The following is a 55,731-nucleotide window of genomic DNA, read 5'->3' on the forward strand; positions in this document are numbered from 1 at the left end:
TTGGCCCCCGGGGGGGGGCCCCCCCCCCCCCCCGGGCCGGGGGGGCCCCCCCCCGCCCCCCGGGGTTCCCCCGGCGTGCCCGGAAACTCCGAACGACTCCATCCCCCACTCCCAGGAAGGCATCCGCCATGACCGCTCAGCACCCCGTGAAGACCCTGCGGCTCGGACTCTTCGAGAACGCCCAGGCGAACGACTCCGGCACCGCGACCTGGCGCCACCCCGACAATCGGCGCTACCTCTTCGACAAGCTCGACTACTGGCGCGACACCGCGCGCCTGGTCGAGAACGCGGGCTTCGACTTCCTCTTCCTCGCCGACGCGTGGGGCTGGGCCGACGTCGCCGGTGAGCGGCCGGAGATCTGCTCCGTCGAGGGCCTGGATCTGCCGCGGCTCGACCCGGCGATCATCCTCGCCGCCCTCATCCCGGAGACCACCCGCCTGGGCCTGGTCGCCACCGGATCGACCCTGCTCGAGCCGCCGTACTCCTTCGCCCGACGCCTGGCCACTCTCGACATCCTGTCCGGGGGCCGGATCGGCTGGAACGTCGTCACCACCGGCACGGCCGACACCGCGGTGCAGGGCTTCGGCGTGCCGATGGTGGGACACGACGAGCGCTATCTGATGGCGGACGACTTCATGCAGGTCGTCTACAAGCTGTGGGAGGGGGCCTGGGAGGAAGGGGCGCTGGAGCGCGACAAGTCCGGTCGCTTCGCCGACCCGGCCAAGGTCCACCGCATCGCGCACGACGGGCCCTACTTCCGCTCGCACGGCTACGGCAACACGCAGCGCTCGCCGCAGGGCACGCCGGTGCTGTTCCAGGCCGGGGCGTCGCCCGCCGGTCGCGAGTTCGGCGGCAAGCACGGCGAGGCGATCTTCGTCGGGAGCGGCTCGGTCGAGCAGCTCCGCACGCATTCCTCGGCGATCCGCGAGGAGGCGGTGAAGAACGGCCGTGCGGCGCACGAGGTGAAGATTATGTCGGCGTTCGCCGCGGTCGTCGGCAGCACCGAGGAGGAGGCCCGCCGCACCTACGCGGAGGTCGCCGATGCGCAGAATCCCGAGGTCACCGTCGCCTCCTACGCCTGGTTCACCGGTCTCGACCTGTCGTCGTACGACCCGAGCACGCCGATGTCCGAGCTCCGCACCGAACTCTCGCAGACGCAGGTCGCGCGCTTCGCCGACAAGACGGTGGGCGATGTCCTGGCCGACTGGCACGCGCACGGCGTGGGCGCCCGCCCGATCGTGGGCACGCCGGAGCAGGTGGCGGACCGGATGATGGAGCTCGCCGACGGCGCCGACCTCGACGGCTTCCTCTTCGCTCCGGTGATCCCGCCGGCCTCGACCGCCGACTTCATCGAGCACGTCTTGCCGATCCTCAAGGAGCGCGGGGCGATCGCCGACCCCGCAGCCGAGCCGGAGTCGCTGCGGGAACGGCTGATGGGCACCCCGACGCCCGCGCTCGCCGACTCCCACATCGGGTCGTCGTTCCGGCGGACGATGGCCCGTGTCTGACAGCCTCGCCGGCGTCGCCGTCGTGGGGAGCGCGAACCTCGACCTCGTGGTCGAGGTGTCGCGTCCTCCCCGCGTCGGTGAGACGCTGCTCGGCCGGGCCGGAGGCCGCTTCCCCGGTGGCAAGGGTCTGAACCAGGCTGTCGCCGCGGCCCGCGCGGGAGCCGTGACCACGTTCTGCGGCGTCGTCGGAGCGGACGAGGCCGGCGCCGTTCTGGAGGCGGCGCTGACGGAGGCGGGAGTGGACGCCGCGCTCCGCCGCTCCGCGTCCGCGCCGACCGGGGTCGCGCACGTGCTGGCCTTCGACGAAGGCGACAACAGCATCCTCGTGGCGGCGGGGGCGAACGGCGAGCTCACTCCGGAAGACGCCGTGGCCGGGACCGTCGGGGCGGCCGTGATGCTCACTCAGCTCGAGGTGCCCTTCGCCGCGGTCGCCGCCGCCCTGGCCGCCGCACATGCCTCCGGGACCCTCACGATCCTCAACGCCGCCCCCGCGCACCCCGCCGCCGTCGACCTGCTGCCGGAGGTGGACGTGCTGGTCGTGAACGAGACGGAGTGCGCGGAACTCGGCGGCGTCGAGCGGCTCCTCGGCGCCGGCGCCGGGGCGGTCGTGCTCACGGAGGGGGCCGCCGGTGTGACGCTGCATCGGCCAGGGCGCCCCGGCGTGCACGTGCCGGCCTTCCGCATCGACGCCGTCGACACGACGGGAGCCGGGGATGCCTTCTGCGGCGCCCTCGCTGCGGGGCTCGCCCAGGGTCACGACATCGAGCACGCTCTCGTCCGTGCCTGTGCCGCGGGGGCGATCGTCGCCCGTCACCGTGGGGCGACCACTCCGGCGCTGTCCGTCACCGCTCTGGAGGCTCTGGTAGCGCGGCGCTGAGTCCGCGCTGGGCGCGGCGGTATCAGCGCGTAGGGGTGGTCTCCGCCGTCTCGCCGGCGAATGTGTACGCTCCGGCACGCAGCCGCTCCAGCAGCGTCAGGAGCCACTCCTTCTCGGCGGTGAGTCGGGCGGTGGAGAGGTCGAAGATCTCGCGCACGTACTCCGGGGTCGTCTCCGAGCGCAGGGTGTCCTGCACGTCGAAGCCGTTCTGCGTGATGATCGCGTCGCTCTTGATGAGCCGGTGCTCGAGGCCGGCGATGACCTCCTGCCGGCTGAGGACGAACATGAACGAGGCCACGGTCATGATCGCCTGGGTGTCGAAGGCCGCGACGTTCCAGAGGTTCTCGCGCAGCATGCGCTGCAGCTCCACCTCGCCGGCCGGGGTGATGCGGTAGGTGGTGCGCGCGGGGCGCTTGCCCTCCGTCTCGGTGCCGCTCTCCGCCACGTAGCCGTCGACTTCGAGCGCGCGGAGGGCGTTGTAGATCGAACCGGGCTGGATGTGCGCCCACTCGTCGACGTGCCAGGTCATGAGCTCGCGGCGCAGGAAGTAGCCGTGCACCGGTTGGAACTGCTTGACGGCACCGAGGACGACGAGGCGGGTGGTCGACATGCGCTTCATGCTAACGGTTCAGTGCGGTGGAACCTGTTGTTTGTATGGTCAAAAATGCATATAATCCAAACTAGTCAAAGTTGACTACCGAAAGGACTTCGTGATGACCACTGCCGTGACCGACGCCCTGCCGCGGGACCGCGCTCTCCGTCGCGCCTTCTCCGTCTACCCGACCGGTGTGGTCGCGCTGGCCGCGCACGTCGAGGACCGCGCCGTCGGTATGGCGGTCAACTCCTTCACCTCGATCTCGTTGGAGCCCGCCCTCGTCGCCGTCAGCGCCGCGCGCACCTCGAAGACGTGGCCCGTGCTGCGCGCCGTCCCCGAACTGGGGATGAGTGTCCTCGCGGCGCACCATGAGCCGCTCAGCCGCTCCCTGTCCGCGCGCGAAGGCGACCGGTTCGGCGGCCACGCGTGGCATCGCTCGGAGGGTGGGGCCGTGCTGATCGACGACGCCGCGCTCTGGCTCACGTGCCGGCTGCACAGCACGTTCGACGGTGGCGACCACGAGATCGCGCTCTACGAGATCCAGGATGTGACGCTCTTCGACGGCGTCGAGCCGCTCGTGTTCCACCAGAGCCGTTACCGCGCCATCTCGCCCGCCGGAGACGTGTGAGCGGACCGGCGCCCCGGGTGCTCTCCGGCCTGGTCGTCCCCGGCGACGGTCGCGGTCGGCTGCTCGGCTTCCCGACCGCGAATCTCGCCCTGTCCGAGCGGCTGCTGCCCGACGATGGGATCTATGCGGCGTGGGCGCTGTTGCCCGGCGACGACCGGCGGTGGGAGGCGACGGCGAGCATCGGCGTCAATCCGACGTTCTGTGGCGACCGGGCGCGGCGTCTCGAGGTGCACCTCCACGACATCGACCGCGACCTCTACGGGCAGCTGCTGTCGGTCGAACTCGTCGCGCTGCTCCGGCCGACGCTCCGTTTCGATGGAGTCGAGGAGCTCGTCGCCCGGACCGCCGCGGATGTCGCGGCCTCGCGGCGGCTTCTCGCCGCGGAGCGGCGCACGTTCGCGAGGCGCTGACTACGCCGCGTTCCAGCGGAGTCGCGGCAGCGTGGGGAACTCGGTGAGGATCGCCGCCGCGTCGGTCACGGGGAAGAGCGTGACCGGGAGCGGGGGGAGCCCCGGCGATGGTGCGACCGCGTAGGCCAGGGCCGCCGGCCCCTCCGACGCGCTCAGAAAGACCCGACTCTCGCGGCCGGCGACGGCGACCGTGGATCCGTGCAGGCCTGCGGACAGGGCGGCGGCCGCGGCGGTCGCTCGGGCCAGGAGTGTCGGACCGGGGAGCCAGGGGAGGAAGGCGTCCTCGGGGAGTCCGCAGGCGACAGCCAGCGCCGGGGTCAGCCAGCGGTCGCTCTTGAGGCCGTAGGGGGTGGGCTCCCGCGAGAGCAGGTAGCCGTAGCAGTGCAGGAGCCCGGCGTTACCGACCGGCCAGGTCGCCGGCAGGCCCGCGCGCCGGTGGAGCTCGTCGAACAGGGCGGGCGCGATGACGCCCGTGCCGGTGTTCTCGTCGACGGCGGTCGACCGGCCCCACGCGGCGAAGCGCCTCGCATCGCGATCAGCCCGGAGTGAGGCATCGAGCCGGGGCAACGCGTCGATCGCGCTCTGCGCGGCGACCGGGGTGCTGGTCGCGGCGCGGTCGGCGGCGTGCATGAGGGCAGCGAGTTCGGACACGGCGTTCACCATACGGGAACGACGTGGACGGAGTGTTCACGCGGCGTTCATGCGCTGTGGGCGTTCCGTCCATGTCGTTTGCCCATGCTGGACGGAGCGTCCGCACGGAAGGAACCCCGTGACCACCATCCTCCTCTTCGACTTCGACGGCACGATCGCGCTCGGCGACGGCCCTGTCCTCGCCTACGCCCGACATGTGGCCACCGCGCTGGGCGCGTCGGAGCGGTTCGTCGACGACGTCCGCATCGCGCTCGCCGCCGCGGGCCCCGACGCCGTCGACGGGTACGACGTCGTCCGCCGCGCGGCGGACAGCTTCGGCGCCGACGGTGCCGTGCTCAGCGCGGCCTACCTGGCGAGCCGCGCCCAGCTCGCCACGGCTGCGGCTCCGGTCACGGTCCCGAGCGGCCTGGTCGAGTTCCTTCGGACCGCCGGCCCCGTAGCGGAGCGCGTGCTGGTGACCAACGCCCCCGCCGTGCGTCTTCCGGAGGCTCTGGAGCACCTCGGGCTCGCGGGACTGTTCGACCGCATCGTGACCGATGCCCGCAAGCCCGCCGGGATGGAGGAGGTCCTCGATGCGCTGCCGCCCGATGCCCGCATCCTGAGCATCGGCGACATGTGGCGAAACGATCTCGCTCCCGCACACGCCCGCGGCCACGCCACCGCGCTGATCGGGGGCTTCGCCGACCCGGCAGCGACCCCGACCTTCCGCGCGGCCGACTTCGCCACTCTCGCACCGCAGCTCGAGGCTTGGCTGCGGGCCACCGACTCCTCCGTTCCGTCCACTTCACACACCCTCACCACCGAAGGATGATCATGCGTACCTCCCCCTTCCGCCGCCCGGTTCTCGGTCTCGCCGCCGCCGGTGCCCTGCTGACCGTCGCGCTCGCCGGGTGCTCCGGCACCGCTGCCGGGTCCGACCCGTCCGCCGCCCCCGCCGAGGATCCGGACTCCCTCGTCCTCGCCCTCGTCCCGTCGCAGGACCAGGACGGCCTCGTGGAGACAGCCGCCCCGCTGACCGACTACCTCACGGAAGAGGTCGGGATCGAGGTGACCGGTGTCGTCTCGAAGGACTACCAGGCCGCGGTCGAGGCGATGGGCGCGGGGCAGGCGCAGATCGGCTTCCTGCCGTCGCTGCAGCTCTGGCAGGCGAACGACATGTACGACGCGTCCGTCGTGTTGCAGACCGAGCGCAACGGCAACATCACCTACCCGGCGCAGTTCATGACGAACAACCCCGACAAGTACTGCGAGGACGAGCCGGTCCCGCGTGACGGGATGCTCTTCTGCAACGGCGCCGACGCCATGACCGGACCCGCCGGTCTCGACAGCATCGACAAGGTGGAGGGCGCGAAGGTCGCCGTCCTCGGCCCGGGGTCCCCCGCCGGTTACATCTACCCGATCCTCGCGCTCCAGGAGGCGGGCCTGGACACGGACGCGGACATCGAGCAGATCCCGGTGACTGCGAACGACGCGTCCGTGCTGGCCGTCTACAACGGCGACGCGGAGGTGGGCTTCAGCTTCTGGGACGCCCGCACGATCGTGCAGAAGGACACCCCGGACGTGGGGGAGAAGGTCGTCGTCTTCGCCATGACCGAGGAGATCCCGAACGACGGCGTCGCTCTGTCTGCCGACCTGTCCCCGGAGCTGCAGGAGCGCATCACGACCGCGCTCGAGGAGTTCTCGAACACGGAGGAGGGCTCGACGATCCTGGAGAGCATCTACTCGATCACCAAGCTCGCACCGGCCGATCCCGCGTCGCTCGACGTCGTCGCCCGGGCCGCCGAGGCCCTGGGGCTCCAGTAAGTTGTCCGCTCCGCATCAGCCGGTGGACGCCGTGGCTCCGGCCGCGGCGTCCACGCCGTGGAACATCCGTCTCGACGATGTGACGGTGCGCTATCCGAACGGCACGATCGGGTTGAACCGCGTCTCACTGGACATCGCCGCGGGCGAGATGGTCGCCGTCGTCGGGCTCTCCGGCTCGGGGAAGTCGACTCTCATCCGCACGATCAACGGCCTGGTACCGGTCACCTCCGGCACCCTCGACGTCGGCGGGCATCGCGTCAGCGGCGCCTCCCCGCGCACGCTGCGCCGGCTCCGGGGGGACATCGGCATGGTCTTCCAGGGCTTCAACCTCGCCGGTCGCGCCAGCGTGCTGCACAACGTGCTCGTCGGGCGTCTCGCCCACACGCCGCTGTGGCGCACACTCCTCGGTGCCTATCCTGAGGTTGACCGGCAGCGCGCGTACCACGCCCTCGACCGGGTCGGGATCCTGCCCAAGCTGCACGCGCGGGCCTCCGATCTCTCCGGCGGCCAGCAGCAGCGCGTCGCGATCGCCCGCGCTCTGGCGCAGGAGCCTCGCGTCGTCCTGGCGGACGAGCCGGTGGCGAGCCTCGACCCGCCCACGGCGCACGGCGTGATGAACGACCTGCGGCGCATCAACCGCGATCTCGGCATCACGGTGCTCGTCAACCTCCACCTGCTCGACCTCGCCCGTGAATACGGCGCCCGGATGATCGGCATGCGCGCGGGCGAGATCGTCTACGACGGCCCCGCCGCCGGTGCCTCGGACGCGGACTTCGAGGGCATCTACGGCCGGTCGCTCACCTCGGACGATCGGCTGGACGCGTGACCCCCGTCATCGACCAGGACACCGCGGTGGCACCGCTCGACGTGCCCGGGCGCCCACCCGGTGCCTGGAAGGGAGCCGCTGTCCTGGCGGGTGTGGTCGCCGTGACGGTCGTGATGTGTCTGCCCGGTGTCGGCATCGGAGTCGACCTCGACGCGATCGCGCGCAACTGGCAGAACGGCGCCGACAAGGTGCTGAAGCTGCTGGTGCCCGACTGGTCGTTCTTCCCGCGCACGGTCCCGCCGCTGATCGAGACCTTGCAGATGGCGGTCATCGCCACCGCCCTGGGCGCCGCCGTGTCCTTGCCCCTGAGCTTCTGGGCGGCGCGGGCGACGAACCCGAACACGGGCGCGAGACTGGTCGTGCGCGGGGTCCTCAACATCGTGCGCAGTGTTCCCGACCTGCTGTACGCCGCCATCCTCGTGGCGATGGTGGGCGTCGGCGCCCTTCCCGGGATCCTGGCGCTGGTCCTGTTCAACATCGGCATCATCGTCAAGCTCGTCTCCGAGGCCATCGACACGAACGACCGCGGGCCCCTCGAGGCCGGCCGGGCCGTGGGCGCGACGCAGATGCAGATCAACCGGACGCTCGCCCTTCCGGACGCCTGGCCCGCCTTCGCGAACCAGACCCTCTACGTCTTCGAGCTCAACGTGCGCGCATCGACCGTGCTCGGACTCGTCGGCGCGGGCGGGATGGGGCTGCTCATCGACGCCGTCCGCACGTTCTACCGCTACGACCAGCTCTCGCTCATCATCCTCGAGATCCTCATCGTGGTGATCGTGATCGACGTGGTCTCCGACGCCGTCCGGCGGAGGCTCGTATGACCGCGCCCCTCACCGCCGTCCCCGCCCGGCCTCGGCGCCCCTGGCTCCTCGTCGGATGGGGCCTCGTGACCGCCGTGATCGTGCTGGCCTTCTGGTCGATCGACATCTCCTGGGCGCGCCTCGCCGATCTCCCGGCGGAGATCGTCCGCTACACCGTGCTCATGTTCGGCGACCCGAACTGGGAGAAGCTCCCCGAGGCCCTGGGGCAGACCTGGCGAAGCATCGAGATGGCCTGGGTCGGCACGGTCCTCGGCATCCTCCTCGCGACCCCCCTGAGCCTGCTGGCCGCTCGCGGCTTCGGACCGGTCTGGCTGCGCAATCTGCTTCGCGGGCTGTTCTCGCTCATCCGCGCGGTCCCGGAGATCATCATCGCGATCGTGATCCTCTCGGTGACAGGGCTCACACCCTTCACGGGAGCCTTGGCGCTCGCACTCAACGGCATCGGCACCCTCGGCAAATGGGGCTATGAGGCCGTCGAAGCCGTGCCCCGTGGCCCCATCGAGGCGGCACACGCGGCCGGCGGCAGCACTCTCCAGGTGCTGCGATGGGGAGTGTGGCCACAGGCGGAACCGGCGTTCTGGTCGTTCTGGCTCTACCGCTTCGAGATCAACGTGCGCTCGTCGGCCGTCCTCGGCCTCATCGGCGTCGGCGGCATCGGTGACATGCTCACCTCCTACACCCAGTACCGTGAGTGGTCGACGGTGGGTGTCCTGCTCATCGTGGTTGTCACGGTGACGATGCTGATCGACGCGGTATCCGGCGCGATCCGCCGCCGGATCATGGAGGGAGCCCGAGCCCGTGTTCGCCCCTAGCTCTCCGCCGAGCGTGCGCATCGCCGCGGTCCGCAACACCTTGCAGCCCGCGGAGCGGCGGGTGGCCGAGCTCATCCTGGACTCCGCCGACGCCGTCGTGGAGTGGACAGCGCAGGAGCTCGCCGACCGGGCGGGTGTCGGCCGCGCCACCGTCGTCCGTGCGTGCCAGGGCTTCGGCTACCGCGGCTACCCGCAGCTCCGGGTCGCGCTGGCCGCCGAGCTCGGCGGGGGGAGCGGTGACGCTGCGGTCGATCACGGGCCGGGTGTGCTGGGGCGGATGCGCGGTGAGATCGACCGTGTCGCGGCGTCCCTCCCCATGCTGGCGAGTCTCCTGGACCCGGCGACCGTCGACGCGGCAGTCGCCGCGACCGCTTCCGCGCGACGTGTGCTGGTCCTGGCGAACGGTCTCTCGTCGCCGATCGCGAGCGATCTGGCGATGCGGCTCACGGCGGCAGGGCGACCGGCGGAGTTCATCGCCGACGCCATCGCCCAGCAGATCGCGGCCCGGCATCTCACGGAGCAGGACGTGTGCGTCATCGTCAGTGGTTCCGGAGCCAATGAGGCGAGCCTGCGTGTCGCGACCGCCGCCGCCCGCGGCGGTGCGACGGTGATCGCACTCACCTCGTTCGCGTCCTCCGCGCTGACCGACGCGGCCTCCCTGTCGCTCGTCATCACCCCGGCCGGGGTGAGCTTCCGCGAAGAGCTGCAGCACGCCTCCCGCGTCGCCTTCCTCGTGTTCGCCGAGGTTTTCGCGGCCGCGGTCACCTCCGCCCGCGGCGACGCCGCCGTCCAGGCTCGGGCACACGCCCTCGAAGTGGTCTCCGACAACCTCGACGGCTGAGGGACCGCGGTTCCGGCTGCACGACCTCGGTCCGCGGGCATGACCTGGCGGGCCGATCCGTCGTGCAGGTGTCGCGCAGTCGTGCAGGCGTCGCGGGGGGAAAGGGGGGAGGCGGGGACGGAAGGGGCCGGGTCAGTCGCGGGCGGTCTGCAGGAGGGCCCACACCTCGGCCCGGGCGGGGAAGGTCGTGAGGTCGGCCCCGAGGAGGGCGCCGGCATGGGAGACCCGGGAGCGGAGGGTGTGCCGGTGGATACCGAGGGCGGCCGCGGCCTGCTCGGCCCGCGTGTCGTGGTCGAGCCAGGTCCGCAGCGCGTGTTCGAGCGCGGTGCCGTGGGCGGCGTCGTGTTCCCGGAGCGGAGCGAGCCGCGACTCCGCGACGAGCCGGGCCTCATCCGTCGCCAGCGCCGTGAGCAGGCTGGATCCGACCGTGTCGGCGTACCGGACGGCGCCGCTCGTGCCCGGCTGTCGGAGAGCGATGAGCGCCTGGGCGTGCGCGCGGGAGAAGGCGTCGTACCCCTCCGGGGCCGAGACGCCGACGCGGGCGCTGAAGCGCGAGGCCGCGTCGTCGAGAAGAGCCTCGTCGGCCGCGGACACGCAGATGACCACGCCGTCCTCGGAGTCCGCGAGGAAGGCGGGCGTCCCGTGCTCGACCCGTCGGCGCTCCCACCAGTCGAGGAGAGGCTCGGCCGGGGCATCCCCGGTCACCGCCACCACCACGGGGGCGGGCGGAAGGCTGCCGAGGACACGGCGCGCGAGGCCGGGGTCGTCGCTCAGGAGCGAGCGCAGCAGCTGCGTGTGCAGCCGGCGTCGGCCGCGGGCGAGCTGCTCGCTCTGCTCCCGCGCCAGTCCCGCCATCGCGATGACCGAGGTGACGACGGCCCTGGCCTCCTGGTCGAGGGCGTCGGCCGCCACGGCGAGGACGCCGCGCAGGTGCCCGCCCCGCCCCACCGTGAAGAGCATGAAGGTGTGCGCATCGAGGGTGAGGGACTGCCCCGCCTCGAGTCCGCGGTCGAGGATCTCCTGGACCCGGGTCCCGAGCCCTTCCCGGACAGTCGCCGAGAGGGCGTCGCGGGGGTGGGCGACGATCAGGTCGCCCGCCGCGTCGAACATGCCCGCCCAGGCGCCGAGTCGACGGCCGAGTTCGGTGATGATCGCCTCGAGCCCGCGCGGCCGGAGGGCGGCGAGGGCGAGGGCGCGCTGGGTGTCCAGCGCCCAGGTGCGCCGGGCGTAGGCCTGCGCCGCGATCGCCTCGGAGTGCGCGCGGGCCACGGCGATGAACGGCGTGCGGTACGGCACCTCGAACAGGGGGATGCCCTGGTCGGCGCACGCCGCGATCAACTCTTCCGGTGTTCCCGAGCGATGCACGTCGGTCCCGAATCCGAGCCCCAGCACGCCGCGCTCGGCGAGGCGGACGACGTAGGGGGCGATGGCCTCCGCGTCGTCGAACTGCGTGCCGGTGGTGAGGAGGACGAGGTCTTCCGCGAGGAAGGGCGTCGGGTCCGCGAGGTCGGAACTGTGCACCCAGCGCAGTGGCCGGTCGAGCGCGCCGTCCGGCAGATCCGCTGCGGTGGAGACGAGGCGCAGGTCGAGATCCCGGCGGCGCAGCAGGGCGGACAGCGTGGAGGGATCGGCGGGGGCCATACGATCTCCGGTTGTACGAGACGGCGAAATCAATTCTCTGATTGTACGACCCGGCGAATGCGGGCGTCTCCGCTGCCGCCGTACGCTCGCGACATGGCTCTCCTCGACACCGCAGCACCCGCAGTCCCCCTCGGCGGCCCCGACCTCCCGCAGGAGCGTCGCCTCGTCACGGAACTCCCCGGCCCGCGGTCGGCCGAGGTCCTCGCCCGCAAGGCGGACGCGGTCGCCGCCGGTGTCGGTCACACGGTGCCGGTCGCCGCCGTCGCGGCCGGGGGAGGAGTGGTCGTCGACGCCGACGGCAACTCGCTCATCGACCTCGGCTCCGGCATCGCCGTGACCACGGTCGGCAATTCGCACCCGAAGGTGGCCGCCGCCGTGGCCGCGCAGGCGGCGCAGTTCACGCACACCTGCTTCATGATCTCGCCGTACGAGTCGTACGTCGGCGTCGCCGAGGCGCTCAACCGCGTCACCCCCGGCGACTTCGCCAAGAAGAGCGCCCTGTTCAACTCCGGCGCCGAGGCTGTCGAGAACGCGATCAAGATCGCCCGCAAGCACACCGGTCGTCAGGCCGTCGTCGCGTTCGACCACGGCTACCACGGCCGCACGAACCTCACCATGGCGCTGACCGCGAAGTCGATGCCGTACAAGAGCGGCTTCGGACCGTTCGCCCCCGAGGTGTACCGCGCGCCGATGTCGTACCCGTTCCGCGACGGGCTCGAGGGCGGCGAGGCCGCGGCCCGCGTGATCCTCCAGCTCGAGAAGCAGATCGGCGCCGACAACCTCGCCGCCGTCATCATCGAGCCGATCCAGGGTGAGGGGGGCTTCATCGTCCCCGCCGACGGCTTCCTCCCCGCGATCGTCGACTGGTGCCGCGCGAACGGCGTCGTCTTCATCGCCGACGAGGTGCAGACCGGGTTCGCCCGCACCGGACACATGTTCGCCAGCGAGATCTTCGGCATCGAGCCCGACCTCATCACCACCGCCAAGGGCATCGCGGGCGGGCTGCCGCTCGCCGCCGTGACCGGCCGCGCCGAGATCATGGATGCGTCGCACTCCGGTGGCCTCGGCGGCACCTACGGCGGCAACCCCATCGCGTGCGCCGCGGCGCTCGCGGCCATCGACGTGTTCGAGAACGACGGCGTCATCGAGCGTGCCCGCGAGATCGGCGAGATCCTCCTCGGCCGCCTCACAGCCCTCCAGGCCGAGGACGCCCGCATCGGCGACGTCCGCGGTCACGGTGCGATGGTCGCCGCCGAGTTCGTCGACCCGGAGACCAACGCTCCGGACGCCGCGCTCACGGCTGCTGTGGCCAAGGCGTGCATCGCCCAGGGCGTCATCGTCCTCACCTGCGGCACGTACGGCAACGTCATCCGCTTCCTCCCGCCGCTGTCCATCGGCGACGAGCTGCTGAACGAGGGCCTCGACGTCGTGGCCGAGGCGCTGGCCGGCGCCTGACACCCTGTCCGGTCGCGTCCCCGGATCGGGGGATTTCGGGACGCGACCGGTACTTCATCCCCCGCATCCCCCGACGACGAAGGAGTTGCAGATGGCTGAGATCACCCGCGACGTGCTGATCGTGGGCGCCGGAGCCGCAGGGCTCACGGCGGCCAACGACCTGCGGAAGGCCGGGCTGTCGGTCGCCGTGCTGGAGGCCCGCGACCGCGTGGGTGGCCGCCTGTGGACCGACGTGATCGACGGCGCCATGCTGGAGATCGGCGGCCAGTGGGTCTCGCCCGACCAGGACGCGCTCAAGGACACGATCGAGGAGCTGGGGCTCGAGACCTACAGCCGGTACCGCGAGGGCGACAGCGTCTACGTCGGCCCGGACGGACAGGCCCACCGCTTCACGGGCGAGATGTTCCCGGTGTCGGCGGAGACCGAGGCCGTGATCGCGCGCATCACCGGCATCCTCGACGCCCTCGTCGCCGAGATCGACCCGGACAAGCCGTGGGAGCACCCGAACGCGGCCGAGTGGGACTCGATCTCCTGGGACGCCTGGCTGCGCTCGCAGACCGACGACGACGAAGCCGTGCGTAACCTCGCCTTCGCCACCGGCTCGGCGATGCTGACCAAGCCGACCCACGCCTTCTCGCTGCTGCAGTCGCTGCTCATGGCGGCCTCGGCCGGCTCGTACTCGAACCTCGTCGACGCCGACTTCATCCTCGACAAGCGCGTCGTGGGAGGGCTCCAGCAGGTGCCGCTGCGCCTCGCCGAGCGCCTGGGCGAGGACGTGCTGCTGAACCAGCCCGTCCGCAGCCTGGAGTGGTCGGATGACGGGGTCGTGGCGACCACCGACGACCTCACGGTGCGGGCGCGGTACGCGATCCTCGCGCACGCCCCCATCCTCTACAACCGCATCTCCTTCGTCCCGCCGCTGCCGCGTCGCCAGCACCAGCTGCACCAGCACCTCTCGATGGGCTTCGTCATCAAGGTGCACGCCGTCTACGACCGCCCGTTCTGGCGCGAGCAGGGCCTGAGCGGCACGGCGTTCAGCCCGTACGAGCTCTCGCACGAGGCCTACGACAACAGCAACCACGGCGACGAGCGCGGCACTCTGGTCGGCTTCGTGTCCGATGCGAACGCCGACGGCGTGTTCGAGCTGTCCGCCGAGGAGCGCAAGGAGCGCATCCTCGAGTCGCTGTCGCACTACTACGGTCCCGAGGCGAAGAACCCGGTCGTGTACTACGAGAGCGACTGGGGCAGCGAGGAGTGGACGCGTGGCGCCTACGCCGCGAGCTTCGACCTGGGCGGCCTGCACCGCTACGGCGCCGACCTGCGCACGCCCGTCGGACCGATCCACTTCGCCTGCAGCGACATGGCAGGAGCGGGTTACCAGCACGTCGACGGGGCGATCCGCATGGGCCACTTCGTCGCGGCGAACATCGTCGACGCCCGCCGCGAGGCCGGCGCTCCCGAGAGCATCGGCTGATGACCGGCTCGGTCGTCGTCGGCTACACGGCGACGGATGCGGGGGCGGACGCGGCGGCGCTGGGCGCACGTCTGGCGCGCAGCATCGGTGCGACCCTCCACCTCGTGATCGTGCTGCCGACCGAGGGCACCCGGAGCGCCGCCGTGCCACCGGAGCGCGCCTACGAGGACGTCATCCGGAAGCAGGCGCGGAGCTGGCTGCAGGACGCGGTCGTGCGTCTCCCGCAGGAGCTGGTGCGCAGCGGCCATGTGCGCTTCTCCGAGTCGTTCGCCGAGGGGCTCATCGCCGCCGGTGAGGAGTTCGCCGCCAGCGTCATCGTGATCGGCACGGCCGGCGGCGGCCTCTTCGGCCGGCATCGCCTGGGCAGCGTCGCATCGGAGCTGCTGCACTCCTCGCCGATCCCGGTGGCCCTCGCACCCTCCGGGCTCGCGCAGCAGGACGACCACGTGCTTCCGCGCGTCACGGTCGCCGTCGGCACGCGTCCCGGCGCGGAGGGCGTGCTCGACCAGGCCGTCGCCCTCGCCGGCGCGGCCGAGGTGAGCCTCCGGCTGGTGTCGCTCGTGCCGTTCGACGTGCCGCCGGGACTCGACACCGGCGCGATCCGCCTCGCCGGCAGCGAGCACGCGCACCAGGTGCTGGCCGTGGCGGCCGAGCGCCTGCCGGACGGCCTCGGCGCCGTCGTCGAGGAGGCGCCGGGCGAGACGGTGGAGGACGCCGTGGCCGGGCTCTCCTGGCTCCCCGGCGAGGTCGTCCTCGTCGGCTCCAGCCGGCTGGCGCAGCCACGCCGTCTCTTCCTGGGCTCCACGGCGGCGAAGATGCTGCACGAGCTGCCCGTCCCCATGATCGTCGTCCCGCGCACCCGCATCGAAGCAGGAGACCGCTGATGAGCAGCACCAACCGGGCGACGGAGCCCGCATCCGGCGTCACGACCGGAATCTCGACGAAGGGCCTGAGCGCCGGCACCGTCGGCCTGATCGGCGCCGTCGTGATCGGCATCTCGTGCATCGCCCCCGCCTACACGTTCACGGCCGCCGTCGGCCCCACCGCGTCCGAGGTGGGCGCGCAGATCCCGGCGATCATCCTCGTCGGCTTCATCCCGATGCTCCTCGTGGCCTTCGGCTATCGCGAGCTCAACAACCGCATGCCCGACTCCGGCACTTCCTTCACCTGGGCCGCCAGGGCGTTCGGGCCGTGGGTGGGCTGGATGGCCGGATGGGGCCTCGTGGTCGCCACGATCCTCGTGCTGTCCAACCTCGCCGGGGTCGCGGTCGACTTCCTGTTCCTGCTGCTGTCGCAGATCACGGGCGACGCCGAGATCGCCGATCTCGCCGGCGTCACCTGGATCAACATCGGCGTGTGCCTGCTGTTCATGCTCGGCGCGACGTGGGTGTCGTACCGCGACATGCAGACCACGCAGAAGCTGCAGTACTGGCTGGTCGGATTCCAGATCCTCGTGCTCGTGTTCTTCGCGGTCGCCGCGATCGTGCAGGCCGTGGGCGGCAACGGCTTCGACTACCAGCCGTTCGACCTCAACTGGTTCAACCCGTTCGCGATCTCGTCGTTCAGCGCGGTCGCCGCCGGTCTGTCGCTGTCGATCTTCATCTTCTGGGGCTGGGACGTCACCCTCACCATGAACGAGGAGACGAAGGACCCGGAGAAGACCCCGGGCAGCGCGGCCACCGTCACGGTGCTCACGATCGTCTCGCTCTACCTGCTCCTCGCCGTCGCGATGATCATGTTCGCGGGCGTCGGTACGGGGGAGCTCGGCCTCGGCAACGGCGACATCCAGGAGAACGTGTTCTTCCACCTCTCCGGGCCGATCCTCGGGCCGCTCGCGTTCCTCGTGTCGCTCGCGGTGCTCACGAGCTCGGCGTCGTCGCTGCAGTCGACGTTCGTCGGCCCGGCACGCACCCTGCTCGCGATGGGTCACTACGGCGCGCTGCCGAAGTCGTTCGCGAAGGTGAGCCCCCGGTTCTTCACCCCGGGCTACGCCACCATCGTGTCGGCCATCGTGGCCTCCGCGTTCTACGCCGTGATGCGCGTGGTCAGCGAGGACACCCTGTGGGACACGATCCTCACGCTCGGCATGATGATCTGCTTCTACTACGGGATCACGGCGTTCGCCTGCGTCTGGTATTTCCGCAAGCAGTGGTTCGACTCGGCGCGGAACGTCTTCTTCACCTTCCTGTTCCCGCTGGTGGGCGGCATCATCCTGGCGATCCTGTTCTTCACGACGCTGATCGACTCCATGGACCCGGCCTACGGCTCCGGGTCGGAGATCGGCGGCATCGGGATCGTCTTCATCCTCGGCATCCTCATCATCGTCGTCGGGATCGCCGTGATGATCTGGAACGCCATCCGCCGCCCCGCCTTCTTCCGCGGTGAGACGCTGGGTATGGACGCTCCGCCCAGCCGCCGTCGTCGTCCCACGTCCGTCTGAAAGAGAGAGAATCCATGAGCACTCAGAACGAGCAGGCGCTGCTCGACAGCATCCCCACCGGCCTCTTCATCGGCGGGGAGTGGATCGAGGGGGAGACCGGCGCGACCTTCGACGTCAAGGACCCCTCGACCAACCAGGTGATCCGCACGATCGCTGACGCCACCCCCGCGGACGGCATCCGGGCGCTCGACGCCGCCGTCGCCGCACAGGACGAGTGGGCCGCGACCGCGCCGCGCGTGCGCGGGGAGATCCTCCGCCGGGCGTTCGACCTCGTGCAGGAGCGCAAGGAGGACCTCGCGCTGCTGATGACGCTCGAGATGGGCAAACCCCTGGCCGAGGCCCGCGGCGAGGTCGCCTACGGCGGCGAGTTCCTCCGCTGGTTCAGCGAGGAGGCCGTGCGCATCAGCGGCCGCTACGGCCTGAACCCCGAGGGCACCGGTCACATGATCGTGTCGCAGCGCCCCGTCGGTCCGTCGTTCTTCGTCACGCCGTGGAACTTCCCGTTCGCGATGGCCACGCGCAAGATCGCCCCGGCCCTCGCCGCCGGCTGCACCGTGGTGATCAAGCCCCCGGCACTCACGCCGCTCACGACCATCTTCTTCACGACGCTGCTCGAAGAGGCCGGTCTGCCCAAGGGTGTCGTCAACGTCGTGCAGACCTCGAAGTCGAGCGCCCTGTCGGCGCCGATCATCGCCGACCCGCGTCTGCGCAAGCTCTCCTTCACCGGATCGACCGAGGTCGGCCGCAAGCTCATCGCGCAGGCCGCCGAGGGCGTGCTCCGGGTGTCGATGGAGCTCGGCGGCAACGCCCCGTTCGTCGTGTTCGACGACGCGGACCTGGACAAGGCCGTGGAGGGCGCGCTGGCCGCGAAGTTCCGCAACATCGGTCAGGCCTGCACGGCGGCGAACCGCTTCATCGTGCACAAGGACGTCGCGGGCGAGTTCGCCAAGCGCGTCACCGAGCGCGTCAACGGCATGAAGATCGGTCGCGGCACGGAGGACGGCGTGGCGATCGGCCCGCTCATCGACGAGGACGCCGTGGCCAAGGCCGGCGAGCTCGTCGACGACGCCGTCGAGCGCGGCGCGACCCTGCTCGCGGGCGGCAAGGCGCTCGAGGGCACCGGCACGTTCTACGAGCCCACGGTCCTCACCGACGTCGTCCCCGGTTCCGCGATCCTCCGCGAGGAGATCTTCGGCCCGGTGCTCGCGATCGCGACCTTCGAGACGGAGGACGAGGCCGTGCGTCTCGCCAACGACACCGAGTACGGCCTGGTCTCCTACGTGTTCACCGAGAACCTGCAGCGCGGTCAGCGGATGATCGACGCGCTGGAGACGGGCATGATGGGTCTCAACGTGGGTGTCGTCTCGAATGCGGCGGCTCCCTTCGGCGGCGTCAAGCAGTCCGGCGTCGGCCGCGAGGGCGGCTTCGAGGGCATCCACGAATACCTGTCCACCAAGTACACGCTGATCCCGGTCTCCTGACCGGCACGGCAAGAGGAGGAGAGACATGACCGACTACGCCGTCGTCAACCCCGCCACCGGCGAGACCCTGGCGTCGTACGACACGTTCACCGACGCGCAGATCGAGGAGGCCGTCGCCGCCGCGGACGAGGCCCACCGCGAGTGGTCGCGCTCCACCACGGTCGCCGACCGTGCCGCGCTGCTGCGCCGTGCGGCCGAGCTGCACCGCGAACGCCGCGAGGAGCTGGCCGACATCTTCGTGCGCGAGATGGGCAAGCCCCGGGATGCCGCACTCGGCGAGGTCGACTTCGCCGCCGACATCGCCGAGTACTACGCGGACCAGGCCGAGGACATCATGGCCGACCAGCCCATCAAGATCCTCGGGGAGGGGTCGGCGATCATCCGCCGCTCCTCGCTGGGACCGCTCGTGGGCATCATGCCGTGGAACTTCCCGGCCTACCAGATCGTGCGCTTCGCGGCGCCGAACCTGATCGTCGGCAACACGATCCTGCTGAAGCCCGCGCCGCAGTGCCCGGAGTCGTCGAGCGCGATCGAGGCGATCTACCACGACGCCGGCTTCCCGAAGGGCGCGTACCAGAACGTGCTCGCGACGAACGACCAGATCGCGGCCATGATCGCGGACCGGCGGGTGCAGGGGGTGTCGCTGACCGGCTCCGAGCGCGCCGGCGCCGCGGTCGCCGAGGTGGCGGGGCGCAACCTCAAGAAGGTCGCGCTGGAGCTGGGCGGGTCCGACCCGTTCATCGTGCTCTCCACCGACGACCTCGACGCCACCGTGCAGGCGGGTGTCGACGCGCGGCTCGACAACAACGGTCAGGCCTGCAACGGCGCCAAGCGCTTCATCATCGTCGACGACCTCTACGACGCGTTCGTGGAGAAGTTCACGGCGGCGATGGCGGCCGTCGAGGCGACCGACCCCACGCTCGACGACACGGTCCTCGGCCCGGTCTCGTCGGAGGCGGCGGCGGAGAACCTGCAGAAGCAGATCGACACGGCCGTGGCCCAGGGCGCGACGCTGCTCACGGGCGGTACGCGCGACGGGGCGTTCTTCGCGCCGACCGTGCTCGCCGACGTGACCCCGGAGATGGACGTCTACCGCGAGGAGCTGTTCGGTCCCGCGGCGGTCGTGTACCGCGTCGCGGACGAGGACGCGGCGGTCGCGCTGGCCAACGACACCACGTTCGGCCTCGGCTCCTACGTCTTCACGACGGACGAGGCGCAGGCGGAGCGGGTGGCCGACAGGATCGAGGCGGGCATGGTCTACGTGAACCTCGTGCTCGCCGACAGCCCGGAGCTCCCGTTCGGCGGCATCAAGCGCAGCGGCACGGCACGCGAGCTGGGCCACCTCGCCGCCGACGAGTTCGTCAACAAGAAGCTGATCCGCATCGGCTGATCGTCGACCCACCCCCTTGCGGCCGAGCGGCCCCCTTGCGTGCGTACGCAAGGGGGCCGCTCGCACGAGAGGGGCCGGGTCGACGGGGGTGCGCGTCGAGGACGGACGAGGCACAATGGCGGCATGAGCGCGCACACGGATCCGGTCCAGACCCTCACCGCGGAGCAGAGCTGGGAGCACCTGCGCAGCCAGGAGCTCGGGCGGCTCGTGACCCGGGTCGGCGACACCATCGACATCTTCCCCGTGAACTATGCCGTGGACGGCGAAGGCCTGCTGTTCCGCACCGCCCCCGGGAGTAAGCTGTTCGAGCTGACGGTCACCGCCGACGTGCTCTTCGAGGTCGACGACCACACGGACACCGCGGCCTGGAGCGTCATCGTGCGCGGACGTGCGGAGGCTCTGGAGACCGACGCCGACATCGAGCGGGCGGAGGCGGCTGGCCTGCGCCCGTGGATCCCGACCGACAAACGCGTGTACGTGCGCATCGCCCCGGCATCGGTGTCCGGCCGTGCGTTCCGGCGCGATCCGGAGCCCGACCGGGACGGGCCGCAGGAGTACTGAGCCCGGCCCGGGGAGGCGTCGGCGGGCGTAGGGTCGGGGTATGGCCAACGTCGCTGAGAACATCGTCAAGACTCTGAACGCCAACGGAGTCGACCGGGTCTACGGCATCCCGGGCGACTCCCTGAACGGACTCACGGACGCCCTCCGCAAGGACGGCCGGATCCGCTGGGTGCACGTGCGCCACGAGGAGTCCGCCGCCTTCGCCGCCGCGGCCGATGCCGGCACCACCGGGGACCTCGCCGTCGTGGCGGGCTCATGCGGCCCCGGCAACCTGCACCTCATCAACGGCCTGTACGACGCGCAGCGCTCCCGGGTGCCGGTGCTGGCCATCGCCGCCCACATCCCCACCGTCGAGATCGGCACCGGATACTTCCAGGAGACGCATCCGCAGGAGTTGTTCCGCGAGTGCAGCGTGTACGTCGAATACGTCGCGGACCCGTCGCAGATGCCGCGGCTGATGGAGATCGCCATGCGCGCGGCCATCGAGCAGCGCGGCGTCGCGGTCCTCGTGATCCCCGGTGATGTGGCGCTGTCCGAGATCGCGGACGACCGTGCCGTGGTGATCGAGCGCACCCGCCCGCTGATCCAGCCCAGCGGTCCGGAGCTGGAGAAGGCCGCGACCATGCTGAACGCGGCCAAGAAGGTCACCATCCTCGCCGGGGCCGGCGTGGAGGGCGCGCACGACGAGGTGATCGCGCTCGCCGACGCACTCGGTGCCCCCATCGTCCACGCGCTGCGCGGCAAGGAGTTCATCGAGTACGACAACCCGTTCGACGTCGGCATGACGGGGCTGCTCGGATTCGCGTCGGGTTATCGGGCGATGGAGGCGGCGGATACGCTCCTCGTCCTCGGCAGCGACTTCCCGTACGAGCAGTTCTACCCGGAGCACGCGACCACCATCCAGGTCGACATCCGCGGCTCGCAGCTCGGCAAGCGGCACCCGCTCGACCTCGGGCTCGTCGGCGACGTGAAGGCGACCGCCGAGGCCCTGCTGCCCCGACTCGCCCGGAAGGACGACCGCGGCCACCTCGACGACGCCGTGGCCCACTACCGGAAGACGCGGAAGAAGCTCGACGAGCTCGCGGTGCCGGCGAAGGGCGCACGCCCCATCCACCCGCAGTACCTGGCACGCCTGCTGGACGAGTACGCCGCCGACGACGCGATCTTCACCGCCGACGTGGGCTCGCCGACCGTCTGGGCCGCGCGCTACCTGTCCATGACCGAGGGACGCCGGCTGATCGGGTCGTTCACGCACGGCTCGATGGCGAACGCCCTGATGCACGGCATCGGCGCGCAGGTCGCACATCCGGATCGTCAGGTCGTGGCGCTCGCCGGCGACGGCGGCCTCGCGATGATGCTCGGCGAGCTGCTCACGCTCACCCAGAACGGTCTCCCGGTCAAGACGATCGTGGTGAACAATTCATCGCTGAACTTCGTGGAGCTGGAGATGAAGGCCGCCGGCTTCGTCACCTACGGCACGGGGCTCGACAACCCGAGCTTCGCGGCGATCGCCGAGGCCATGGGCATCTTCGCCCGTCGGGTGGAGCGCAGCGAGGATCTGCCGGAGGCGGTCCGTGAGGTCCTCGCGCACGACGGTCCCGCGCTGCTCGACGTCGTGACCGAGCGCCAGGAGCTGTCCATGCCGCCGGCGATCGAGGCCGCGCAGGTCAAGGGCTTCGCGCTCTACGCGATCCGCACGGTCATGTCGGGCCGCGGGGACGAGCTGCTCGACCTCGCACGGGCGAACTGGCGTCAGCTGTTCTGACGCGCTCACCACCGCGACGACGCCGGCTCGGGACCCCTGTGGATCCCGAGCCGGCGGCGTGTCAGTTCTCGACGAGGGCCCTGACCTCTGCGGCCTCGGCGTGCCGTCCCAGTGCCTCCAGCACATCGCCGAGCTCCAGTGCCGCGACCTGACGCAGCGGCGGGAAGCTCTCGGCATGGTCCAGGGCGCTCCGGTAGACGGGTACGGCGTCGGCCGGACGGTCGTTCCCCGCGAGGACGCGCCCCGCGAACAGTTCCGAGCTCCCGGCGGCGCCCTGATCCCCGAGCGCGGCGAAACCATCGGCGGCAGTGAGGGCGGCGGCGACGGACTCGTCGATCCGGCCGAGCTGGGCCAGGGCGCGGCCGCGGGAGTCGGTCACGTCGGCGAGCAGCCATCCGGCTTCATGCTCCTGGGCGAGCGCGGCGACCTCGTCGAAGAGGGGGAAGGCGCGCTCGTCGCCGCGACCGCCGTAGGCCTGGCCGAGGCTGTGCAGCACCTCGGACAGCGCGCCGACGGCCTCGGGGGCGCGACGAGCGATGTCCGCAGCGCCCTCCAGCAGCCGCACGGCGTCGTCGTGCTCCTCGAAGCGGGCGAGGATCTTCGCCTGCTCGGTCATGGCCATGGCCTGGTCGGCGTGCGCCTCCGCCTGTCCGAACAACTCGGCGGCGTAGCCGTGTGCGCCGACCGCCTGGCCGAACTCTCCGGACTCGGCGAGAGACCGGGCGAGGAGAGAGGCCGTCATGGCACGGGAGCCGGCGGGCGTCTCGGCGTCCTCCTCGCGCTGGAGCACGTCGCCGAAGAGCTCCGCGGCCTCCTCGGCGTCTCCCGCGCGGAGCATCGCCCTGGCCAACCGGAAGTCCACGCCGGTGCGATCGCCGTCATCCTGCAGCCGAGCAGCCAGACGGTAGCGGGCGACGGCCTTCTCGGGCTCCTCTGCGTCCTCCCAGAGCGCGCCCGCGAGCACATGGGCGTCGGCGAGAGCCCGCGTGGCGCCGAGCTCGGCGAGCAGCCGGCACACCTCGTCGGCGTCCGTCGCCCCATCCTGGTACGCGCCCGTGCCGCCCCGCACGCGGGCCCGAGTCTGCAGCGCGTGGGCCCGATGACCGGCGGACAGGTCGTCCTGGGCGAGGAAGCGGTCGAGGAGCGTGCGGCCGGCGTCGAGGTCGCCCTTGCTCAGCACGGCGCCGATCGCCACGAGGGTGGTCGTGTTGGACAGCCTGGTGTCCTCCGCCTCCGCGAACGAGCGGGCCGCGAGCTCGGCGAGGTCGAGGGCCGCGTCCGGCTCCTCGGCCCTGAGGTGCAGCGACGCGCGGCTGATGGCCAGGTCGCCGCGCGACCAGGCCGGCAGACGGTCGGCCGCGGCCAACTCCTCTTCGAGTGCCGCCATGGTCTCGTCGGTGTGCAGCCCGAAGGTCGCGAGCTTCAGACGCTCCTCGAGGTCGGCCTGCGCTTCGTTCCCTGCGGCCCGCAGGGCGGCGATCCGCTCGGGGAGGAGGCGCTCGGCCTCGTCCACGCGATCGAGCGCCACGAGGATGCCGAGGTGCATCGACAGGAGCTGCGCGCGCTGGGCGGGGTCGTCGACCTCCAGGGCGTGCGGCAGCGCGGCGAGGGTCTCCTGCTCGGCGCCGAACTGCGCGAGCTGCATCGCCCGCTCGTACCAGGCCTCCGGATCCGCCGGAGTGGTGGCCGGGGTCGGGGCGACGAACGCATCGGAGCGGATCGGGACGTCATAGCGCTCGTCGGCGAGAGCGCGCATCCGGGCGAGGCTGCGGGCGTGGCCGTCGGTGCCGTCCCGCTCGTCGAACTGCGCCCCGATGCGCTCGGCCGTGGACCAGGCGGCCGCGGCGAGGTCGGCGGCGCTCCACGGGCCGTCGTGGGCCCCGAGCAGCGGCACGAGTGCAGGGGCGTCGGCACCGCGGACCGGGGTGTCGCCGTGGCCGGCGGCGGTGACGCGGTCGAGAGCGACCGCGAACGCCGTGAGGGCGGCGAAGTGCGCGTCGACGTTGAGGCCGTCGTGGGCGAGCCACGCGACGTGCTTCTCGATCAGGGCCAGCGCCCGCGCCTCGTTGCCGGTGATCGCGGCGAACACGATGTTGTTCGCCACGATGCGCAGGTTGTCGGGGTTGTCCTTGGCCAGTCGGTAGCTGCGCAGGTGCGCGGTCTTCGCATCTTCCGTGCGTCCGGCGCGGAGGTACGGGAGGAGGACGCGGGAGAGCGCGTGCTCCGGCTCCTCGCCGCAGGAGAAACCGCCCTCGATCATCTCCTCGACGAGCCGGATGGCGTCGGCGTCGCGATCGGTCTCCGCGAAGAATCCCGCGAACTGGCTGCGGCTGCACGCGTCGCAGTGGCTGTGCTCGTCGCGCGGCGTTGCCTCGAGCTGCACGCGGAGGGCTTCGGCGGCGTCGAACCGGCCGGCGTCCCAGGCGTCCTCGAAGCGGGCGGTCAGCACGCCGCTGAGGCCGAGTCCTGCGGCACGGTAGTGCGACTCCATGTCGTCGAGCACCGCGGCGATCTGCTCCTGCGAGAAGGCGGGGGAGGAGCGCAGCGAAGACGCCATCCACTTGAACTGCCACATCAGGTCGGCGCCGCCGTTGTCGAGGTCGGCGGGGAACCGCTGCGGATCGGCGTCGTGATGCGCGAGGCACCAGGCGAAGGAGTTCAGCATGACGTCGGTGGCGCCGACCATGTTCGCCGACGCGGTCTGCCGCATCCGGGCCTCGTATTCCAGCCGTTCGTCGCCGATCTCGATGGCCAGCGCGACCGCCTCCGCCACGAGGGCCTGCTCCGCCGGGCCCCACGGGGTGCGATCGATCTCCTCGATGAGCTGCTGGAAGCGCTTCTTCGGACGTGCCATGGAGGGCCCTTCGGGTAGTCGGGGGGTGTCAGCGCGCGTCGAAGGGGAGAGTGTCCCCCTCGATACCGGCGGAGAGTGAGACGAGGTCGGAGAGGGCGCTGGTCATGAGCGCCCGATCGGCGTCCGAGAGGGGGTGGTGCCCCGCGAGAAGCGCCTGGATGTAGAGCAGCTGGACGGTGCGTGCGAAGACGGCGTCGTCCTCGACGCGGACGAGGGCCCGGACGACGCGGTTCGACCAGTTCAGGCACAGTCGCGCCGTGAGGTCGTCGTCCCGCGAAGAGGAGAGCGTCTGGTCGATGCGGTCGAGCACCCCGCCCCAGAGCGTGCTCGCGATGCCCTTGGTGCGCCCGCGGTCGATCGTCCGCAGCACCTCGGGGTCCGCCACGTACAGTCCGGTCAGCTCCGGGCGGTCGATCGCCCGGACGACCACGGCGCAGTCCGAGGACTGCAGGACGGCGCCGGCGCGGGACTCCAGCGCCATCGCGATGTCCCGGTCGTCGAGCGGCGGCGGGTCGAGGCGATCGAGCTCCCCGGTCACGTCGACCTTCTCGACCGTGACCTGCGGGTAGAGGTCGGGGAGCAGCCGGATCAGGTCGGCGTCGTAGAGGTAGCCGCCGTTGACGAGGACCTCGTCGGACGGCGAGATCCCGGCCACCTGGCGGAACTCGTCGACCGTCTGGGCGTAGCGCACGTGCGGGTACCGCTCCACGAGCTCGCCGATCCGCAGCGTGCCGTGCGTGGTCTCCACCGTGAGCCAGCGGGTGATGAAGCGCGCGAGCTCCTCGTCGTGGCGCACCAGGGACTTGAGTCCGACCTCGTGCACGGCGACGAACTGGGCGAGGCGATGCGGTTCACGCAGTCCGAGTTCGAGCACCCAGCGGCGGATCCCGGCGCCGAGCTGTTCGCGGACGTGCTCCAGCGCCGTGTCCTCGACGAGGGATTCGCGGCTCGCGGTCGGTGCGAGGCCGGTGGAGTCGATGACGGCGCGCACGAAGAACGCCCAGTCGGGCAGCACGTCGTCGATGCGTTCCGACAGCAGCATGCGGCCCAGATACATGCGGGTCGCCTGCCGGGCGCCGGGCGGAGGAGCGAAGGGCAGGACGTATGCCAGGCCCTGCGTCCCGGTCGCCGGCTCGGTCAGCGGGATCACGTCCAGCGGCGCCGCACCGAGCAGGTCGCGGCCGTACTGCACGGCCGCTTCGACGTCGGCGGCGGGGTCGAGGAAGGGCGCCTCGCGGGTCACGTCGATGTCCCCGCCTGGCGCATCGATGGTCACCTGCACGGGCAGGAACTCGCCGAACGTGGTCGCGAGCTCGTGCACGGCGGCCGGTCGCAGCAGCTCGTCGGCGTCGAAGCGCGGCACGAGGTGCACGCTGGTGCCGGTCGGCAGGTCGTCATCGATCTCCACGACACGGAAGGTGCCGTCGGCGCTGCCCGTCCACTCCACCGCGGAGCCGCCTCTGGCGCTGCGGGAGCGGATGACGATGGTGTCGGCGACCATGAAGCAGCTCAGCAGCCCGATGCCGAACTGGCCGAGGAAGTCGCTCCGGGGGAGGTCGAAGATGTCCCGCTTGGAGCTGCGCCCGACGGTCGCGAGGAGATCGGCGACCTCGGCCGCGGTCAACCCCACCCCGTCATCGCGGAGCACGAACTCGCCCGTCTGCGCGGTGAGCGGCGTGATGCGGATGCGGCTCCCGCCCCCGTCGACCTCGCGGCGCGCCGCGATCGCGTCCCGCGCGTTCTGGAGCAGTTCCCGCAGATAGACCCGGGGACTGGAGTAGATGTGCCTGCTGAGCAGGTCGACGACTCCGCGCAGATCCACCTGGAACTGCTGCACATCCCCACTCACATGCGTCCCTTCCTGCTTCGTCCGCCCGCCGAGCCTAGCAATAACGCGGGTTCCGCTTCCTGTTCGGCACCACGGGATCGATGCCGTATGCTTGGTGAGCAGTTGTTCTCTGCATTCTTTCGCCGTGCCTGGCGTCTTCGACATCGGCCGGTGGCAGGGTGGGGAGGGCATCCCCGAGACCTCCGGGTCTCTAGGGCGGTAGCTCAATTGGCAGAGCAGCGGTCTCCAAAACCGCAGGTTGCAGGTTCGATTCCTGTCCGCCCTGCGCGTCAGCGCACGCTGACACACGAAAGGTACATTCAGGATGGATCAGGACGAACCGCGCGGCGACGTCGTCGCGGCCGGCGCCACGCGCCAGAAGAAGGGCAACCCCTTCTCCCGGTTCTTCGGGGGCATCGCCCTGTTCATCCGCCAGGTCATCGCCGAACTGCGCAAGGTCGTCACCCCGACCCGCAAGGAGCTTTTCAAGTTCACGGGTGTGGTGCTCGTCTTCGTCCTGATCGTCATGGGCATCGTCTACGGTCTCGACTACGTCTTCGGGCTCCTGACGCACTACGTGTTCGGAATCCCTGGCTGATGACCCCCGCGGCATCGGCCGCAGCTATGGAGAAGAAGCAACGTGTCTGAACGATATTCCGACGACGCCGACTGGGCGACCGCCGCAGAGCAGTCCAGCGAGGAGGACGAGGCCCAGGAGGGCAACGTGCTCGCCGCCGAGGAGCTCTCGGTCACCTCTGCCGAGCACGTCGCGGTCCACGTCGAGGACGAGGACGGCGAGCAGGAGACGGAAGACATCGACATCGACATCGACGACCCGGAGGCGGACGCCATCGTGAACGACGCTCTGAACCTGGACGAAGCCGCGGAGTCCGAAGCCGCCGCCGAGGTCCTCAACGATTCCGTGGCCGAAGAGGTCGCGGAGCAGGAGGCCGAGGCCGCCGACGAGGTCACTCCCTACGAGGGGCCCGACGTCAACGGCGAGGACGACCGTCCGGCCGCCGAGTCCGACGAGGACGAGTCGGCTTCCGAGGAAGACCCGTACGAGGCCTTCCGCATGGACCTGCGCATGCTCCCCGGCAAGTGGTACGTCATCCACTCGTACGCCGGCTTCGAGCGCAAGGTCAAGGCGAACATCGAGCAGCGCAAGTCGACGCTCGAGGTCGAGGACGAGATCTACCAGGTCGAGGTCCCGATGGAGGACGTCGTCGAGATCAAGAACGGCCAGCGCAAGATGGTCACCCGCGTGCGCATCCCCGGCTACGTCCTGGTGCGCATGGAGCTCACGGAGGACACCTGGTCGGTCGTGCGGCACACCCCCGGCGTCACCGGCTTCGTGGGCAACGCCCACAACCCGACGCCGCTGCGCTTCGAAGAGGCCTTCAACATGCTGAAGTCCCTCGTCGAGGTCAAGGACGTCCCGACCGCCAAGAACATCGCGGCCAAGGGCGGCGTCGCCGTCGCCCGTCCGCTTCCCGCCGAGGTCGACTTCGAGGTCGGCGAGACCATCACGATCAAGGAGGGCTCGTTCGCGGGTCTTCCCGGTTCGATCAGCGAGATCAAGCCGGAGAGCGGCAAGCTCACGGTCCTCGTCTCCCTCTTCGAGCGCGAGACCCCGGTCGAGCTGTCGTTCGACCAGGTCACCAAGATGATCTGACCGCGGGTCACTGAGCCCGCCGAAGTGCACGAGAACGGCCGTCCCTTCCGGGGCGGCCGTCTTCTCTTCCCCGACCCACCCCGTTCCGTGTCTCCCGCCCCTTTGCGGACGCACGCACGGGGCCGGCTCGCACGCAAGGGGCCGGCTCGCGAGTAGGGGAGTGATCGGGTAGACTTACGTGGTTTGTGCGATAGCCCGCTGGGGTCCCTGAGCTTGTCGAAGGGCGCGCAGACGACCACGGGCCGGAAAGGCCGGAGCCGTGGGAGAAGCGGATGCTCGCATCCGCCTCGAGGAAAGGAAAGAGAATGGCACCGAAGAAGAAGGTGACCGGCCTGATCAAGCTTCAGATCAACGCCGGTGCCGCCAACCCGGCGCCGCCGATCGGCCCCGCGCTCGGTCAGCATGGCGTCAACATCATGGAGTTCTGCAAGGCGTACAACGCCGCGACCGAGTCGCAGCGTGGCAACGTCATCCCCGTCGAGATCACCGTCTACGAGGACCGCAGCTTCACCTTCGTCCTGAAGACCCCGCCCGCGGCGGAGCTCATCAAGAAGGCCGCCGGCGTGCAGAAGGCTTCGGCCACCCCGCACACCGTCAAGGTCGGCAAGATCACCAAGGATCAGGTCCGTCAGATCGCCGAGCAGAAGCAGGCCGACCTGAACGCGAACGACATCGAGGCCGCCTCGAAGATCATCGCCGGCACCGCCCGTTCCATGGGCATCACGGTCGAGGGCTGAGGAGAATAATCATGGCTACCAAGTCCAAGGCTTACAAGGCTGCCGCCGAGAAGATCGAGGCAGACCGTTTCTACACGCCGTCCGAGGCCGTCGCGCTCGCGAAGGAGACCGGTTCGGCGAAGTTCGACTCGACCGTCGAGGTCGCGCTGAAGCTCGCCGTCGACCCGCGCAAGGCGGACCAGATGGTGCGCGGCACCGTCATCCTGCCCCACGGCACCGGTAAGACCGCCCGCGTCATCGTGTTCGCCACCGGCCCCGCGGCCGAGGCGGCGATCGCTGCCGGCGCCGATGAGGTCGGCGGCGCCGAGCTCATCCAGAAGGTCGCCGACGGCTGGACCAACTTCGACTCCGCGGTCTCGACCCCGGAGCTCATGGGCCAGGTCGGCCGTCTCGGCAAGGTGCTCGGTCCCCGTGGTCTGATGCCGAACCCGAAGACCGGCACCGTGACCCCGAACCCGGCCAAGGCCGTCGAGGAGATCAAGGGCGGAAAGATCGAGTTCCGCGTCGACAAGCACGCCAACGTGCACTTCGTCATCGGCAAGGCCTCGTTCTCGGCCGAGCAGCTGAACGAGAACATCGACGCCGCTCTCGAGGAGATCGTCCGCCTCAAGCCGTCCAGCGCCAAGGGCCGTTACATCCAGAAGGGTGCGGTGTCGACCACGTTCGGCCCCGGCATCCCGCTGGACGTCAACGCCATCTGACGCGTCGACGGGTTCGCACCTGTCGCACCGAACGCCCCCGGGTCCGCCCGGGGGCGTTCCGCGTTCCTGGGCCGCCCGCGACATCCGGCGTCATCCGATGCGGGGAACGCCCGGAGCGACGCGTACTGTGGGGGAGTTCCCGCGGTCGTCGCGTAAACTCGCACCCGCGCTTCTCACCCCAGGAGGGTCCATGTCCCGTCGTCTCATCGCCGTCACCGCACTCGTCGTCGCCGCCGCCGCCCTGACCGCGTGCAGCGGTTCGAGCACGCCCGCGAGCACGGACGGCGAGAGCGCCGCGGGCTCCGACTTCGGCCTGGTGAAGGACGGCACGCTGACGGTCGCGACCGAGGGCACCTACCGTCCGTTCAGCTTCCACGGCGACGGCGGCTCCGGCGACCTCACCGGCTACGACGTCGAGATCATCCAGGCCGTCGCCGACGAGCTCGGTCTGAAGGTCGAGTTCCAGGAGACCCAGTGGGACGCGATCTTCGCGGGGCTCGACGCGGGCCGCTTCGACGTGATCGCGAACCAGGTGTCGATCAACGACGAACGCGAGGCCAAGTACCTCTTCAGCACCCCGTACACGGTGTCGCCCGGCGTGATCGTGGTCAAGGAGGACGACGACTCCATCTCGTCGTTCGACGACCTCGAGGGCAAGACCACGGCGCAGTCCCTCACGAGCAACTGGTACGAGCTGGCCACCGAGTCCGGCGCCAAGGTCGAGGGCGTCGAGGGCTGGGCGCAGGCCGTGGAGCTCCTCCGCCAGGGCCGGGTGGACGCCACCGTCAACGACAAGCTGACCTTCCTCGACTACGAGACGACCAACAGCCCGACCGGCCTGAAGATCGCCGCGGAGACCGACGACGCCGGCGAGCAGGCCTTCGTGTTCACGAAGGACAAGGAGGCGCTCGTCGATGCGGTCGACGAGGCGCTCGACACGCTCCGTGCCGACGGCACACTGGCCGAGATCAGCGAGAAGTACTTCGGCGAGGACGTCTCGCAGTAGGCGATGCAGAATCCCTGGGAGCTCTTCTTTTCCTCGCTCGGGCCGATCGCCTGGGCGGGGCTGACGGCGACGATCCCGCTCGCCCTGGTGTCGTTCGTCCTGGGGCTCGTGATCGCGATCGGCATGGCGCTGATGCGGATCTCGGTGCACCCGGTGGTGTCCGGCATCGCGCGGTTCTACATCTCGGTGATCCGCGGCACGCCGATGCTCGTGCAGCTCTTCGTGATCTTCTACGGCCTGCCGTCCGTCGGGGTGACCCTCGATCCGTGGCCGAGCGCCATCATCGCGCTCTCGCTCAACGTCGGCGGCTACGGAGCCGAGGTCGTGCGGGCGGCGATCCTCTCGGTGCCGAAGGGGCAGTGGGAGGCCGCGTACACGGTCGGCATGAACCGCACCCGCACGCTGACCCGCATCATCCTGCCGCAGGCCGCCCGGGTCTCGGTGCCGCCGTTGTCCAACACGTTCATCTCGCTCGTGAAGGACACCTCCCTCACCTCGCTGATCCTCGTGACGGAGCTGTTCAAGGTGGCGCAGCAGATCGCCTCCACCACGCTCGAGTTCATGGTGCTGTACCTGGCCGCAGCGCTGGTCTACTGGGTGATCTGCCTGGTGCTCTCCTTCGGGCAGAGCGCCCTGGAGAGGAGGCTCGACAGTCGTGTCGCGCACTGACCCCACGGCCGAACCGCTGCTCACCGCACGCGGGCTGCACAAGAGTTTCGGCACCACCGAGGTGCTCCGCGGCTTCGACCTCACATTGCATCGGGGCGAGGTCGTGGTGCTCATCGGGCCCAGCGGCTCGGGCAAGTCGACCGTCCTGCGCGCCCTGAACGGGTTGGAGACGCCGGACGCGGGGACCATCGTGATGGCCGGGGGACCGGAGATCGACTTCGCACCGGAGGTGCGCCCGAAACCGCGCGTGGAGAAGCAGCAGCGGCTGGCGCTGCGTGACCGGTCGGCGATGGTGTTCCAGCACCACAACCTGTTCCCGCACCTGACCGTGCTGGAGAACGTCATCGAAGGGCCGTGGCGGGTGCAGGGCCGTCCGAAGACCGAGGTCGTCGCCGAGGCCCAGGCGCTGCTCGCCCGGATCGGCCTCGCCGACAAGGCGGACGCGCGGCCGCATCAGCTCTCCGGAGGGCAGCAGCAGCGGGTCGGCATCGTGCGGGCGCTGGCCCTGCAACCGGACCTGCTGCTGTTCGACGAGCCGACGAGCGCCCTCGATCCGGAGCTGGTCGGCGAGGTGCTGCTCGTCATCAAGGAGCTCGCCGATGAGGGATGGACGATGGCCGTCGTCACCCACGAGCTGAGCTTCGCCCGCGAAGCCGCAGATCACGTGCTCTTCCTGGACGGCGGCGTCGTCGTGGAGCAGGGGCCGCCTGCTCAGCTGTTCAGCGCCCCGCAGCATGAGCGCACGCAACGGTTCCTCACGCGCATCCTCCGTCCGCTCGACGGCGCCTGAGCCCTCGACCCCGAGGGCGATCGGTGGCAGGATGCGGTGCGTGGGCACCATCGACGACTACCTGACCGACCTCGACGCGGCGGACCGCGCAGTGATCGATCGCGTGTACGCGATCGCCACGGAGGAGGTGCCGGATGCGGAGCAGGGCAAGGGGTATGGGATGCCGGCGCTCGTGCTCGCCGGAAAGCCTCTGCTCTCGGTGATGCGTGCGAAGAAGCACATCGGCGTCTACCCGTTCAGCCCCGAGGCGATCGCTGCCGTGGCGGGCCTCCTCGACGGTCATCCCGATATCAGCGTCGACAAGGGGACGATCCGGTTCCAGCCGGAGCACCCGCTGCCGGAGGACGCGGTCCGGGCCCTCGTCCGGGCGCGGGTGGCGCAGATCGACGCGGCGTGAGTGGCTAGGCGTCCAGCACCGGGAGCACCAGGCTCACCGCCAACGTGATCATCACGACCGCGATCACCGCGTCGAGGAGACGCCAGGAGCGCGGGGTGCGCAGCCACCGTCCGAGGTAGCGGGCACCGAAGCCGAGGGCGGTGAACCAGAGGAGGCTCGCGATGACCGCCCCTGCCGCGAACAGCCATCGCTCGTCGCCGTGCGTCGCGGCGATCGAGCCGAGCATCAGCACCGTGTCGAGGTACACGTGCGGGTTCAGCCAGGTCAACGCCATTGTCGTGAGGATCACCGGGGCGAGGCGGGTGCGGGTGAGGGCCCCGGTGCCACCGGACGCCTCGAGGACCGGAGCGTCGCCCCCGTCGACCACCAGCTCCTCGCCGCCACGCCAGGCCCGTCGCGCCGCGAGCAGCCCGTAGCCGAGGAGGAACAGCGCCCCTGCCCAGCGGGCAACGACGACGAGCCAGGGAGCGGCGGACAGCACGAAGCCGAGCCCGGCGACGCCGACGAGGATCAGCACGGCGTCGGAGAGGGCGCAGACGATCACGACGGCGAGGACGTGCTCGCGCCGGATGCCCTGTCGCAGCACGAACACGTTCTGCGCGCCGATCGCGACGATGAGCGACAGGCCGAGGCCGAGGCCGGCGAGAACGGTGAGCATGCATCGAGCCTAGGGATGCTGGCCATGAGGTGCAGCGAAGATTCCTTTCCCGCCATTAGCATCACTGATGTGAGGATCGACCCGGAGCTCGCCGCCACGCTCGCCGCCGTCGCGGACGAGGGGACCCTCGACGCCGCCTCCCGCCGCTTGCGCGTCACCCCGTCCGCGGTCAGCCAGCGGCTCAAGGCGCTCGAGGAGCAACTCGGGCGGATCCTCCTCGTGCGCAGCAAGCCGGTCCGCCTCACCGAGGCCGGGGAGTCCGTCGTGCGCCTCGCGCGGCAGATCGCGCTCCTGGAGCAGGATGCGCTCGCCGGGGTCGGCATCGAGGAGGACGGCGGGGGACACCGCATCACGGTGCCCCTGGCCGTCAACGCGGATTCCCTGGCGACCTGGTTCCTCCCGCCGATGGCGCGCCTCTCGGCCGCGCACGACATCGACCTGGACCTGCACCGCGACGATCAGAACTTCACCGCCCGACTGCTCGAATCGGGAACGGTCATGGCCGCGGTGACGAGCGAGGCCACGGCGGTCGCGGGGTGCACGGTCACGCCCCTCGGCGTGCTCGAGTACCGCGCCATGGCCGAGCCTGCCTATGCCCGTCGATGGTTCCCTGACGGCGTGACGCCCGCCGCGCTGGCGCACGCGCCGTTCGTCGACTTCGACCGCCGGGACACCCTGCAGCACGAGTGGCTGGCGGCGCGGGGAGTGCCGGCGGCGGGCGTTCCGCGACACTACGTCCCGGCGTCGCACGACTACGCGCTCGCGGTCGGCCTCGGCCTGGGCTGGGGGATGGTGCCGCGACTGCAGGAGGTCCCCGGGCTCGTCGCGCTCGGCGGTCCGACCCTGCGCGTCGCCCTGTACTGGCAGCAGTGGAACCTGCGCTCCGCGCTGCTGGACACGATCGCGTCCGAGGTCGCGGGAGAAGCGCGTCGCGTACTCGCTCGCGACCCCTGACGGGGCGGGTCGTCCCGAGGCCCTCCGCGTTCGCTCAGTCGGCGAGGGCGAGGGCGCGGAAGGCGTCGCGCTCGCGGAGCTGCTCGCGGCGGCTGTCGACCGGGGCGACGGAGCGCGTCGGCACCGCGCGTCCCGTCGTGCGACGGTACAGCTCGTCGATGAGGTCGGTCGCGAGACCGACGAGTTTGGCGATCTCGCGGTCGTCCCGGTCGATCCACACGCAGCGGGGCTCGTCGTGGATGGGGGAGAAGTCGACGTGCTCCTCCCAGACGAACAGGGTGCGCTCGGCGCCCAGCACGTGCTGCTGCCACCAGACCTGGCGCAGGTATGTGCGCGGGATGCCGCGGAAGGCCTTGTTGGTGGTCTTGATCTCCGCGAGGCTGACGCGACCGTCCGCGTCCACCGAGATGCCATCGGGGGTGGCCAGGTGGCGGTGCTCGACCTCGGCGCGGAACAACGCGGAGGAGGGGAAGATGCCGTGCGTCGCGGCGACCCAGGCGGCGATCTCGGGCTCGCGGCGTCGACCGTGGTCCGTGTAGGCGTTGCCGCCGAACCGCGGCCCCCCGCCGAGCTTGGCGTCGGCGGCACGGGCGATCGAGCGTTCGCTGGTGAGTCCGGCGACGTCGGTGGCCGTGATGCCCCGGGACCGTGCCCTCATCCACGCCACGCGGTCGCGCGAGTCCGCGACGATGCGAGCTTGGAGTTCCGGGGTCACCAGAAGACTCTAACTCTCCCCCACCCCCGTTCCCGCCGTACACGCCGCCCCTCCCGCCCTCCCGACGAGCCACCCCCTTCCGTGCGTCCCGGCCCCCTGCGTGCGCGCACAAGGGGGTGGCTCGAACGCAAAGGGGTGGGTCGAGGACGAGGGGTGTCTTCCTGCACAGGGCGCGGGAGGGAGAGAAAGGGTGTGGGGAACTGCGGGAAGGCGGGGGATCGGCGAGAGGAGAGGGGAGAGTCGGGGGATGAGACAGGTGAGTGTGGACGAGATCCGGGCGATGCTCCTCGGTCGTCGGCGGCTGGAGGAGGAGGGGTGGGGGTCTCGGACGCTCCACGCCGCGGTGGAAGGGCGGCAGCTGCATCATGTGCGTCGCGGGTGGTACCTCGCGCAACGGGACTGGAGCGATCTCGCCCCGGAGTCCCGGCACCGTGCCGAGGTGGTGGCCGCCGACCTCGCGGCCTCGGGGACGCGGCCCGTGTTCTCGCACGCCTCGGCTGCGGTGCTGTGGGGTCTGCCGCTGTACCGGGTGCGGCCGACGAGGGTCCATGTGACGGCGCCCCCCGACCGTCGCCACAGCACCTCGGGGATCCTGCGGCACGAGGGCGCGGTTGCCGCCGGCGACATCGTGGAGCGCGACGGCATCCGCTGCACCTCCCTCGCCCGGACGGTCATCGACCTCGCCCGCACGGCCGCTCCGGAGGCGGCTCTCGCCGTCGCGGATGCCGCCCTCGCTCTGGTCGGCGGCGACCCGTGGGAGTTCGACGACACCGCGGCGCAGGCTCTCCTGACGGACCTCGCGGATCGAGTGCGTCGTCCCCGGCTCCGCGGCATCGTGCAGGCCCGTCGGATCGTGGTCCTGGCCGACGGGCGCGCGCAGCTTCCGCTGGAGAGCGTGACGCGGTACCGGCTCCATCAGCTCGGCTTCGGCAGGCCGCGTCTGCAGGTGCCGGTGGACGGACCGCGCGGCGGTCGGTTCTGGATGGACATCGCCGTCGACCAGTCCCGCACCTTCGTGGAGTGCGACGGCCGGGACAAGTACCTGGACGAGGGCCTCCGCGGCGGCCGGCCCGTGTCACAGGTCGTGCTCGACGAGAAGATCCGCGAGGACTGGGTGCGCGGGACCACCGGCTGGCGGGTGGTCCGGGTGACGAGCGAGCACGTCGCTTCCCTCGCCGCGGCCGACGCACACTTCCGCGCCCTCGGCCTCTTCGCCCGCTGAGTCGCTGACCCACCCCCTTCCGTGCGCTCCGGCCCGTTGCGTGCAGGCGTAAGGGGCCGGGGTGCACCGAAAGGGGTGGGTCGACGGAGGAGGGGATTTGGGGGGAGAGGGAGCGTGGGGTACAGTGGTTACAACCGAAGACCGCTGGTCATCGTGTGCGCGTGAGTGCACAGGATCGAAGCTCTGCATCGCAGGGGCCCGCGCAGGTGTCACGAACTTCCGAGCTCCGTGCGCTTGCGCCGGAGCTTTTCTCTTTTGCAGGGGGTCGGAGGCCGGCGCCCCACCACCGTGCGGCGCCTCGTACACACCAAGGAGTGACCATGGCGCAGAAGGATGCATCGGTCAACGAGCTCACGAAGTCATTCGAGAACTCGAACGCCGTCCTGCTGACCGAGTACCGCGGTCTGACGGTTGCCCAGCTCAAGCAGCTGCGCAACAGCATCCGTCAGGACGCTGAGTACGCCGTGGTGAAGAACACGCTGACCAAGATCGCCGCCAACAAGGCCGGCATCTCCGCGCTGGACGACGACCTCAAGGGGCCGTCGGCTGTCGCGTTCGTGCACGGTGACTTCGTCGCCACCGCCAAGGCTCTGCGTGACTTCGCCAAGGCCAACCCGCTTCTCGTGATCAAGTCGGGCATCTTCGAGGGCAAAGCCCTCACCGCCGACGAGGTCAACACGTACGCCTCGCTCGAGAGCCGCGAGGTTCTGCTGGCGAAGGCCGCGGGCATGATGAAGGCGACGATGGGCAAGGCTGCGGCCACCATCGACGCGCTTCGCGAAAAGCTGGAGACCGCCGAGGCCGCGTAAGCGACCGGCGATCTCGTCTACAAACCCCATCTATCTAGGAGATACATCATGGCGAAGCTTTCCACCGAGGAGCTGCTCGAGCAGTTCGCCGGCCTGACCCTCATCGAGCTCAACGAGTTCGTGAAGGCGTTCGAGGAGAAGTTCGAGGTCACCGCTGCTGCCCCCGTCGCCGTCGCCGGTGCCGCTGGCGGCGCAGGCGAGGCCGCGGCCGAGGAGGAGAAGGACTCCTTCGACGTCATCCTCGAGGCTGCCGGCGACAAGAAGATCCAGGTCATCAAGGCTGTCCGCGAGCTCACCTCGCTCGGCCTCGGCGAGGCCAAGGCCGTCGTCGACGGTGCTCCGAAGGCCGTCCTCGAGGGCGCCAACAAGGAGACGGCCGAGAAGGCCAAGGCTGCTCTGGAAGAGGCCGGCGCGACCGTCACCCTCAAGTAATTCCAGCGCACCAGCGCTTCTGCGAAGGCCCCGGGTTCCGCCCGGGGCCTTCGTGCGTCTGCGGGGTCAGCGCGGCGCCGCGGTCGAGCTGCGGACGACGAGCGCCGAGGCGGCCTCGACGCGCTCGACCGGAGCATCCGGCTCGCTCATCCGCCGCATCAGCAGGCGCACGGCTTCCCGTCCCTGATCCCGCGGCGACTGCCCGATGGTGGTGAGCGCGAACATCTCCGCATGCTCGTGGTCGTCGATCCCGACGACGCTGAGCTCGGTCGGCACCGCGATGCCCAGGCGGCGAGCCGCGATCACGGCGCCGATGGCCGCCTCGTCGCACACGCCGACGATGGCGGTCGGACGGTGCCGCCGGTCGCCGAGGAGTCCCGCCGCCGCCGCGTAGCCGCCCGGCATCGTGGGAGCCGAACCGGCGACCCGCGCCCGCGGCGTGAGTCCCGCCGCGTGCAGCGCCTCCCGGTAGCCGGCCAGGCGGCGGGCGTCGCCGTAGCTGAGGTCGGTGTCATCCGTGGCACCGCCCACGAACGCGATGTCGGTGTGCCCGAGGTCGATGAGGTGTTCGGTGGCGATCCGGGCGGCGGCCGCGTCGTCGATCGACACGGCGCTCGCTCCCGCGCTGTAGGGGCCCACGCTCACGAGCGGTCGCCCCGTATGGTGCAGCCGTTCCAGCTCGCGGGCGCTGGGCTGGATGCCGACGGCGATGATGCCGTCGAACCTCCGGCCGGGCAGCACGCTCTCGAACAGCCGCTCCCTGGTCTCCGAGCGCTCGGGGACGCCGTAGAGCGAGAGGTCGTAGTCGAGCGCGAGCAGCGATTCCTGCACGCCCGCCAGCAGCTCGGCGAAGAACCACCGATCGACCGGCGGCATCACCAGGCCGATGGTGCCGGTACGCCCCGTGGCCAGGCTCGTGGCGGAGGAGTGCGCGACGTACGCGAGGTCCTGCGCCGCCTCCTCCACCCGCTGCCTGGTCTCCTCCGAGACATAGCCGCGGCCGCTGAGCGCACGGCTCGCCGTCGCTTTGGACACACCGGCGCGCATCGCGACGTCGGCGATCGTGCTCATCGTGTCCTCCTCGACCCGGTTCCACGACGGCGAGCGATCGGGCACTCGCCGGGAGCCATCGTAGCCGTTCCACACCGGGGGAGGAACCGGTTCCAGGCGCGCCGGACTGGGAGCGCTCCCACCTTGTCGTCCACTCGGATGTCAAAGGGTTGTGATCTTGTAACCTTCCCCAGTTGTACGGCGCGAAGGAACCCGAGTAGGTTGGCCTGGAATCGGTTCCCCAATGGTTGCGGCGATTGCTCTCCTTGGGCGGACTGAAGATCCACCTGAAGAGGAGAAGTACATGGCTTTGTCACAGCGATACCGCCTGCTCGCCCCCATCGCACTCGTCGGCGTCGCGTCTCTCGCGCTCGCCGGCTGCGCCGAGGGCGGGGGCGACGAGGGCGGAGAGACCAAGGACACCGTCCGGATCTCCGGCGGCATCACGGGCGTCGAGGCCGACGACCTGAACGCGTCCTTCGAGCAGTTCACGAAGGACACCGGTATCAAGGTCGAGTACACCGGCGACAAGGGCTTCGAGGGCAACATCGTCACCAAGGTGACGGGTGGAGACGCCCCGGACATCGCGATCGTCCCGCAGCCCGGTCTGCTCAAGACCCTCGTCGACACGGGCAAGGTCATGCCGGCCCCCGAGGCCGTCGAGTCCGCCGTCGACGAGAACTGGTCCGAGGACTGGAAGAAGTACGGCACGTTCGACGACACCTTCTACGCGGCGCCGATGCTGGCGAACCTCAAGGGCTACGTCTGGTACTCGCCGAAGCAGTTCGCCGAGTGGGGCGTCGAGGTCCCGGAGACCTGGGACGACATGATCGCCCTCACCGACACGATCGTCGAGAAGACCGGCGGTCCGGCCTGGTGCGCGGGCTTCTCCTCCGAGGCGGCATCCGGCTGGCCGGGAACGGACTGGATCGAGGACCTCGTCCTGCGCCAGTCGGGCCCCGAGGTCTACGACGACTGGGTGGCCGGCGACGTGAAGTTCACCGACCCCGAGATCAAGCAGGCCTTCGACGCCGTGGGTGAGATCCTGCTCAACCCGGAGTACGTCAACGCCGGCTACGGCGACGTCAAGAGCATCAACTCGACCGCCTTCGGTGACGTCGCCAACGCGGTGGCCAAGGGCGACTGCGCACTGACCCACCAGGCCTCGTTCCTGTCGGCGAACTTCCTCGACACGGAGACCGCGGACGGCAACGTCCCCGAGGTCGCACCGGACGGCGACGTCTACGCGTTCATCATGCCGGGCGAGACCGCGGGCGAGCTCCAGGTCGAGGGCGGCGGCGAGTTCGTCGCGGCGTTCTCGGACGACGAGGCCACCCAGAAGGTGCTCGAGTTCATGGCATCGCCCGAGTTCGCCGACGCGCGTGTCGAGCTCGGCGGCGTCATCTCCGCCAACAAGAACGCCGACCCGAGCCTCGCTTCGAGCGAGTTCCTCCAGGAGGCGATGACCATCATGCAGGACGACGCGACGACCTTCCGGTTCGACGCTTCCGACCTGATGCCGTCGACCGTCGGCTCGGGCTCGTTCTGGAAGGGGATGGTCGACTGGATCGACGGCAAGGACACCGAGACGGTGCTCTCCGACATCCAGGCCGGCTACGAGAACTGATCGCCTCGACGCGATCTTCGTAGGCAGAGCGGGGCCGGGCTGCACAGCCCGGCCCCGCTCCACCGATCCGTACTGCGCGGGAACCCAGCATGATCCAGAAGGGGACGTTCATGTCGCACGCGACCATCGAGAAACCCGTCGAGGCTGACGCGCCGCCGACGACGCATGGCACCGACGAGAAGGGGAGGAAGGCCACGCGGACGGTCCTCGCGATCGGCTTCGTCGTCGTCGCCGCCCTCGCTCTCCTCCTCGTCTTCACCGCCCCGACCGAGGAGTCCTCGCGGATCACGATCGGGTTCTCGCTCAACAGCTTCTTCTTGTGGCTGGGCGGTCTGAATCCGTTGGTGCAGATCCCCGCCGTGCTGCTCGTGTTCGGCGTGGTCGTGGCGATCATCCTCGTGCTGATCGAGTTCGCGCCCCGCCCCGGTCGCGGCTACTCGATCATGCGGCTGGTCGCGTGCCTCGTCATCCCGGTGCTCGCCCTGCTGCTGCTTCGTCCCTACGCGAACGCCGTGGTGTACGTCGTCGCGATCGCACTGCTCGTCGGTGCGCTCCTCTTCTTCGCCGACTTCCGCGCCCGACAGGGAGCCGGTTACCTGTTCCAGCTCGTGCTGTTCATGGCTCCCGCGGCGATCATGCTGCTGCTGGGCCTCATCTACCCGGCGATCTCGACGATCTTCAAGTCCTTCTTCGACAAGTCGGGCAACCAGTTCGTCGGACTCGAGAACTACATCTGGGTCTTCACCAACCCGGTCGGCACGTCGTCGGTGATCAACACCATCATCTGGGCGCTGCTCGCTCCGGTGATCTCGGTGGTCATCGGTCTCGCGTACGCCGTCTTCATCGACCGTGCGCGCGGTGAGAAGTTCCTGAAGGTGCTCGTGTTCATGCCGGTGGCGATCTCCTTCGTCGGCGCGGGCATCATCTGGAAGTTCATGTACGACGCCCGCCAGGGCGACCAGATCGGTCTCCTCAACGCCATCGTCACCGCTTTCGGCGGCGACCCGGTGCAGTGGCTGGCCATCAAGCCCATCCTCAACACGCTCATGCTGCTCATCGTGTTCATCTGGACCCAGACCGGCTTCGCGATGGTCATCCTCTCCGCCGCGATCAAGGCCGTGCCGATCGAGCAGATGGAGGCGGCCGAGCTCGACGGCACGAACGCCTGGCAGCGCTTCCGCAACGTGACGGTGCCCGGCATCCGGTCGTCGCTGATCGTCGTCCTCACGACCATCACGATCGCCTCGCTGAAGGTGTACGACATCGTCGCCGTGATGACCGGCGGTCGTGACGAGACCAGCGTCCTCGGTTTCGAGATGGTCAACCAGCAGCAGCGGTTCCAGAGCTACGGGCACTCGTCGGCGCTCGCCGTCGTGCTGTTCCTGTTCGTGTTGCCGCTGATCGTCTACAACGCCCGATCGATGGCCAAGCAGAGGGAGATCCGCTGATGAGTGCAACCCAGGCCACCGTCGTGGACAACCGCACCAAGCGCCAGGTGGCGCGCGACACGCGTCGTAACGAGGCGACCGCCCACAAGAAGCTGACCTCGAAGGGGGCGACGATCGCGGCCGCGGTCATCGCGCTCTTCTGGACGATCCCGACCTTCGGCCTCTTCGTGACATCGTTCCGCCCGGGCGCCGACACGCAGAACAGCGGCTGGTGGACGGTCTTCTCCAACCCGGAGTTCACGTTCGACAACTACGTGCAGGCGTGGAACTCGGGCGGGACCTCGACGACCCTCGCGACCGCGTTCATCAACTCGCTGGCCATCACGATCCCGGCCACCGTGTTCCCGATCGTGATGGCGGCGCTGGCCGCGTACGCGTTCGCATGGATCGACTTCAAGGGTCGGAACATGCTCTTCATCTTCGTGTTCGCGCTGCAGATCGTGCCGCTGCAGATGGCCCTCGTACCGCTGCTGAGCCTGTTCTCGGACGGGCTGACGATCAACGACGTGCCGATCTTCCCGGGGTTCGGGCTGAACGAGGTGCAGTACAGCTTCGCCCGCGTCTGGATCGCGCACGCGATCTTCGCGCTGCCGCTGGCGACGTTCATGCTCCACAACTTCATCTCCGAGATCCCGGGCGAGATCATCGAGGCGGCCCGCGTCGACGGTGCCGGACACGGACAGGTGTTCTTCCGGATCATCCTGCCGCTGGCGGCTCCGGCGATCGCGTCCTTCGCGATCTTCCAGTTCCTCTGGGTGTGGAACGACCTGCTGGTCGCGACGATCTTCGCCTCGCCCGGCGCCCTGCCGATCACCCAGGCGCTGAACTCGCTCTCCGGGACCTGGGGGAACAAGTGGTTCCTGCAGTCCGCGGGAACGTTCATCTCGATCATCGTCCCGCTGATCGTGTTCTTCGCCCTGCAGCGCTTCTTCGTCCGCGGCCTGCTGGCCGGCGCGACGAAGGGCTGACCCTTCGACGGGCCCAGGCCCTTCGACGGGCTCAGGGACCCAGGTTCTGGGTCGCTGAGCCTGTCGAAGCGGCGGTGAAACACATCCCCGGCGGCGGGAGCCCGCGCCGTACCCTGAACAGATGAAGTACGCAGACTCCATTGTCGACCTCGTCGGCGACACGCCCCTGGTGAAGCTCCAGCACGTCACCGAGGGCATCGCGTGCACGGTGCTCGTGAAGCTCGAGTACCTGAACCCGGGCGGGTCGGCGAAGGATCGGATCGCGGCCCGGATCATCGACGCCGCCGAGGCCGCGGGGGACCTGCAGCCCGGCGGGACGATCGTCGAGCCCACGAGCGGCAACACCGGCGTCGGGCTCGCCCTCGTCGCCCAGCAGCGCGGCTACCGCTGCGTCTTCGTGCTCCCGGACAAGGTGGGCGAGGACAAGATCGACGTGCTCCGCGCGTACGGCGCGGAGGTCGTCGTGACCCCGACCTCGGTCCCGGCTGACAGCCCGGAGTCGTACTACAGCGTGAGTGACCGGCTGGCACGGGAGATCCCCGGGGCTTTCAAGCCGAACCAGTACGAGAACCCGAACGGGCCGCGCAGCCACTACGAGACGACGGGACCGGAGATCTGGCGGGACACCGACGGCCGGGTCACCCATTTCGTCGCCGGCGTGGGGACGGGCGGCACGATCACCGGCACCGGCCGCTATCTGCGCGAGGTGTCCGACGACGCGGTGCGCATCATCGGCGTCGACCCCGAGGGCAGCGTCTACAGCGGCGGCACCGGTCGGCCCTACCTCGTCGAGGGCGTGGGCGAGGACATCTGGCCGGGGGCGTACGACCCCGCGGTCCCGCACGAGATCGTCGCGGTCGGCGACGCGGAGTCCTTCGCGATGACGCGGCGCCTCGCCCGCGAGGAGGGCATCCTCGTCGGCGGCTCCAGCGGCATGGCCGTGGTCGGCGCGCTGCGGGTGGCGAAGGGCCTCCCGGCGGACGCGGTCATGGTCGTGCTCCTCCCGGACGGCGGGCGCGGCTACCTGGGCAAGATCTTCAACGACGGGTGGATGCGTTCCTACGGTTTCAGCGAGGTGGAGGAGGGGGAGACGGTCACCGACGTGCTCGCGGCCCGGTCCTCCCGCCACGGCCTTCCCGACCTCGTGCACGCACACCCCACCGACACGGTGCTCGAGGCGATCGGCATGATGACGGAGTACGAGGTGTCGCAGCTCGTCGTCCTCAGCGCCGAGCCGCCGGTGATGATGGGCGAGGTCGTCGGCACCGTCGACGAGAAGGGCCTGCTCGACCTGCTCTTCCGTGGCGAAGCCGAGCCGAGCGACGCCGTCGGCGCGCACGTGGGGGAGCGGCTGCCGCTGATCGGCATCCATGCGCCGGTCGCGCAGGCACGGGCCGCGCTCGCCGACGCCGACGCCCTCCTCGTCACCGAGGACGGCAAGCCCCACACGGTGCTGACCCGGCAGGATCTGCTCGGCTACCTCTCGCGGTGACGCGGGACGTAACAGGCCGGGACCCGTCGGAGGACCCGGACGTAGGCTGAGAGCATGTCCGACCACGCCCACGCCTTCGCCACACGAGCCATCCACGCCGGACAGGCGCCCGACCCGATCACCGGGGCGATCATCCCGCCGATCTATCAGGCGTCGACGCACGTGCAGGACGGCATCGGAGGGTTCCGCGAGGGCTACGAGTACAACCGCGCGGGCAACCCGACGCGCTCCTCCTTGGAAACGCAGCTCGCCGCTCTCGAGGGCGGGGTCGGGGCCCTGTCGTTCGCCTCGGGGCTCGCGGCGGAGGACGGTCTGCTCCGCGGCATCCTCAAGCCCGGCGACCACGTGCTTCTCGGCAACGACGTCTACGGCGGCACCTACCGCCTGCTCACGAAGGTGCTCGCGCCGTGGGGGATCGACACGACCACGGTCGAGCTCTCCGACGTCGAGGTGATCCGGGCGGCCATCCGTCCCGAGACCCGCATCGTGTGGCTGGAGACGCCGAGCAACCCTCTGCTGAAGGTCATCGACATCGCACTCATCGCCGAGGTGGCGCACGCGGCCGGGGTGCTCGTCGTGGTCGACAACACGTTCGCCTCGCCGGCTCTGCAGCAGCCGCTCGCGCTCGGCGCGGACCTCGTCGTGCACTCGACGACGAAGTACCTCGGCGGGCACTCCGACGTGCTCGGCGGCGCCGTCGTCTTCGGCGACGACCGCTTCGTCGAGGCCGTGAAGTTCCAGCAGTTCGCGGTGGGCGCGGTCTCGGCGCCGCTGGATGCCTGGCTGACGACCCGGGGCATCAAGACCCTCGCCGTGCGGATGCGGCAGCACTCCGAGAACGCCCAGGCGATCGCCGAGTGGGCGCAGGCGCGGCCGGAGTTCGCGCAGGTCTTCTACCCGGGCCTCGCCTCGCACCCCGGTCACGAGATCGCCGCGCGGCAGATGAGTGGCTTCGGCGGGATGCTGTCGCTGGGCCTCGCCGCGGGGGCGGACGCTGCCCGGGCCTTCGCCGAGAGCACGACCGTGTTCCAGCTCGCCGAGTCCCTCGGCGGCGTGGAGTCGCTCATCGGCTACCCGCCGGAGATGACGCACGCGTCGGTCCGCGGAACCGAGCTCGCCGTCCCGGAGAACGTCGTGCGTCTCTCCGTCGGCATCGAGGACGTGGCCGACCTCATCGCGGATCTCGAGGAGGGGCTCGCCCGCATCGCCCGCTGACCGGCACGCCGACCCGCGATCGCGGGGGCGTCCGTCACAATGGGACGATGAATCGACGGATGCTGCTGTGGTGGGGCGTCGCCTGCCTCCTCCTGGCCACTGCCCTCGGCGCTCTCGTCGTCTTCGTGTATCCGCAGACGCCGGGCCTCGACCAGTGGTGGAACGACACGATCGCCGCGGTCCGCGCGGACTGGATGCTGAGCTTCGCCCTCGCGCTGAACTGGATCGGCGGCGGCTGGGTCGCCATCCTCGCCGTGCCGCTGGGGACGATCCTCGTCCTGCTGCTCCTGCGGCGATGGCGGGGTGCGCTGTTCGCCGCGCTCTGCTTCCTCGTCAGCGCGGGCGCCGTGCAGCTCCTGAAGAACATCTTCGGCCGTGCCCGACCGCACGACATGCTCGTCGTGAGCGATTACGGCTCGTTCCCGTCCGGCCACACCGCGAACGCGGCGACCATCGCCCTCGTGCTGTGGGTGCTCTTCCCGCGGGTGTGGGTGGCGATCGTGGGGGCCGCATGGATCGTGCTCATGGCTCTGTCGCGCACCTTCCTGTCGGTGCACTGGGCGACGGACACGCTCGGGGGTGCGTTCGTCGGGGCCGGGGTCGTCCTCGTGCTGGCGGCCTGGCTGGTGCCGTGGGTGCGACGCGACGTCGAGGCGACCGCACGCGCCGATAGGCTGAGCGGAACCTGACCTGCCCGAGGAGCCTCCGTGTCGCGTATCCGTCCCTACCGTCCGACCGATCGCGCGGCGATGTTCGAGATCTGCCTGCGGACGGCCGACGCCGGGGGAGACGCCACCGGGGTGCTGTCCGATGACGAGCTCTGGGGGAACCTCTTCGCGGTGCCGTACGCCGAGCGGCACCCGGACCTCGCCTGGGTCGTGGAGGCGGAGGACGGGCGCACCATCGGCTACATCGTCGCCACCGACGACACCGACGCGTTCTACGCCTGGTTCCGTGATGAGTGGTGGCCCACCCTTCACGCGCGCTATCCGCGGTCGGCCGACCCGCAGACACGCGAGCAGAAGCTGATCGAGTACGGGTACACGAGGGAGCCGGGCGTCGAGCCGACCGCGGCGGAGTATCCGGCGCATCTGCACATCGACCTGCTGCCGGAGACCCAGGGGCAGGGGCTGGGGCGCGGTCTCATCGAGACGCTCTTCGCCGAGTTGCGCCGACGCGGTGTCCCGGCCCTGCATCTGGGGATGGACCCCGCGAACAGCGGCGCGGCCGCCTTCTACGAGCGGCTCGGCATGACCCGGCTGCCGTCCGGACCGGGTGGTCTGACGTACGGGGTGCGCTTCGACGGCTGACGGCACCCGAAACGAGAGAAGACCTCCGCGATGCGGAGGTCTTCTTCGTCTATGGCGGTGACGGCGGGATTCGAACCCGCGGTTGCTTGCACAACACACGCTTTCCAAGCGTGCTCCTTCGGCCGCTCGGACACGTCACCAGGGAACAACCTGTCCATCCTATCCGATGTCCCGCCGACCTCGTGACATACCGGCGATCACCGGGCGCGGCGGTGAAAGCTGTTATATTGCACGTCATCAGAGGTCTGGATATCTTCATATGAAGACGCAAAGGCGTCAGACGGATCCGGTTCTCTGGGGGGATCATGGGGACGAGTGCGACGACGGCACGACGCGACGAGGGACCGACGGGCGAAGACCCGCTCCTCGGCCCGCACGCCCTGCGGGCGTGGGTCACGGGAGCGCGGGAGGCCCGCACCCGCGTGTTCCTGCGGGAGACCGAGGCGGGGGCGGACGCTGTCGCTGCGGCGGCAGGGCCCGAGGATGTGATCTTCCAGCCCCTCGAATCGACGTCGCGGCCGGGGACGGCGAGGATCGTCGGTTACAGCGGAACGCTCGCCGACCTCGGCGACGAGTTCTTCCTGGCGGAGCGCGGCGTCGAGCTCCAGGACTACATCGCGGCCTCGTTCGTCCAGATCATCGGACCGACGGCCGTGCGCTTCTTCGACGAGGCGAGCTGGCGCGCCTTCCTCGACGACGCCGATCTCGCCCGCAGCACCGGGGTCTTCGCCGCCGCGATGCTCGACCCCCGGGTGCTGCTCGCGGGTCGCCACGTTCTCGCGCGGCCGCACGAGGTGGAGACTCCGAGCGCCCTGCGCATCGACGCGGACGGTGGCGTGCACCTCGGGCTGCAAGGGCAGGAGATCGGTCACGTGCGCGACCTCCCCGCCGTCCTCGGGCAGGCCCTGCCCGAGGCATCGGCGCTGGGCGGCGTGCCCGGCTCGGCCGACCTCATCACCGAACTCGACGCCCGGCTGTGGATCGGCCGGTACCTCGATGCGGCCGATCTCCGGAAGATGCTCCGCCTGCCGAACGGCACCGGCCGGATCGCGGGCTTCGGGTGGACGCTCCTCGACGACGGCCTGGCGGATGCGGAGCCCGAGGCCACCGATCCGTTCCTGCTCGACACCGCCGAGGGGCTCCTGCTCGCCGATGTCGGGACGCGGCGCCGGCACCTGCTGTCCCCGCTGACCGCCACCGTGGTCGACGCGATCCAGACCTCGCGGACGCGCGGGCTGGCGGCGGCTCGCGTGGCACGGGCGTGCGGAGTGCCCGACGCGCATGCGCGGCGACTCTGCCTCGAGGCGCTGGAGGTGCTCGGCCTCCATCTCGGCCGTCCGGTCGAGAGCGGCCAGAGCGGCGGCACCCGATGAGCGTGCCGCACGCGCTGTGGACATCCATGCTCCCCGCCGACACCGCCTTCCCTCCGGATCGCGTGGCGGTGGGCGCCTCCGGGCATCGGATCTCCTACGCCGACGGCTCCCACCGTCTGTGCGCGACGAGCGGGCTGTGGAACGTCCCCCTCGGCTTCGGCAACCCCCGGGTCGCCGAAGCGGTGAACAGGGCCGCGCACGACGCCTCGTATCTGTCGCTGTTCCGCGCACCGCACCGGTACGCCGAGGATGCCGCCGACGCCCTCATCGCCCTCGCGGGTTCCGAGCGCTACCGCCGCGTGATCTTCTCCACATTGGGCGGGGCGGCCAACGATGCCGCGATGAAGCTCGCGCGGCAGTACTGGGCGCAGCAGGGCGCGGGCTCTCGATCCCTCGTCGTCGGTCTCCGCGGCAGCTATCACGGCACGATGTACGGCAGTCACGTGCTGAGCGGCGACGACCTGCTGCAGTCCGTCTACGGCGTCGACCGGCGGACGGTGCGGCACGTGTCGCACTCCGACGACGGGGAGGAGCTCGCGGCGCTGCTGGAGCGCGAGGGGTCCCGCGTCGCCTCGGTCGTGGTGGAGCCGGTCCTGGGCAGCGGCGCCCACGCCCTGTCCGACGCCTTCGTCCGCCGTCTCCTGGAGCTGCGGGAGCGGCACGGGTTCCTGCTGGTCGCGGACGAGGTCGCGACCGGCTTCGGCCGCACCGGCTCCCTGTTCGCCACCGACCGCTGGACGTCCGCTCCGGATGTCCTCATCCTGTCGAAGGCGCTGACGAACGGCGCGATGGGGGCCGCCGTGCTCCTCGTCGGACACCGCATCGCGATGGCCTACGCGCGCGGCGGGTGGACCTTCGTCCACGGGGAGACGCAGGCGGGCACGCCGGCCTGCGCCGCGGCGGTTCTCGCCGTGATCGACGAGCTCCGCCGTATCGACGTCGAGGCGACCGCCCAGGCACTGGCGACCGCGCTGCACCGCCTCGCCCGGAGCTGGCAGGACGAGGGCATCGTCACCGATGTCACCGGCTCCGGCTGCTTCGTCGGCCTGGGGCTCCGCCGGCCCGACGACTCCCCGCTCTCCGGCACCGAGGTCCTGGAGGTGGTGTCCGCCATCTCCGACAGCGGCGTCGTGGTCCACCCCGGTCCGAGCTCCTTCCAGCTCATCCCCGCCTACGGCTTCTCGCCGGCGGAACTGGCCGAGACCGATCGTGCCGTGCGGGCCGGTCTGGCGCGCGTGCGGGAGGCGGCGGCATGAGCGCGCCCTTCGCCGGCCGCGTCCCCACACTGTGGCACGGGCCCCGCGCCCGAGAGACGACGGGGCGTCTGACGGCGGGGCGGCACACGCTCGTGATCGCCGACGCGGCCGTCGCGCACACCTTTCCGACCGCACAGCAGGTGCGGAGGATGACGGTGGACGCCTCCGCGGTGGACGAGGTCGGGGTCCTCCTGATCGCCGACGAGATCATCCGGCGCCCGCCCGAGGTCATCGTGGCCGTCGGAGGCGGAAGCGTCCTCGATGCGAGCAAGATCGCGGCCCTGGCGCTCAGCCCCGGACGCCTCTTCGACTTCGCCCTCCGGCACGCGGCGACGGCAGCGCTCACGGTCCTGCCCGACGCGCCTCCGCCCGTCGACATCATCGCGATGCCGTCGACACTCGGCACGTCCTCGGAGACGAACAGCGTCGCCATCCTCCGGAACAGGTACGGGTCCCGGCTCCTCATCGGTCGACCGCTGCGCCCGCGTCACGCCGTCCTCGATCCCGAACGGCTCGCCACGCTCAGCCCCGCTGCCGTGCGGGAAGGGGCGCTGGAGGCCTTCCTCCGGGTGGCCGGAGCGTCGACGAGCCCGCGGACGGAGCGAGCGGAGCGCGACGCGAGGCTGCTCGGCCGCGCTCTCCTCGAGGTCGCAGCCGGCGAAGCGATATCGGCGGCGGGGCGCCTGCGTCTCGCGCGCCTGAGCGCCGCCACCCAGCGCACGGCAGCGCTCCGCGGACCCGATCCGTACAGCGCCCGACACTGGTACCTCGCGAACGAGGTCGCCTTCCATCTCGGCGTCCGCAAGATGACGGCCACCGTGGCGGTCATCGCCGCGGTCTGGCGTCGGATCGGCGCGGGCGATCTCCGCTGGGGCGATCGCGTCAGCCTCGACGCGTTCTGGACGGGCGTCGTGGGCGCGACCGGGCTACCCCGCGAGCCGGCCGCCGGCATCGCCGCGCTCGTCGATCAGGCAGACCTCCCGTCACCGCCGCGCCCGAGCGCACGGGAGATCGATCGGGTCGCCGCTGCGGTCGAGACCGCCTGGGGAGACCACCGACCCATGCTGCGCGGAATCCGTGCCACGGACATCCGCGCCGTGCTCCACGACTCCCGGTGGAGCACGCCCCCGGTCGGCGATCGCCGGCCCCGAACGGCCGAGAGGAGGTGATGTGAATGAACGACAGCACGGAGATGAGCATCCGGTTCCAGGAGCTCGACCCGATGGAGGCGCCCAGCTGGGACAGCTTCTACCAGGGCGTGATCGGCGCGCTGGTCCTCATCGGGATCGGCGCGGCAGCCGCCACCTGATGCCGCCTGGCCGCATCCGGATCAGACAGAGGAAGGAGGGACGCATGACCGCAGCACTGCCGGCGCTCGAGTTCACCGAACTCGAGGCCATGGATGCGCCGGGCGATGCCGACGACTACATCCGCGGCTTCGCCGTGGGCGTGATCATCGGAATTCTCGCTCTGACCTAGGAGGTGCACGTTGCAGACCACGTCGCTGGAGTTCCTGGAACTCGAACAGATCGACACCCCGCTCGAGTGGTGGGAGCACGCGAGCTACATCATCGCGATCATCGGCGGAGCCGCCGCCATCGCGACCTGACAGAGGGTGCGGGCGGGATCGTCCGCCCGCACCCCCCGACCATCCCTGCGAGGAGAGGCGATGCACGGATGACATCCCTGATCACCGAGACCGTGGCGGCACGGCTCGACCTGGTCGGCGCGACAGCCCGCGGGCAGGATCTGTACGCCGGGGTCGGCACAGACTTCTACGACCGGCTCGTCGGCCCGGACCGGGCGGAGGTCCGGGAGGTCCTGGTGCTCGCGCGCGCGGTCCCCGGTCCCGTCCTCGACCTCGCCGCCGGGAGCGGACGGCTGACGGTGCCGCTCGTGCGCTCCGGGCATCACGTCACGGCGGTCGATCTCTCGGCGGACATGCTCGCGCGCCTCCGCGGAGCCGTTCCGCACGGCGGGACGGTCGAGTGCGTCGTCGCGGACATGCGCGACCTCGCGCTCGACGGGCGGTACGGTCTGGTCATCCTCGGGGCGACCTCCATCACGGTGCTCGACCGGGAGGGCCGGGCGCGTCTCTACGCGGGTGTCCGACGTCATCTCGACTCCACCGGTGTCTTCGCCCTCACCGTCGCGGGCAGAGCGTCGGCGGACCGCCTCGCGGTGACGGCCGACCGCGAGATCGTGGTTCCCGGAAGCGCCGGAGACGAGCCCTACCTGTTCGCGCAGCAGATCGAGGACGACGGCGCCGTACGGGTGGTCAACTGGGTCCGTCTCGCCGATATCGCCCCGGGCGCGGAGGTGCCGGTGCTCACGAGCCGGCTGCACGTGCTGAGCCCCGAGATCCTGGCCGACGAACTCGTCGCGGCCGGCTTCATGGCGCCCCGGATCTCTCCGGTGCGGACGCCGGTCCCCGGGGAGATCCTGCTCCTCACGACGTCTCCCTCCGGGGATCGAGGGGGTGCGCGATGACCGCCGCGGATTCCCGGTCCCTGTGGCGACAGCGCGGACGAGGGCGGGACCCCCTCACCGCGGAGACGTGTCCCGCTCTGGCGACCGGCGTGGATTTCGAGCCCACCGGCGAGGGCTCCGTGTGGCTCGCCACGGTGCAGGGTGTCCCGTCCGCGCGGCTGTCCCGGGCGGTGGTCGACCTGCTGACGGCGATGGACGGCCGGACCCCGGTCTCCGCGCTGCGGGTACGCTTCGCGCCGGAGGCGACCGACGAGAGCGTGCTGCGACTGGTGGAGCGCTTCCGCGACAACGGTCTCCTGGACGGGGGCGCGTCCCGCCCGCCCGGCGGCGTCGCCTACCGGCCGCCGTTCACCCTGCAGTTCGCGACGCTCCGTGCGCCCGCCCTCTTCGCGCGCCTGGACCGGCTGGTCGTCCCCGTCCCGCGCCGAGCAGCCCTCGCGGCCGTCGCCGCGGTGCTCGTCGCCGGGGCCGTCGCCGCGATCCTGCAGGCCGGCGATCTCAGGAACGTGCTCACGCGCCCCCTACCGCTCACCGGCTTCGTCGTCGTCGTCGCGGCGCTGGGACTCGCGACGCTGTTCCACGAGGCCGCGCACGGGCTCACCCTCACCCGGCTGGGCGGTCGGCCCCGACGCGCCGGGTTCATGCTCTTCTACCTCACGCCCGCGTTCTTCGTCGATGTGACGGACGGATGGCGGCTCGCCGACCGTCGGCATCGTGTGGCGATCGCGCTCGCCGGTCCGGCCGTTCACGCCACCGCGGCGGCGGTGGCGATGCTCGCGGCTCTCGGCCTGCCGGTGTCGACGGCCCGCGAGACGCTGCTGCTCCTCGCGATCTCCTGTACTGTCGTCGTCCTCGTGAACCTGATCCCGTTCGTGCGGTTCGACGGGTACATCGCGTTGATGAGTGCGCTGGACGAACCGAATCTCCGGGGGAGGACGGTCCGCGACGGCGCGGGCTTCCTCGCCCGCGTCCTGTTCGGCGGCCCGCGGCAGCCTCGGGCGCTGGAGCGGTGGTGGAGCGTGCCGTTCGGCCTGTGCTGTCTGATGGCGCCGGTCGTGATGGTGCTGTTCGCGGTCGTGCGGACCGCACAGCTGCTCGCCGGAGGCGGGCCGGGGGCGAGCCTCGTCGTGCTCGCCCTGGAGAGCGTCGTGGTCGTGGTGGGCGTCGCCCTCCTGGTGCGCGCGCTGATCCGTGTGCGGCGATCCGGTGTCTCCCGGACTCGTCTCGTCGCGGTGACCGCCGCGCTCGCCGTCGGCACGGTGGCCGCCGGCATCCTCATCCCGGTCCCGACGGCCGCGACACTCGGGTTCCGGGTGGACGACGACCGCGTGGTCCTGGTCCGCGGAGGATCGGGCGCCGGTGCAGACCTCCCGGACGGTGCACGCGTCATCCTGTCGACGCGGGGGATCCTCGCGAACGAGGACCGGGGTGAGGGGAGGACCGCGGTCCAGCCTGCGGCGGAGGCCGAGGTCCCGATCGAGGCGCTGTACCCGGTCAGGGTGCCCGGGGTGACTGTCGCGGCGACGGCCGTTGCGGAGGTCGAGGTGACCGGGGACAGGAGCGCCCTGCCGGCAGCCGGACAGGCGCGGGTCGAGCTGGGCACGACCCCGCTGTGGCATGCGCTCTGGGCGGCGGCCGTGTCGCCGCTGGCGACCCCCACGAGCGAGGAGGAGAGAGGATGACCATGAATCAGCACGCCATCGAGGTGCGCGGCCTGACCAAGAGGTTCGGACACCGCACCGCCGTCGAGGACCTGTCGTTCGCCGTGCCCCGCGGAGCGATCGTCGGGCTGCTCGGACCGAACGGCGCAGGGAAGTCGACGACGCTGCGCGCGATCGTCGGCCTCGTGCGCCCGACCGGAGGAGAGACCCTCATCGACGGGGCCCCGTTCGGTGCGCTCGACAACCCCGCCGTGCACGTCGGCGTCCACATGGACGGGTTCGGCTTCGAGCCGGGCATCTCGGGGCGACGGCATCTGGAGATCTGCCGCCTCGCCGCCGGGGCGCCCCGCGACCGCGTCGACGAGGTCCTCGGCGAGGTCGGGCTGGCCGCCGATGCGCGTCGCCGCGTGAAGACGTACTCGACGGGCATGGCCCAGCGGCTCGGGCTGGCCGCCGCATTGATCGGCGCGCCGCGGACGCTCATCCTCGACGAACCGGCCAACGGGCTGGATCCCGACGGCATCCGCTGGCTGCGCCGGTTCCTCCGCGGTTTCGCCGAACGCGGCGGCACGGTCCTCGTCTCCAGTCATCAGCTCCCCGAACTCGAGCAGGTCGTGGACGAGGTCGTCGTGATCAAGCGTCGGGCGCTCTTCGCCGGACGGCTGGACGATCTGGTCACCGGCGGGGCCGACTCGCTCGAGAGCCGGTACTTCGACCTCGTCGAGGGAGCCCCGGCGTGAGCGGCGTGATCCGCAGCGAGCTGCTGCGCGCGGTGAGCGGGCTGTCGATCCTCGCCGTGTACCTCGTCGCCGTCCTCATGCCGACGTTCGTGCTCTTCTCCGACGGCTCGCGTTTCGCTCTGGACGGCCTCGACGCCGGCGCGGCGACGGCGCGACTGCTGGAGCCGCTCGCGTGGTCGGTCGTCTCGGCGGCGTTCGTCGGTGCCTACCCCGTGACGCGGGAGTACTACTACGGCTCCATGGACCGCACGCTCACGGCGGTCGGCTTCCGTCGCGCCTTCCGAGGGAAACTGGTCGCCGGTGTCCTCATCGCCCTGGCGCTGGCCGGCGTCGTCTTCCTGCTGTGGACGCTCGCGATCTCCCTCCTGCTCGCGCGCCACGGGCTCGCGCTCGTCTTCACCGCCGAGGCATGGCGGATCATCGCCGGGGCCGTGGCCGGGGTCGTCCTCGGTGCTCTCATCGGCGGGGCGATCGGCTGGATCACCCGGAACTACTACGCGACGGCGATCATCGTCCTCGTCTTCCCGATGGCGCTGGAGTTCGCGCTGCTGCGGACGGCACCGGAGGTCGCGCGGTTCTCACCCGGGATGGCCATCGCCGCGCTGAGCGTGCCGGAGTACCAGGGACGGCTGCTCGCCTTCGCGCCTGCCCTCGGCATCGGGGTGGCGTGGGCGATCGGTCTCGTCGCGCTCGCCGCCGTCCGAGGACGCCGGAGCGTCGCGTGATCGGTCGGGCGCTGCGGGCGCAGGCGCGCAGCGCGGCCGGGGATGTCGTCCTCCTCGGGATGGCACTGGCGGCCTTCGTGCTGTCCCTGTCCCTGGCGACCAGCATCCCGGCGGAGCTCGGCGATGCGCCACGGGAGGCGCGGGAAGGACTGGTGGCCCCGTTCGACGCCGTGCTCGCGACCTACGCCGGCATCCTCGCCGCCGTCTACGGTTCCTTCCGCTACACGATCGACCGACGGGACGGTGTCGTCGCGCAGCGACTGATGCTGGAGTCCCGGTGGGCGATGCTCGTCGTCCGTATGCCTGCCTCGGCGCTGGGCGGCGCGGTCGTCGCGGTCGCGGCCGTCCTCGGCGGCCGCGCGGCGCTGTTCGTCACGATGGGCGGGATCCCCGTGCATCCGTCCGCCGTCATGGCCGCCCTCGCCCTCGGCGCGGCCGCCGCCCTCTGGGGCCTGGGGGTCGGCATCGTCGTGCAGGCGCATCTCGCGGCGCTGTTCGTCACCGCGTTCTCGATGGGGGTCGGGCTGCTCGTGGCGATGTTCTGGAGCGCCGGCGCCGTCTACCTGCCTCTTCCTGCTCTGCTCGACGCCTTCCGGTTCGACGGGTCCGCCATCGGCATCCCGGCGGGCGGAGGACTCGGGCTGCTGGCGGCGCCGATCGCGGCGGGCTGGATCCTCCTCGCCGTGGGGGCGGGATCGGCCGTGTTCCTGCGGCGGGACGTGACCTAGGCCCGCGGGAGGCGACGTAGGATTCCTGGGTGGCCACCCCCAAGATCCTCCTCTTCTACGCGTTCACCCCGCTCGCCGACCCGGAGGCCATCCGCGTCTGGCAGCGCGATCTCGGCGAGGCGTTGGGGCTGCGCGGTCGGCTGCTGATCTCGTCGCAGGGCATCAACGGCACTCTCGGCGGCGACCTCCCGGTGCTGAAGAAATGGGTGCGGTCATTCCGCT

57 protein-coding genes and 2 tRNA genes (1 of these 59 only partly in view) are annotated in these 55,731 nt (G+C 70.7%); 50 read left to right on the forward strand and 9 right to left on the reverse strand.

The window, feature by feature from the left end:
• The first annotated feature begins 128 nt into the window (after positions 1–128).
• Together M4D53_RS00005 and M4D53_RS00010 are read left to right on the forward strand one after the other, a co-directional pair.
• Entirely contained in the window at positions 129–1,508 is a 1,380-nt protein-coding gene (locus M4D53_RS00005; RefSeq protein WP_259951340.1) for an NtaA/DmoA family FMN-dependent monooxygenase, read from the forward strand.
• Positions 1,501–2,385, forward strand: a complete 885-nt coding sequence (locus M4D53_RS00010; protein ID WP_259951341.1) for a ribokinase — start codon at positions 1,501–1,503, stop codon at positions 2,383–2,385. Before M4D53_RS00005 ends, M4D53_RS00010 begins: the two co-directional genes overlap by 8 nt.
• 22 nt (positions 2,386–2,407) lie before the next feature.
• Here the strand turns inward: M4D53_RS00010 and M4D53_RS00015 are convergent, their stop codons facing one another.
• Positions 2,408–2,995 carry a PadR family transcriptional regulator gene (locus tag M4D53_RS00015; RefSeq protein WP_187662210.1) on the reverse strand — a complete coding sequence of 196 codons (588 nt, stop codon included), beginning with the start codon at positions 2,993–2,995 and terminating at the stop codon, positions 2,408–2,410.
• A 103-nt stretch (positions 2,996–3,098) separates the two neighbouring features.
• Between M4D53_RS00015 and M4D53_RS00020 the strand changes: the two genes are divergently transcribed.
• Complete coding sequence (locus M4D53_RS00020; RefSeq protein WP_187662209.1) at positions 3,099–3,608, forward strand: flavin reductase family protein; 510 nt, start codon at positions 3,099–3,101, stop codon at positions 3,606–3,608.
• On the forward strand, positions 3,605–4,018 hold the full coding sequence (locus M4D53_RS00025) for a riboflavin kinase (RefSeq protein WP_259951342.1): 414 nt from the start codon (positions 3,605–3,607) through the stop codon (positions 4,016–4,018). The genes M4D53_RS00020 and M4D53_RS00025 overlap by 4 nt, the downstream gene beginning before the upstream one ends.
• Here M4D53_RS00025 and M4D53_RS00030 read toward each other — a convergent pair whose 3' ends face one another.
• On the reverse strand, positions 4,019–4,669 hold the full coding sequence (locus M4D53_RS00030; RefSeq protein ID WP_259951343.1) for an amino acid deaminase: 651 nt from the start codon (positions 4,667–4,669) through the stop codon (positions 4,019–4,021).
• A 118-nt stretch (positions 4,670–4,787) separates the two neighbouring features.
• Between M4D53_RS00030 and M4D53_RS00035 the strand changes: the two genes are divergently transcribed.
• Genes M4D53_RS00035 through M4D53_RS00060 form a run of 6 tightly spaced genes read left to right on the forward strand, consistent with a single transcriptional unit; the run spans position 4,788 to position 9,772 of the window.
• Positions 4,788–5,480 carry an HAD family hydrolase gene (locus M4D53_RS00035; RefSeq protein ID WP_259951344.1) on the forward strand — a complete coding sequence of 231 codons (693 nt, stop codon included), beginning with the start codon at positions 4,788–4,790 and terminating at the stop codon, positions 5,478–5,480.
• Positions 5,481–5,482: 2 nt separating this feature from the next.
• Complete coding sequence (locus M4D53_RS00040) at positions 5,483–6,472, forward strand: phosphate/phosphite/phosphonate ABC transporter substrate-binding protein (RefSeq protein ID WP_259951345.1); 990 nt, start codon at positions 5,483–5,485, stop codon at positions 6,470–6,472.
• Position 6,473: 1 nt separating this feature from the next.
• Positions 6,474–7,298 (forward strand): phosphonate ABC transporter ATP-binding protein, encoded by an 825-nt coding sequence (gene phnC / locus M4D53_RS00045; RefSeq protein WP_259951346.1) that lies wholly within the window; start codon positions 6,474–6,476, stop codon positions 7,296–7,298.
• A 26-nt stretch (positions 7,299–7,324) separates the two neighbouring features.
• Complete coding sequence (gene phnE / locus M4D53_RS00050; RefSeq protein WP_396817987.1) at positions 7,325–8,119, forward strand: phosphonate ABC transporter, permease protein PhnE; 795 nt, start codon at positions 7,325–7,327, stop codon at positions 8,117–8,119.
• Positions 8,116–8,931, forward strand: coding sequence for a phosphonate ABC transporter, permease protein PhnE (phnE, locus tag M4D53_RS00055; protein ID WP_187662204.1), 816 nt, complete (start codon positions 8,116–8,118; stop codon positions 8,929–8,931). Before phnE (M4D53_RS00050) ends, phnE (M4D53_RS00055) begins: the two co-directional genes overlap by 4 nt.
• Positions 8,918–9,772: a MurR/RpiR family transcriptional regulator gene (locus M4D53_RS00060; RefSeq protein WP_259951349.1), complete on the forward strand. Its 855-nt coding sequence runs from the start codon at positions 8,918–8,920 to the stop codon at positions 9,770–9,772. Before phnE (M4D53_RS00055) ends, M4D53_RS00060 begins: the two co-directional genes overlap by 14 nt.
• 132 nt (positions 9,773–9,904) lie before the next feature.
• On the opposite strand, the gene M4D53_RS00065 is transcribed toward M4D53_RS00060, so the two are convergent.
• Positions 9,905–11,413: a PucR family transcriptional regulator gene (locus M4D53_RS00065; RefSeq protein WP_259951350.1), complete on the reverse strand. Its 1,509-nt coding sequence runs from the start codon at positions 11,411–11,413 to the stop codon at positions 9,905–9,907.
• Between the two features lie 93 nt (positions 11,414–11,506).
• On the opposite strand from M4D53_RS00065, the gene gabT reads away from it, so the two are divergent.
• The 8 genes from gabT (at position 11,507) to poxB (ending at position 21,979) form a co-directional block, all read left to right on the forward strand.
• On the forward strand, positions 11,507–12,868 hold the full coding sequence (gabT, locus tag M4D53_RS00070) for a 4-aminobutyrate--2-oxoglutarate transaminase (RefSeq protein WP_187662201.1): 1,362 nt from the start codon (positions 11,507–11,509) through the stop codon (positions 12,866–12,868).
• A gap of 91 nt (positions 12,869–12,959) precedes the next feature.
• On the forward strand, positions 12,960–14,342 hold the full coding sequence (locus M4D53_RS00075) for a flavin monoamine oxidase family protein (protein ID WP_101848465.1): 1,383 nt from the start codon (positions 12,960–12,962) through the stop codon (positions 14,340–14,342).
• Entirely contained in the window at positions 14,342–15,226 is an 885-nt protein-coding gene (locus M4D53_RS00080; RefSeq protein WP_259951351.1) for a universal stress protein, read from the forward strand. Before M4D53_RS00075 ends, M4D53_RS00080 begins: the two co-directional genes overlap by 1 nt.
• Positions 15,226–16,782, forward strand: coding sequence for an APC family permease (locus tag M4D53_RS00085; protein ID WP_259951352.1), 1,557 nt, complete (start codon positions 15,226–15,228; stop codon positions 16,780–16,782). The genes M4D53_RS00080 and M4D53_RS00085 overlap by 1 nt, the downstream gene beginning before the upstream one ends.
• 14 nt (positions 16,783–16,796) lie before the next feature.
• Positions 16,797–18,263, forward strand: coding sequence for an NAD-dependent succinate-semialdehyde dehydrogenase (locus M4D53_RS00090; RefSeq protein ID WP_187662198.1), 1,467 nt, complete (start codon positions 16,797–16,799; stop codon positions 18,261–18,263).
• A 25-nt stretch (positions 18,264–18,288) separates the two neighbouring features.
• A complete protein-coding gene (locus M4D53_RS00095) occupies positions 18,289–19,653 on the forward strand; it encodes an NAD-dependent succinate-semialdehyde dehydrogenase (protein WP_259951353.1) in 1,365 nt (454 codons plus the stop codon).
• Between the two features lie 123 nt (positions 19,654–19,776).
• Positions 19,777–20,214, forward strand: a complete 438-nt coding sequence (locus M4D53_RS00100; RefSeq protein ID WP_259951354.1) for a pyridoxamine 5'-phosphate oxidase family protein — start codon at positions 19,777–19,779, stop codon at positions 20,212–20,214.
• 40 nt (positions 20,215–20,254) lie between these two features.
• Positions 20,255–21,979, forward strand: coding sequence for a ubiquinone-dependent pyruvate dehydrogenase (gene poxB, locus M4D53_RS00105; protein WP_187662195.1), 1,725 nt, complete (start codon positions 20,255–20,257; stop codon positions 21,977–21,979).
• A gap of 61 nt (positions 21,980–22,040) precedes the next feature.
• On the opposite strand, the gene M4D53_RS00110 is transcribed toward poxB, so the two are convergent.
• On the reverse strand, positions 22,041–24,833 hold the full coding sequence (locus tag M4D53_RS00110) for a hypothetical protein (RefSeq protein WP_259951355.1): 2,793 nt from the start codon (positions 24,831–24,833) through the stop codon (positions 22,041–22,043).
• A 28-nt stretch (positions 24,834–24,861) separates the two neighbouring features.
• On the reverse strand, positions 24,862–26,682 hold the full coding sequence (locus tag M4D53_RS00115) for an HSP90 family protein (protein ID WP_259951356.1): 1,821 nt from the start codon (positions 26,680–26,682) through the stop codon (positions 24,862–24,864).
• Between the two features lie 192 nt (positions 26,683–26,874).
• On the opposite strand from M4D53_RS00115, the gene M4D53_RS00120 reads away from it, so the two are divergent.
• From M4D53_RS00120 to M4D53_RS00160, 9 genes are all read left to right on the forward strand, one after another.
• Positions 26,875–26,947 (forward strand) — tRNA-Trp (locus M4D53_RS00120).
• 39 nt (positions 26,948–26,986) lie between these two features.
• Entirely contained in the window at positions 26,987–27,259 is a 273-nt protein-coding gene (secE, locus tag M4D53_RS00125; RefSeq protein ID WP_025102339.1) for a preprotein translocase subunit SecE, read from the forward strand.
• Between the two features lie 42 nt (positions 27,260–27,301).
• Positions 27,302–28,336 carry a transcription termination/antitermination protein NusG gene (gene nusG, locus M4D53_RS00130; protein ID WP_025102338.1) on the forward strand — a complete coding sequence of 345 codons (1,035 nt, stop codon included), beginning with the start codon at positions 27,302–27,304 and terminating at the stop codon, positions 28,334–28,336.
• A 305-nt stretch (positions 28,337–28,641) separates the two neighbouring features.
• Positions 28,642–29,073, forward strand: coding sequence for a 50S ribosomal protein L11 (gene rplK, locus M4D53_RS00135; RefSeq protein ID WP_025102337.1), 432 nt, complete (start codon positions 28,642–28,644; stop codon positions 29,071–29,073).
• 11 nt (positions 29,074–29,084) lie between these two features.
• The gene (gene rplA / locus M4D53_RS00140; protein WP_025102336.1) at positions 29,085–29,774 is read left to right on the forward strand and encodes a 50S ribosomal protein L1; all 690 of its coding nucleotides are present in this window, start codon (positions 29,085–29,087) and stop codon (positions 29,772–29,774) included.
• 190 nt (positions 29,775–29,964) lie between these two features.
• Positions 29,965–30,780 carry an amino acid ABC transporter substrate-binding protein gene (locus tag M4D53_RS00145; RefSeq protein ID WP_187662192.1) on the forward strand — a complete coding sequence of 272 codons (816 nt, stop codon included), beginning with the start codon at positions 29,965–29,967 and terminating at the stop codon, positions 30,778–30,780.
• A gap of 3 nt (positions 30,781–30,783) precedes the next feature.
• On the forward strand, positions 30,784–31,449 hold the full coding sequence (locus M4D53_RS00150; protein WP_187662191.1) for an amino acid ABC transporter permease: 666 nt from the start codon (positions 30,784–30,786) through the stop codon (positions 31,447–31,449).
• Positions 31,436–32,239 carry an amino acid ABC transporter ATP-binding protein gene (locus M4D53_RS00155; RefSeq protein ID WP_311198674.1) on the forward strand — a complete coding sequence of 268 codons (804 nt, stop codon included), beginning with the start codon at positions 31,436–31,438 and terminating at the stop codon, positions 32,237–32,239. Before M4D53_RS00150 ends, M4D53_RS00155 begins: the two co-directional genes overlap by 14 nt.
• A 31-nt stretch (positions 32,240–32,270) precedes the next feature.
• Positions 32,271–32,636 carry an iron chaperone gene (locus M4D53_RS00160; RefSeq protein ID WP_311198675.1) on the forward strand — a complete coding sequence of 122 codons (366 nt, stop codon included), beginning with the start codon at positions 32,271–32,273 and terminating at the stop codon, positions 32,634–32,636.
• 4 nt (positions 32,637–32,640) lie between these two features.
• Here M4D53_RS00160 and M4D53_RS00165 read toward each other — a convergent pair whose 3' ends face one another.
• Positions 32,641–33,294 (reverse strand): LysE/ArgO family amino acid transporter, encoded by a 654-nt coding sequence (locus tag M4D53_RS00165; protein ID WP_259951358.1) that lies wholly within the window; start codon positions 33,292–33,294, stop codon positions 32,641–32,643.
• Between the two features lie 69 nt (positions 33,295–33,363).
• Here M4D53_RS00165 and M4D53_RS00170 point away from each other — a divergent pair, with 69 nt between their 5' ends.
• Positions 33,364–34,248: a LysR family transcriptional regulator ArgP gene (locus tag M4D53_RS00170; RefSeq protein ID WP_259951359.1), complete on the forward strand. Its 885-nt coding sequence runs from the start codon at positions 33,364–33,366 to the stop codon at positions 34,246–34,248.
• Positions 34,249–34,282: 34 nt separating this feature from the next.
• Here the strand turns inward: M4D53_RS00170 and M4D53_RS00175 are convergent, their stop codons facing one another.
• Positions 34,283–34,963: a YqaJ viral recombinase family protein gene (locus M4D53_RS00175; RefSeq protein ID WP_187662188.1), complete on the reverse strand. Its 681-nt coding sequence runs from the start codon at positions 34,961–34,963 to the stop codon at positions 34,283–34,285.
• 247 nt (positions 34,964–35,210) lie between these two features.
• On the opposite strand from M4D53_RS00175, the gene M4D53_RS00180 reads away from it, so the two are divergent.
• The 3 genes from M4D53_RS00180 to rplL all read left to right on the forward strand — a co-directional run bounded on the left by M4D53_RS00180 (position 35,211) and on the right by rplL (position 37,426).
• On the forward strand, positions 35,211–36,185 hold the full coding sequence (locus tag M4D53_RS00180) for a hypothetical protein (protein WP_259951360.1): 975 nt from the start codon (positions 35,211–35,213) through the stop codon (positions 36,183–36,185).
• A gap of 320 nt (positions 36,186–36,505) precedes the next feature.
• The gene (rplJ, locus tag M4D53_RS00185; RefSeq protein ID WP_025104226.1) at positions 36,506–36,994 is read left to right on the forward strand and encodes a 50S ribosomal protein L10; all 489 of its coding nucleotides are present in this window, start codon (positions 36,506–36,508) and stop codon (positions 36,992–36,994) included.
• 48 nt (positions 36,995–37,042) lie between these two features.
• A complete protein-coding gene (gene rplL, locus M4D53_RS00190; RefSeq protein ID WP_025104227.1) occupies positions 37,043–37,426 on the forward strand; it encodes a 50S ribosomal protein L7/L12 in 384 nt (127 codons plus the stop codon).
• Between the two features lie 66 nt (positions 37,427–37,492).
• Here the strand turns inward: rplL and M4D53_RS00195 are convergent, their stop codons facing one another.
• Positions 37,493–38,497 carry a LacI family DNA-binding transcriptional regulator gene (locus M4D53_RS00195; RefSeq protein ID WP_259951361.1) on the reverse strand — a complete coding sequence of 335 codons (1,005 nt, stop codon included), beginning with the start codon at positions 38,495–38,497 and terminating at the stop codon, positions 37,493–37,495.
• Between the two features lie 283 nt (positions 38,498–38,780).
• On the opposite strand from M4D53_RS00195, the gene M4D53_RS00200 reads away from it, so the two are divergent.
• The 7 genes from M4D53_RS00200 (at position 38,781) to M4D53_RS00230 (ending at position 46,536) form a co-directional block, all read left to right on the forward strand.
• Entirely contained in the window at positions 38,781–40,103 is a 1,323-nt protein-coding gene (locus M4D53_RS00200; RefSeq protein WP_187662185.1) for an ABC transporter substrate-binding protein, read from the forward strand.
• A 110-nt stretch (positions 40,104–40,213) separates the two neighbouring features.
• A complete protein-coding gene (locus M4D53_RS00205) occupies positions 40,214–41,551 on the forward strand; it encodes a carbohydrate ABC transporter permease (protein ID WP_187662184.1) in 1,338 nt (445 codons plus the stop codon).
• Positions 41,551–42,519: a carbohydrate ABC transporter permease gene (locus M4D53_RS00210; RefSeq protein ID WP_187662183.1), complete on the forward strand. Its 969-nt coding sequence runs from the start codon at positions 41,551–41,553 to the stop codon at positions 42,517–42,519. Before M4D53_RS00205 ends, M4D53_RS00210 begins: the two co-directional genes overlap by 1 nt.
• 121 nt (positions 42,520–42,640) lie before the next feature.
• Positions 42,641–44,011, forward strand: coding sequence for a cystathionine beta-synthase (locus M4D53_RS00215; RefSeq protein WP_259951362.1), 1,371 nt, complete (start codon positions 42,641–42,643; stop codon positions 44,009–44,011).
• A 54-nt stretch (positions 44,012–44,065) separates the two neighbouring features.
• On the forward strand, positions 44,066–45,226 hold the full coding sequence (locus tag M4D53_RS00220; RefSeq protein WP_259951363.1) for a cystathionine gamma-synthase: 1,161 nt from the start codon (positions 44,066–44,068) through the stop codon (positions 45,224–45,226).
• 47 nt (positions 45,227–45,273) lie between these two features.
• Positions 45,274–45,915, forward strand: coding sequence for a phosphatase PAP2 family protein (locus M4D53_RS00225; RefSeq protein ID WP_232089083.1), 642 nt, complete (start codon positions 45,274–45,276; stop codon positions 45,913–45,915).
• Positions 45,916–45,933: 18 nt separating this feature from the next.
• Positions 45,934–46,536 (forward strand): GNAT family N-acetyltransferase, encoded by a 603-nt coding sequence (locus M4D53_RS00230; RefSeq protein ID WP_259951364.1) that lies wholly within the window; start codon positions 45,934–45,936, stop codon positions 46,534–46,536.
• 52 nt (positions 46,537–46,588) lie between these two features.
• Here the strand turns inward: M4D53_RS00230 and M4D53_RS00235 are convergent.
• Positions 46,589–46,676, reverse strand: a tRNA-Ser gene (locus M4D53_RS00235).
• A 165-nt stretch (positions 46,677–46,841) separates the two neighbouring features.
• On the opposite strand from M4D53_RS00235, the gene mpaB reads away from it, so the two are divergent.
• The 12 genes from mpaB to trhO form a co-directional block, all read left to right on the forward strand.
• Positions 46,842–47,909, forward strand: a complete 1,068-nt coding sequence (gene mpaB / locus M4D53_RS00240; protein WP_259951365.1) for a daptide biosynthesis RiPP recognition protein — start codon at positions 46,842–46,844, stop codon at positions 47,907–47,909.
• Positions 47,906–49,165 carry a daptide-type RiPP biosynthesis aminotransferase gene (gene mpaD, locus M4D53_RS00245; RefSeq protein ID WP_259951366.1) on the forward strand — a complete coding sequence of 420 codons (1,260 nt, stop codon included), beginning with the start codon at positions 47,906–47,908 and terminating at the stop codon, positions 49,163–49,165. Before mpaB ends, mpaD begins: the two co-directional genes overlap by 4 nt.
• Positions 49,162–50,334 (forward strand): daptide-type RiPP biosynthesis dehydogenase, encoded by a 1,173-nt coding sequence (gene mpaC, locus M4D53_RS00250; RefSeq protein ID WP_259951367.1) that lies wholly within the window; start codon positions 49,162–49,164, stop codon positions 50,332–50,334. Before mpaD ends, mpaC begins: the two co-directional genes overlap by 4 nt.
• Before the next feature lie 5 nt (positions 50,335–50,339).
• Positions 50,340–50,474, forward strand: coding sequence for an MpaA1 family daptide-type RiPP (gene mpaA1 / locus M4D53_RS00255; RefSeq protein ID WP_259951368.1), 135 nt, complete (start codon positions 50,340–50,342; stop codon positions 50,472–50,474).
• Positions 50,475–50,518: 44 nt separating this feature from the next.
• On the forward strand, positions 50,519–50,644 hold the full coding sequence (gene mpaA2 / locus M4D53_RS00260; protein WP_257721411.1) for an MpaA2 family daptide-type RiPP: 126 nt from the start codon (positions 50,519–50,521) through the stop codon (positions 50,642–50,644).
• A 10-nt stretch (positions 50,645–50,654) separates the two neighbouring features.
• Positions 50,655–50,774, forward strand: coding sequence for an MpaA3 family daptide-type RiPP (gene mpaA3, locus M4D53_RS17480; RefSeq protein ID WP_292788270.1), 120 nt, complete (start codon positions 50,655–50,657; stop codon positions 50,772–50,774).
• A gap of 68 nt (positions 50,775–50,842) precedes the next feature.
• Positions 50,843–51,655 carry a daptide-type RiPP biosynthesis methyltransferase gene (gene mpaM, locus M4D53_RS00265; protein ID WP_259951369.1) on the forward strand — a complete coding sequence of 271 codons (813 nt, stop codon included), beginning with the start codon at positions 50,843–50,845 and terminating at the stop codon, positions 51,653–51,655.
• A complete protein-coding gene (gene mpaP / locus M4D53_RS00270; RefSeq protein ID WP_259951370.1) occupies positions 51,652–53,337 on the forward strand; it encodes a daptide biosynthesis intramembrane metalloprotease in 1,686 nt (561 codons plus the stop codon). Before mpaM ends, mpaP begins: the two co-directional genes overlap by 4 nt.
• A complete protein-coding gene (locus M4D53_RS00275; RefSeq protein WP_259951371.1) occupies positions 53,334–54,056 on the forward strand; it encodes an ATP-binding cassette domain-containing protein in 723 nt (240 codons plus the stop codon). Before mpaP ends, M4D53_RS00275 begins: the two co-directional genes overlap by 4 nt.
• Complete coding sequence (locus M4D53_RS00280; RefSeq protein ID WP_259951372.1) at positions 54,053–54,781, forward strand: ABC transporter permease; 729 nt, start codon at positions 54,053–54,055, stop codon at positions 54,779–54,781. The genes M4D53_RS00275 and M4D53_RS00280 overlap by 4 nt, the downstream gene beginning before the upstream one ends.
• Positions 54,778–55,509 carry a hypothetical protein gene (locus tag M4D53_RS00285; protein ID WP_259951373.1) on the forward strand — a complete coding sequence of 244 codons (732 nt, stop codon included), beginning with the start codon at positions 54,778–54,780 and terminating at the stop codon, positions 55,507–55,509. The genes M4D53_RS00280 and M4D53_RS00285 overlap by 4 nt, the downstream gene beginning before the upstream one ends.
• Before the next feature lie 29 nt (positions 55,510–55,538).
• Positions 55,539–55,731 carry the beginning of an oxygen-dependent tRNA uridine(34) hydroxylase TrhO gene (gene trhO, locus M4D53_RS00290; RefSeq protein WP_259951374.1) on the forward strand. Its footprint extends 716 nt past the window's final position, so the window shows 193 of its 909 coding nt (coding positions 1–193); the start codon lies at positions 55,539–55,541; its stop codon lies off the right edge, out of view.

Origin of the sequence: Microbacterium meiriae (genome assembly GCF_025143875.1) — a bacterium.
GTDB classification, from domain to species: Bacteria; Actinomycetota; Actinomycetes; order Actinomycetales; family Microbacteriaceae; genus Microbacterium; species Microbacterium meiriae.

Excerpts from the sequence above, each read along its gene's own strand:
- mpaP (WP_259951370.1), top strand. The coding sequence starts at position 51,652 with ATGACCGCCGCGGATTCCCGGTCCCTGTGGCGACAGCGCGGACGAGGG.
- M4D53_RS00040 (WP_259951345.1), top strand. The coding sequence starts at position 5,483 with ATGCGTACCTCCCCCTTCCGCCGCCCGGTTCTCGGTCTCGCCGCCGCC.
- mpaM (WP_259951369.1), top strand. The coding sequence starts at position 50,843 with ATGACATCCCTGATCACCGAGACCGTGGCGGCACGGCTCGACCTGGTC.
- mpaA1 (WP_259951368.1), top strand. The coding sequence starts at position 50,340 with ATGAACGACAGCACGGAGATGAGCATCCGGTTCCAGGAGCTCGACCCG.
- mpaA2 (WP_257721411.1), top strand. The coding sequence starts at position 50,519 with ATGACCGCAGCACTGCCGGCGCTCGAGTTCACCGAACTCGAGGCCATG.
- M4D53_RS00215 (WP_259951362.1), top strand. The coding sequence starts at position 42,641 with ATGAAGTACGCAGACTCCATTGTCGACCTCGTCGGCGACACGCCCCTG.
- M4D53_RS00275 (WP_259951371.1), top strand. The coding sequence starts at position 53,334 with ATGACCATGAATCAGCACGCCATCGAGGTGCGCGGCCTGACCAAGAGG.
- M4D53_RS00020 (WP_187662209.1), top strand. The coding sequence starts at position 3,099 with ATGACCACTGCCGTGACCGACGCCCTGCCGCGGGACCGCGCTCTCCGT.
- M4D53_RS00015 (WP_187662210.1), bottom strand. The coding sequence starts at position 2,995 with ATGTCGACCACCCGCCTCGTCGTCCTCGGTGCCGTCAAGCAGTTCCAA.
- rplL (WP_025104227.1), top strand. The coding sequence starts at position 37,043 with ATGGCGAAGCTTTCCACCGAGGAGCTGCTCGAGCAGTTCGCCGGCCTG.
- M4D53_RS00165 (WP_259951358.1), bottom strand. The coding sequence starts at position 33,294 with ATGCTCACCGTTCTCGCCGGCCTCGGCCTCGGCCTGTCGCTCATCGTC.
- poxB (WP_187662195.1), top strand. The coding sequence starts at position 20,255 with ATGGCCAACGTCGCTGAGAACATCGTCAAGACTCTGAACGCCAACGGA.
- M4D53_RS00180 (WP_259951360.1), top strand. The coding sequence starts at position 35,211 with ATGAGACAGGTGAGTGTGGACGAGATCCGGGCGATGCTCCTCGGTCGT.
- M4D53_RS00145 (WP_187662192.1), top strand. The coding sequence starts at position 29,965 with ATGTCCCGTCGTCTCATCGCCGTCACCGCACTCGTCGTCGCCGCCGCC.
- M4D53_RS00005 (WP_259951340.1), top strand. The coding sequence starts at position 129 with ATGACCGCTCAGCACCCCGTGAAGACCCTGCGGCTCGGACTCTTCGAG.
- rplK (WP_025102337.1), top strand. The coding sequence starts at position 28,642 with ATGGCACCGAAGAAGAAGGTGACCGGCCTGATCAAGCTTCAGATCAAC.
- mpaC (WP_259951367.1), top strand. The coding sequence starts at position 49,162 with ATGAGCGCGCCCTTCGCCGGCCGCGTCCCCACACTGTGGCACGGGCCC.
- M4D53_RS00080 (WP_259951351.1), top strand. The coding sequence starts at position 14,342 with ATGACCGGCTCGGTCGTCGTCGGCTACACGGCGACGGATGCGGGGGCG.
- rplJ (WP_025104226.1), top strand. The coding sequence starts at position 36,506 with ATGGCGCAGAAGGATGCATCGGTCAACGAGCTCACGAAGTCATTCGAG.
- mpaD (WP_259951366.1), top strand. The coding sequence starts at position 47,906 with ATGAGCGTGCCGCACGCGCTGTGGACATCCATGCTCCCCGCCGACACC.
- mpaB (WP_259951365.1), top strand. The coding sequence starts at position 46,842 with ATGGGGACGAGTGCGACGACGGCACGACGCGACGAGGGACCGACGGGC.
- M4D53_RS00090 (WP_187662198.1), top strand. The coding sequence starts at position 16,797 with ATGAGCACTCAGAACGAGCAGGCGCTGCTCGACAGCATCCCCACCGGC.
- M4D53_RS00095 (WP_259951353.1), top strand. The coding sequence starts at position 18,289 with ATGACCGACTACGCCGTCGTCAACCCCGCCACCGGCGAGACCCTGGCG.
- gabT (WP_187662201.1), top strand. The coding sequence starts at position 11,507 with ATGGCTCTCCTCGACACCGCAGCACCCGCAGTCCCCCTCGGCGGCCCC.
- M4D53_RS00220 (WP_259951363.1), top strand. The coding sequence starts at position 44,066 with ATGTCCGACCACGCCCACGCCTTCGCCACACGAGCCATCCACGCCGGA.
- phnE (WP_187662204.1), top strand. The coding sequence starts at position 8,116 with ATGACCGCGCCCCTCACCGCCGTCCCCGCCCGGCCTCGGCGCCCCTGG.
- M4D53_RS00160 (WP_311198675.1), top strand. The coding sequence starts at position 32,271 with ATGCGGTGCGTGGGCACCATCGACGACTACCTGACCGACCTCGACGCG.
- M4D53_RS00100 (WP_259951354.1), top strand. The coding sequence starts at position 19,777 with ATGAGCGCGCACACGGATCCGGTCCAGACCCTCACCGCGGAGCAGAGC.
- M4D53_RS00110 (WP_259951355.1), bottom strand. The coding sequence starts at position 24,833 with ATGGCACGTCCGAAGAAGCGCTTCCAGCAGCTCATCGAGGAGATCGAT.
- M4D53_RS00085 (WP_259951352.1), top strand. The coding sequence starts at position 15,226 with ATGAGCAGCACCAACCGGGCGACGGAGCCCGCATCCGGCGTCACGACC.
- secE (WP_025102339.1), top strand. The coding sequence starts at position 26,987 with ATGGATCAGGACGAACCGCGCGGCGACGTCGTCGCGGCCGGCGCCACG.
- M4D53_RS00225 (WP_232089083.1), top strand. The coding sequence starts at position 45,274 with ATGAATCGACGGATGCTGCTGTGGTGGGGCGTCGCCTGCCTCCTCCTG.
- M4D53_RS00200 (WP_187662185.1), top strand. The coding sequence starts at position 38,781 with ATGGCTTTGTCACAGCGATACCGCCTGCTCGCCCCCATCGCACTCGTC.
- M4D53_RS00205 (WP_187662184.1), top strand. The coding sequence starts at position 40,214 with ATGTCGCACGCGACCATCGAGAAACCCGTCGAGGCTGACGCGCCGCCG.
- M4D53_RS00075 (WP_101848465.1), top strand. The coding sequence starts at position 12,960 with ATGGCTGAGATCACCCGCGACGTGCTGATCGTGGGCGCCGGAGCCGCA.
- rplA (WP_025102336.1), top strand. The coding sequence starts at position 29,085 with ATGGCTACCAAGTCCAAGGCTTACAAGGCTGCCGCCGAGAAGATCGAG.
- M4D53_RS00065 (WP_259951350.1), bottom strand. The coding sequence starts at position 11,413 with ATGGCCCCCGCCGATCCCTCCACGCTGTCCGCCCTGCTGCGCCGCCGG.
- M4D53_RS00195 (WP_259951361.1), bottom strand. The coding sequence starts at position 38,497 with ATGAGCACGATCGCCGACGTCGCGATGCGCGCCGGTGTGTCCAAAGCG.
- M4D53_RS00210 (WP_187662183.1), top strand. The coding sequence starts at position 41,551 with ATGAGTGCAACCCAGGCCACCGTCGTGGACAACCGCACCAAGCGCCAG.
- M4D53_RS00150 (WP_187662191.1), top strand. The coding sequence starts at position 30,784 with ATGCAGAATCCCTGGGAGCTCTTCTTTTCCTCGCTCGGGCCGATCGCC.